Genomic DNA, 57,671 nt, shown 5'->3' with positions numbered 1-57,671 from the left:
TTGTTGGCACCGACCGATGCCCGTCGTGTGCGTCCCATGAAACAGCGCTCAGACGGCGTCCAGTTCCCGATGCCGTTTGAGCGTCAGCCAGCGCGTACTGAAGTTTTGCGCCAGTTGCTCCACCATGAACACGGAGCGGTGTTGGCCTCCTGTGCAGCCGATGGCCACCGTGACATAGCTGCGGTGGTCGCGCTCGATGGCCTGAATCCAGTGCTTCAAAAACCCCTCGATTTGCAATTGCATCTGCACAAATTCTTCGGACTGGCGCAGGTAGGCTTGCACGGGTTCGTCGCGTCCGGTGAGCGGTCTCAGGGCGCTTTCGTAATGCGGGTTGGGCAGCATGCGCACGTCAAAGACATAGTCTGCATCGGTGGGGATGCCCCGTTTGAAGGCAAACGATTCGAAAACCAGGGTGAGCTGCTGCGCCAAAGGCGCGTTGACCAGGCTTTTGATGTAGGTTTGCAACTGAGCCGAGCGCAGCAAACTGGTGTCGATGACGTGAGCGCTTTCGCGCAAATCCGCCAGAAGTTCTCGCTCGAACTCGATGGTTTCAAAAAGGGCCTTGTCGCTTTGCGGTTTGCTGCCACCCGACAAGGGATGCTTGCGCCGCGTTTCCGAATAACGGCGTTGCAAGGTCTCCGAGCTGGCATCCAGAAAAACCGATTTCACGGACATGCCCATGTTGCCGAGCAAGGCCATCTGCTCAGGCATCAGGTGCAATGAATTGGCGCTGCGCACGTCAATGGCAATCGCCAGGCGTTGTTCTTTTTGTTGCTCTTCAAGCTTGACAAAGGGGATCAGCAACTCGGGTGGCAGGTTGTCCACACAGTAATAACCTGCATCCTCCAAGGCGTGCAACGCCACCGATTTGCCAGAGCCGGACATGCCGGTGATCAGGATGATGTCCATGCTCAGCTTTGCATGGCTTTGCGGCCTTGGGGTTTCAAGGGTGTACCCCCCAGCATTTCCCTGGCGTGCGCCAAGGTGGTGGCCGAGAGTTTTTCACCGCCCAGCATGCGAGCGATTTCGTTCACGCGCTGTTCGCCGGACACAACGCGTACCTGGCTGCTGACTTGGCCCTTGACGGCGGCTTTGCTGACCAGCAGGTGGTGGTCTGCACAGGCGGCCACTTGGGGCAGGTGGGTCACGGCCAGCACCTGCCGGTGTTGGCCCAGCTGTTTCATGAGTCGCCCCACGGTTTCGGCCACGGCACCGCCCACGCCCGAGTCCACCTCGTCAAAGATCAAGGTGCCGGCTTCCCCGAGTTCGCTGGTGGTGACCGCAATGGCCAGTGCAATGCGCGAGAGCTCGCCACCCGAGGCCACTTTGCCTACGGGCCGAGGCGTGCTGCCCTCGTGCCCGGCCACCAAAAAGCTGACTTCTTCCAGGCCGTGTTGCGCGGGCGTGTCCAGGGTTTGCAATTGCACCTCAAAGCGGCCGCCTTGCATGCCCAGTTGCTGCATGGCGCTGCTGACCGCTTGGGCCAGCGGTTTGGCGGCTTTTTGGCGCTGCTGCGAAACGGCTTTGGCCGCTTGCAAGCAGGCTTTGTGGGCCGCCTGTTCGGCTTTTTGCAGGCTATCGAGGTCGGCGGCGGCATCGAGTTGCGCCAATTCCTGACGCCAGGTTTGCAAGCTCAGCGGCAGTTCATCGGGGGTTTTTTTGTAGCGACGTGACAGCGACAGCCACAGGCCCATGCGCTCGTCCAGTCCGGCCAGTTGCGCCGGATCCAGATCGGTTTTGCGCAGGTAAGCGTGCAGGCTGTGGGCCACGTCTTCGACCTGGGCCTGGGCCGAGACCAGAACATCGGCCAAGGCTTGGAACTCCGGCTCGAACTGCCCCAGCGACTGCAGGGTCTGGATGGCGCGGGACAGCTCGCGCAAAGCGCCCCCGTCGTCTTCGCCTTCGAGGAGCAAAGTGCTTTGGTTAGCCCCGTCGATCAGTGCCTGCGCGTTGGCCAGGCGGCTGTGCTGGGTGCTCAGCTCCTGCCATTCGTCCACTTGGGGGTTGAGCTTTTCCAGCTCGCCAATTTGCCAGGCCAGCCGCTCGCGTTCGTTGGTCAATGTGCTTTGGGCTTGCTGGGCGTCGGCCAGCGTTTGCTGGGCTTGCCGCCAGGCTTGCCAGGTGGCTTTGAGCGGGCGGGTGTCGGTGCCTGCATAGGCATCGAGCAGGCCACGCACCGCGTCAGGGCGTGTCAGGCTTTGCCAGGCGTGCTGGCCGTGGATGTCCAGCAACTGTTCGCCCAGCTCGCGCAGTTGGGTGGCTGTGGCGGGGCTGCCGTTGACCCAGGCACGGCTTTTACCGGCGGTGTCCACGGTGCGGCGCAGCAGCAAGTCAGCGCTGGCCTCAAAACCTGCTTCTTCGAGCCAGGCCTGGATGGCGGGCGTGGGTTCGAATTCAGCGCAGACCTCGCAGCGGCTGGCGCCTTCGCGCACCACGCCTGCTTCGGCGCGGGCACCCAGGGCCAGCTGCAAGGCGTCGATCAAAATGGATTTGCCCGCGCCGGTTTCTCCGGTCAACACGCTGAAGCCCGTGCTCAGGTCCAGCTCCAGTTCGTGCACGATCACAAAGTCGCGCAGGGTGATGTGCGTCAGTGACACGGTTCAAGCGCCCTCATTCCAGTGCATTTTTTTGCGCAAAGTGTCGAAGTAATTCCAGCCTGCGGGGTGCAAAAAGCGCACTTTGTGCTCGGAGCGCTGCACCACGATCCGGTCACCCAGCGTCAGGTCGGCCAGCGATTGCATGTCAAAGTTGGCGCTGACGTAGCGCCCGGCCACGATCTCGATGCTGATTTCGCAGGACTCGGGCAGCACGATGGGGCGGTTGGACAAGGTGTGCGGCGCAATGGGTGCCATGACCCAACCGCCAATGCCCGGGTGCATCAAAGGGCCTCCCACCGACAGCGAATAAGCCGTAGAGCCCGTGGGTGTGGCGATGATCAGGCCATCGGCGCGTTGATTGGACACAAAGCGGCCATCGACCTCGACCCGCAGCTCGACCATGCCCGAGGTGCCCCCCCGGTTGACCACCACGTCGTTCATGGCCAGGGCACTGAACACGCTGCGCTGGTCACGCATGACCTGCGCCTGCAGCAAGCTGCGGTCTTCTGATTGGTAGTTGCCCTGCAGCATGGGCTGCAACACATCTTGGTAGCTTTGAAGGGGGATGTCGGTGATGAACCCTAGCCGCCCCTGGTTGATCCCCATCAAAGGCAAGCCGTAGCGTGCCATCTGGCGGCCAATGCCCAGCATGGTGCCATCGCCGCCAATCACCAGACCCAAATCGCATTGCTGACCGATCTCGGTCATCTCCAGCACCGGGTAGGTCGCGAGGCCGGTGTGCGAGGCGGTTTCTTTGTCCAGCACCACATCGCAGCCTTGGCGCGTCAAAAATTGGGCCACGTCGTCCAAAGCACGGCGAGAACTCTCCAGCGCCCCGCCGTGGGCGCTGGTGTGGTACTTGCCAAAGAGTGCAACGTGACGGAACTTGGATCTCATGCGCAAATTACATCATTAAAATGACCAGATGCTAGACGATCGTGCCAAGTTATTGCTCAAAGCGCTGGTGGAGCGTTATATCGCCGACGGCCAACCCGTGGGCTCGCGCACGCTCTCCAAGGCCTCGGGTCTGGACCTGTCGCCCGCCACCATCCGCAACGTGATGTCCGACCTGGAAGAGTTGGGGTTGATTGCCAGCCCCCACACCTCGGCCGGGCGCATCCCGACCAGTCGGGGCTACCGCCTGTTTGTGGACACCATGCTCACGGTCCAGCGTGATGGCCTGGAAACCCCGGCGCTCACGCCTGACCAGCCGCAAAAGGTGATCGCCAGCGCCGCCAACTTGCTGTCCAACCTGTCGCATTTTGTGGGCGTGGTCATGACGCCGCGCCGAGCCTCGGTGTTCCGGCACATCGAATTTCTGCGCCTTTCCGAGCGGCGCTTGCTGGTCATCATCGTCTCGCCCGAAGGCGATGTGCAAAACCGCATCCTCTTCACCGAGACCGATTACTCGCAAAGCCAGCTGATCGAGACCTCGAATTTCTTGAACACTCACTATGCGGGCATGGCCATTGAGCAGGTGCGCAGCCGGGTGCAGCAAGAGCTGGTCAGCCTGCAAAGCGAAATTGCCACGCTCATGCAGGCAGCTGTACAGGTCAGCACCGAAGCTCTGGCAGAAGACCAAAACGAGGTGGTCATTGCCGGTGAACGCAACTTGCTGTCGGTGAGCGACTTTTCCAGTGACATGGGGCATTTGCGCCGGGCGTTTGAGCTGTTTGAGCAAAAAACCCAGCTCATGCGCTTGCTTGATGTGTCCAGCCAGGCCGAAGGCGTGCGCATCTATATAGGCGGCGAAAGCCAGATCGTGCCCATGCAGGAACTGTCGGTGGTCAGCTCGCCTTATGAGGTAGATGGTCAGATCGTCGGGACCCTGGGCGTGATCGGCCCGACCCGCATGCCCTACGACCGAATGATCCAGATCGTCAACATCACCTCGCGTCTGGTCAGCAACGCGTTGAGTCAGTCCAAATGAAATGGCCTTCTTAGGCCACTACAATAAGGCCTTCGGTTGGGGCGTTAGCTCAGTTGGTTAGAGCAGAGGACTCATGAAAATTGTGCACCGAAGTAGGAAACTCTTCGTGTGAATGACGTCAAATTCGGTGAAAGCTAAGTGCAGTGATGCATACGCCAATGCCGAGCGAAGCTAAGTGCGAAAGCACTCTGAACGTGTAGAGACTAGACGGCGTCCACCTAAAGCTTAGGCAATGGTGAAGGCATAGTCCAGGGAGTAGTGAAAGCTACACAAACCAGAATCCTTTGGTCGACAGTTCAAGTCTGTCACGCCCTACCAACAAATAGAAAAGCCACTGATTTCGGTCAGTGGCTTTTTTCATTTAAGGAAACTTTGCAGAAGTTCCGTGCCCCCCAGTTCGACACCAAACGTCATAAGTTGTTGATTTATATAGAGTCGGTTAAATTTTTACCACTACAACAACTTCATCTGTTCTTTTTTCTCCGGCTGTTTTACCTTCAACGCGCCCAACACTTGCGCCTGTGCATCGCTGATTGCGCTCACCCCTTCGATGGGTTCTGCCTCGTTGATGCGCACCTTGTGTCGCTGGATTCTTCGCAGCTGCTCCAATGCCCGCTCCGGGCTCAATTCGCTTTGCGCCTGCTTGAGCCTTTGGCGCATCACACGGTAAACAATCAGTGCCATGAAACAAATCTGCGCATGCGCACGGATCCGCTCGGGCAGCCGGTGGTACACCGGCGCAATCTCGATCTCTGACTTGAGTACCCTGAAGCCCCGCTCAATGTCGGCCAGCGCCTTGTAGCGCTGCACGATCTCTTTGGGCTTGAGGTCCTTGACGTTGGTCACCAGCATCAGCTTGCCATCCATCAGTTGTGCTTTGGCCACAGCCGCTTCGTCCACCGTGTACGAGAACAACTCCCCCTTGAGGTCCACCTTGATGATGCGCGCCAGATGCGCCTCTTTGACCGCGTGGAACAACCTCGCTTTGGCCCCACTGTCGGACAGCTTGCGTCCCTTGGCCTTTTGCCCTGCATCCTGCTGGTCGAGCTTGCCTGCCCACTTCTGGGCTTGTGCCTCCAACTCCTTGATCTTGTCTCGCCTGAGCTGGCTTTGCTCTTGGGCGCGCAGTGGGTTGTGCGCCACCACCAGGCGCAAGCCTTGCCAGCTGCTTTCTTCCACGATCTCTTCGCTTTGACCGTCTTGTTTGGCTTGCGCAACCTTGGCCTCAAACGCGCTCAAGGTCTCTGCAAATTCACCATATCGCCTGCCCGGCACGGCCAGAATGAACTCCAAGGCTTGGCCGCTGGGCAGCACAATGGTCCCCAGCTCGTCCAGGTTGTCTACCGAGAGCAAACCCCGGTCGGCCACCAGCACCAAGCGCTTGATGTGCGTGTAGCGTTCCAGCACCTTTTGTACCGTGGCCACTAAAGTGGGGCCTTCGGACTGGTTGCCATCGAATACCTCGTGGTAGATCGGCAAGCCGTCGGCCGTTTGCACCACACCCAACATGAACTGGCGGGCAATCAAGCCCTCTTTGGACATGCCGTACTGGCGCACATCGCCCACTTGCTCGCTCAGGCCTGCGGCCCGAATGGTGGTCAGGTCATAAAACACCAACGACATCTCTTGGTCCACCAAAGGCTTGAGCAAACCAGCGACCACGCCATCGACAGCCGACTGGTGATCCATCAAGGCATCCATGCTGCGCAGCAAGTGCTGATGGGTCAAAGCCGCCACATCCACCCCGGGCATGCTGACCGTTTGCAGCCAACGCAAGACACCCAGTTTGGAGTCGGCGTCGCACAGGCGGTTGAAAACCATCACGCGAATGGCCTGCTCAACGGGTGTGGTGTAACGGGCACGGCGAAAGACACCGGCCAAGGCATCAAAGCCCAGTTCATGCCAAAGCTGGTCCAGTGCCCAGACATCGCCTAGAGCCAAAGCGGATTCGAAAGCGATTTGCGGTGGCTGGGCCATGGAGGCAGGCATGCCTTTGGCGCGCAGCAAGCCTTTGAGCAAAGTGTCCACCTGGCCGCCCACTTCATCCAAGCGGCCGAGGGTGCAAACGGTGCGTTGTCGGGGGCGTGAATTCTCATCACGAAAGGACTCGACCAACTGGACGTAGGTGTGGCCGCCGGACTTGGTGAGCTTGGTGAACATGGCCCAAAGTGTAGCAAATGGCAGGTCGCATGACAACGTAACTTGCCAGCACGTATTGCACTCAATATTGCCACTACAAAAAAATCAGAAGATCAGTTGCAAGTGCTTGATTTTGTTGAGGCCGGAGGCGCAAAAGGGCGAAAAATCGGGATTTGGTGTCGAACTCGGGCGTGCCGATGTGCCTGGCGTAAGCCCCGCCCAGCATATTGACCCATGAAACATCAATATGACGTGTTGTTGAGTCTGCTGGTTATTCAAAGATGCTAAATTGGCTATCAGTCGGGGCAAGAAGACCAAGCGCTCAACTTGTGAGCGGGTGAATGAGAATTGATATTTGAGCTTACCTTAAGCCAGGCAATGCATTGCTGAATTGAATCAGCCACTTGAAAAGTGCATTATCATTTGATACTCCAAAATAAGCTAAGGCGGTGATTTTTCACAGCTCATGTTGGGTTTCTGCGTCTATTTAAATATCACTGAGCGGAAATTTACTTTTTTGGAAAGAATATCACTCTATTTAATGATTAAAAGACATAATATATATTATTTTGTCTAAATTTTAAATGACAAATGATTAAAACTTTTAAAGTTATAGTTCCAAGCTACTCAGATCTTAGTTTGGACATGCAGGTAGAAACTGGGCAGCGTCATCCCGTACACATCCTGGTTGACGGGCGACCACTGCACCAGAGAATTATTGAAAGCTACGCTGCGGGCGGTGACGCATTTGAGTTTATCTTCGTACTTCCACCACAAGCGCCCGGGCTCAATATGCCAAAGGACATGCCTGTCCGCAGTCGCGACCTGCGAATGCAGTCAAGCTCGAGCATTGGAGAAACAGTGGCTCATGCTTTACAAGAGCTGCAGCAAGGTGATGGGATCATCGTGCACATGGGCGACACTTTATTGGGGTTTGCCCAGCCGCCAAAGCAGGACACGGTCTTTGTCGAAAACCGTAATGATCTCTATCGATGGACCAGCATAAGTCGGCAGCCTGCGGGAGATCTGAAAATTCTGGGTGACCGTGACCAGCATGCGCCTGCCGGTGAGCGTCAAGTTTGTGTCGGTGTCTTTGTGTTTGCCGATGGTGCGCTGTTTTCCAGTCTGCTGAGGCAGGCGCTGGCCCTGCAGTCGAAGGGCATGGATCCCTTCTTCATCGCGCTTGAGCAGTATGCTGCCGAGACAACCATGAACTTGGTTGCGCCGCACCAGTGGTATGACTTTGGTCACCTCGACACCTACCAGCAATCGCGCATGCGGCAGCAAAACCTCAGACACTTTAACGAGCTGCATTACGATCCTGAGCGCAATGTGATCACCAAGCGCTCACGCCACGTGGATGCCTTTAGGCACCAAGTGCGCTGGTACCGACAGATTCCTGACGAGCTGGCCTGCTACCTGCCGCGCGTATACGAAAGCAACGACGGTGCCCAGCCCTACATCTCGATGGAGTTTCTCTCCATACCCACCCTGAGCGAGCTGATGGTGGGTGTCCGCCTGGAGACCGGGGCCTGGAACGACGTTGCGCGCAAGCTCGCGCATATTCTGACCAAGCTTGAGCAATACGGATTTAACTCCCCGCTGGCTGCGGCCATGGCCAGCCAGGTTTATGTCGAAAAGACACGTCAACGACTTGGCGAATACTTGGCGCAGGAAACCGCCGTGCCCCAAGCCTGGGTCGATGTAGCAGGCGTACGGGTGACACTGGACTTTGTCCTTGGGCACCTGCAGGACTATGCAAACAAGCACGCGCTCACGAGCCTGACGCGCTTGACCCCCATCCATGGTGATCTGTGTTTTAGCAACGTCCTCTACGACCGCCGAGTCCGGCATGTCAAGCTTATCGATCCGCGCGGCGAATTCGCAGTACCTGGCATCTACGGTGATCCTCGCTACGACAAGGCAAAGCTGCTGCATTCATACCGCGGTGGCTATGACGACATTGTTGCCGACCGCTTTGAAGTCGAGCTGGCCGTCGATGGCCAGATCCGCTTCATGCCTGACCATGACCGCCAGAGCCGCGAAAGAATCGGCTCGATCTTCAGCGAACAGCTGTTTTCCGGGCCTCAGGAGCTGCGCGAGGCCCATGCCATCGAGGCGCTCCTCTTTCTGAGCATGCTCCCCTTGCATGTGGACAAACCCCGCAGGCAGCTGGCCATGCTGTACATCGGTCTGCAGCGATTCGGTCAACTTTTTATGGACAGCCCATGAGCGTGATTGTCACCATGGCCGGTGCAGGCAGCCGGTTCCAGCAAGCCGGTTACCGCGTGCCCAAATACATGATCGAAGCGCGCGGCCAAACTCTTTTCGACTGGGCGATCCAATCGCTGCAGGCTTTTCATGAGCAGCACTTTGTTTTTGCGTGCCTGCAAGAACACGATGCCGACTGGATCCGGGCGCGCGCACACCGAGCCGGACTGCGCCGCGTTGACATCATGGCCCGTGCCGCACTCAGCCTGGGCCAGGCGCATACCGCCATCGACGTTATTGCCGCTGTGGACCCGCACGAACCCGTATGGATCTACAACATCGACACCTATATTGAAAGAGGGCTGCATCCGCACGACCTGAGGGGTCACCAAGGCTGCCTGCATGTGTTTGAGAGCCAAAGCCCTGCCATGAGCTACGTCCGCTTCGACGCCCAGGATCAGGTCTGCGAGATCGTCGAAAAAGTCGTCATCTCATCCTGGGCCACCGTGGGCATGTACGGCTTTGAAACCGCGCAACTTTTCGCCCAGCTCTACCAAACCAGCTACGGCCAGCCCCAGACCCCCCAAGCCTCGGAGCAATACATCGCCCCGATTTACCAAAGCCTGCTGCGTCAAGGCGGGCGCGTATGTGCCCCCCGGCTGGCGTCCTCGGCCGTGCACATTCTCGGCACCCCCCAGGAAGTCCGCCTGTTCGACCCTGACGTGCATCCCTGAACCCCAGCACCATGAAAACCAAAACCAGCGACCCCGTGTTTGTCTTTTCGCTCCTGCATGCCGAATCCCTCGAGTGCCTGCAGCTTTGCATCGACAACTTCAAAATGTTCGCGCAGCCTGGTGACAAGCTGATCATCAACAGCAGTGTCCGCCACGGTTACGAGTACCCCTCGCCAGTTCCCGATGTGCTGATCGTCGAGGGCAAGCCGCGCAAGGCCCATGGCGCCGATCTGCTGGCAGCGCACCTCGACAACTGGCGCATGGCCCAGGCCCGTTGGGGCCAGCAGGAGTTCCTGTTCATCACCCTGGCCTCCAATGCCTTGTTCTTTCGCAGTTACGACAAGCTCAGCGCGATCGCCTCCATGAAGGTCGCGCAGACCAAGCCGCTGTCGACCCAGACTGGCTGGCAATACGAAGCGATTCGCAAGTCGCCGTCCTTCACCCAGGCCTTTGGCGAGCAATACATCCACAACCAGATCGAAGGCTTTGCCACCTGGTCTACCTCATGGTCAGCCATCGAGCGCAAATTCAAAGCACTCGACTACGGTGCTCACCGCCTCGACCAGGAGATCTGCCTCGAAGAAGTCCTGCCCCTGGCAGCGCTGGCTGTCGAACAACTGGCCAGCACCAACATGTGCCAAATGAAATGGGCCGACAGCCGCAAAGGCCGCCGCTTCGTCACCCCGCACGACCTGCTGGTACAGGGCAGGCAACAACCTGCCCACATCTGCCTGTACAAGTGGTTTGACCGCAACCCACGCTCGCTGGCCAGCAGACTGGTCTCTGACCAGGCGCTGCATGACCAGTTCAAAGCCTTTTTTGACCTGGCACCCCAATGGGGGGAAGACCCCGCCGAAAGGCTTGACCTCGCCAGGGCCATTCTCGATCCGCTCAAGTTGCCCGACACCGTCATCGACCTCGGCCGTCACAGCTTCAGTGCCAGCATCGACAAAAGCTGTGACCGCAAAGTCATCCGGCTCAATGAGGGTCTTTCGCGGTCCCCCTTCCTGTACATGGAGACACTGCCCCCCGACTTTCAGGCCCGAGTCCAGGTCAGCATTGCGCATGGACGGGTGGTTATTCGCTCCGAATCACCGACCCTGGGACTCAAGGTTAACCCCACGCTTTATTACGACTTGAAGTTCTACATGGTGCTCTATCTGCCCATTCCCGAGTCGGTGACCCACCTCTACCTGACCCATTTCGAGCGCCCCCGCGCAGATGACCCAAGCCAGTTCGAACCCTTTGACACCCGCGAAATGGTCATGAACCTCGCCGTACTCGAACACCAGGGCCGGTACGAAGTGCTACAAGCCCGTGCCAGCGCTTACGAGTCGGACTTTCTGGCTCCATTTGCCCTCTACGACCTCCAAAAATCCGCCCGTGCCGGCGTGCGTTGCTTCGGCGTACCGGTGATCCCCAACTCGCGCATGGCCTTCGAGCTCCGTGCAGGATGAAATGAGTAATAAAAAATCCATTAAATATAAAAATATATACCTAGAAATTTATTTACAACATCAATATTTATTTTTATAACATTTTTAGAGAATCTATCAATTATTAATTTAAAATATCGTAAATACATCGAAGCCGCCATGACTTGGAGCTTCAGATGTCGAGAGATTTCTTGTTTTCCAATTGAAAAAAGTAAAAATTCCACGCTCGTCGGCCTTGACGCAGTTCCTCAAAAAGGGATTGCGCTCGCTGCTGGGCGATCGGAAAGACTTCACTCAACTGACCCTGTTGCTGGGCTTAACTGCCCTGGTGGCTGAGCAGGCGCGGGCCCAGCAGCGCAGACAAGAAGACGCTCAAGCTGAAGCCGACGCGCAGAGCAGCGAAGACCTGTCCGACGCCTCTGGCGAAGCGCACGAGTCGCAGGCCCAGGCTGATGCATCCGCAGACCTGCCGAGTGACCGCGAAATCGTTGAACAATCTGTCGAAGCCCTTCGTGAGCTTTTGCAGGCCAGCCGTGGCGACGCCCAGCTGGCGCAGGCCACGGCATCGGCTGACCCTGAATTGCCGCAAGAGGCGGCACGAACGGCGGTGGCGGTGCCAGCTCCTGTCCCACAAGCGCCGGCAGCTGATACGGCGCTTGACGCCACAGCAATGCATACCGGCACCGTGTCTTTGGGCTTTAATCCCGCGTGGCTCCTTGGTGGAGGTCTGCTGGGGCTCATCGGGGCGTCTGGTGGCTCCTCGGCCGCAAAGGCCATTCCGCTCACTCAAGGCGCGGTCATTGATGGATACATCAAGGGTGCCACCGTGGTGCTGCTGGGTGCCAATGGCCAGCCGCTGAATGACCCTCGGGCCACCACCCAGACCGACGCATTTGGCAAATACGAGTTCCCCGCCGATCTGGTTGCCCAAGCAAGCAAGATCATGGTGCGCGGGGATGGTGTGGACACCTCCACCGGCCTGCCTTTTACGGTCGAATTGTCGGCTCCGGCGACGGCTCAAGTGGTCAATCCGGTCACCACCCTGATCCAGTCTCTGGTCGATAGTGGCCAATCCCTTGCCCAGGCTCAGACGTCGGTCAAGGCTGCTCTGGGCTTGCCTGCCGATGCCGCGCTCGACTTGCTGAACCTGGACCCGATTGCTGCGTCCACCGGCGCCGTAGTGGTGCCGGGCGTCTCTGCCAATTTGGCGTTGCAGATTCAGGCCCTGTCCGCCCAGATCGCCAACGTGCTGGTGGTGGGCGTCAGCGCCCTGACCGCCGCTGGCGTAGACTCGGCAACGGCTTACACCGCGCTCGTCAGTGGCCTGGCTGCCCAGGTTGCGGCTGCCAATATAGACGGCGCTCCGTCCTTGGCCAGTGGACTGAGTGATGCGGCCACGCTGCAAAGCATTTTTACCTCGGGCTTGCCTGGTACTCTGGATCCAGCCATCCTGCAAAGCGCGGCCAATGCTGCGTCCGGTGTGACCACGGTCCTTGCCAGTGGCAATGCGCTGATCACCAGCAACAACCTCAGTGCCGTTTACGAGCTGCAGAAAGTGCTGCAGGGTGGGCTGACTGACACCATCGCTGCCAACAGCGCCGCACTGGCTTCGGGTGGGTCGATCGATGCTGGCTCCATTGCTGGGGCCCTGAGTAGTGCTGCCACCACGCCCGACTCCACGTCGGTCAGTCAGTCTTCGAGCAGCAGCTCCAGTGTTGAACCTTCTTCCTCGTCCGTTGCGTCAAGCAGTTCAAGCTCTGAGCCCAGCAGTTCAAGCTCTGAGCCGTCTTCGTCGTCCGAGCCCATCAGCTCTAGTTCTGAGCCAAGCAGCTCCAGCTCTGAGCTAAGCAGCTCGAGTTCTGAGCCAAGTAGCTCCAGCTCTGAGCCGTCATCGTCTTCTTCCTCTGAACCAAGCAGCTCCAGCTCTGAGTCGAGCAGCTCTAGTTCTGAGCCGTCCTCGTCTTCGTCGTCTGAGCCGAGCAGCTCGAGTTCTGAGCCATCCTCGTCTTCGTCGTCTGAGTCAAGCAGTTCAAGCTCTGAGCCGTCATCGTCTTCGTCGTCTGAGCCGAGCAGCTCGAGTCTGAACCAAGCAGCTCGAGTTCTGAGCCATCCTCGTCTTCGTCGTCTGAGTCAAGCAGTTCAAGCTCTGAGCCGTCTTCGTCTTCGTCGTCTGAGTCAAGCAGTTCAAGCTCTGAGCCGTCTTCGTCGTCTGAGCCGAGCAGCTCTAGTTCTGAGCCGTTATCGTCTTCGTCGTCTGAGCCCAGCAGTTCAAGCTCTGAGCCCAGCAGCTCGAGTTCTGAGCCGTCATCGTCTTCGTCGTCTGAGCCAAGCAGCTCCAGTTCTGAGCCGTCATCGTCTTCGTCGTCTGAGCCAAGCAGCTCGAGTTCTGAGCCAAGCAGCTCGAGTTCTGAGCCGTCCTCGTCTTCGTCGTCTGAGCCCAGCAGCTCAAGCTCTGAGCCCAGCAGCTCAAGCTCTGAGCCCAGCAGTTCAAGCTCTGAGCTAAGCAGCTCGAGTTCTGAACCAAGTAGCTCCAGCTCTGAGCCGTCATCGTCGTCCGAGTCAAGCAGTTCAAGCTCTGAGCCCAGCAGCTCGAGTTCTGAGCCGTCATCGTCTTCGTCGTCTGAGCCCAGCAGCTCGAGTTCTGAGCCAAGCAGCTCCAGCTCTGAGCCGTCATCGTCTTCGTCGTCTGAGCCGAGCAGCTCTAGTTCTGAGCCATCCTCGTCTTCGTCGTCTGAGCCAAGTAGCTCCAGTTCTGAGCCGTCATCGTCTTCGTCGTCTGAGCCAAGTAGCTCCAGTTCTGAGCCGTCATCGTCTTCGTCCTCTGAACCAAGCAGCTCCAGCTCTGAGTCGAGCAGCTCTAGTTCTGAGCCAAGCAGCTCCAGCTCTGAGCCCAGCAGTTCAAGCTCTGAGCCGTCTTCGTCGTCTGAGCCGAGCAGCTCGAGTTCTGAGCCGTCATCGTCTTCGTCGTCTGAGCCAAGTAGCCCCAGTTCTGAGCCGTCATCGTCTTCGTCGTCTGAGCCAAGTAGCTCCAGTTCTGAGCCGTCATCGTCTTCGTCCTCTGAAGCAAGCAGTTCAAGCTCTGAGCCGAGCAGCTCTAGTTCTGAGCCCAGCAGCTCGAGTTCTGCGCCGTCATCGTCTTCGTCGTCTGAGCCCAGCAGTTCAAGCTCTGAGCCAACTTCGTCTTCGTCGTCCGAGCCCAGCAGCTCCAGCTCTGAGTCGTCATCGTCTTCGTCGTCTGAGTCAAGCAGCTCCAGCTCTGAGTCGTCATCGTCTTCGTCGTCTGAGTCAAGCAGCTCCAGCTCTGAGTCGTCATCGTCTTCGTCGTCTGAGCCAAGCAGCTCCAGCTTTGAGCCGTCATTGTCTTCGTCCTCTGAACCAAGCAGCTCCAGCTCTGAGTCGAGCAGCTCTAGTTCTGAGCCGTCTTCGTCGTCTGAGCCAAGCAGCTCCAGCTCTGAGCCAAGCAGCTCTAGTTCTGAGCCAAGCAGTTCAAGCTCTGAGCTAAGCAGCTCGAGTTCTGAGCCAAGTAGCTCCAGCTCTGAGCCGTCATCGTCTTCGTCGTCTGAGCCGAGCAGCTCTAGTTCTGATCCATCCTCTTCTTCGTCGTCTGAGTCAAGCAGTTCAAGCGCTGAGCCGTCCTCGTCTTCGTCCTCTGAGCCAAGTAGCTCCAGCTCTGAGCCGTCATCGTCTTCTTCCTCTGAATCAAGCAGCTCAAGCTTTGAGCCGTCATCGTCTTCGTCGTCTGTGCCGGCATCGTCTTCGTCGTCTGAGTCAAGCAGTTCAAGCTCTGAGCCGAGCAGTTCTAGTTCTGAGCCATCCTCGTCTTCGTCATCTGAGCCGAGCAGCTCTAGTTCTGAGCCAAGTAGCTCCGACTCGTCATCGTCTTCAGACTCCAGTTCGGCTTCTTCGCCTGAATCCGCCATTCGTATCAACGAGTCGCAAGCTGCTGACGCTGTCAGCGCGGGCGTCACTATCCCCGTGCAGACACAGGTCACTCTGGAACTGGATCTGGACGAAGCAGTGGGCAACAACCTGCGGTCCAAGCTTACGGCCGGAGGGGTTGCAGGCGTCACAGGCATCACGATCGATGACCTTGGCAACGCCAACGGTGCTCTGGGTGTGGACATCATTGATTTGCAAGGTTCCGGCCTTCTGCAGATTGATCTGCAGGACGTCCAAGAGCTCATCGATGGTGGTCTGAAGTTTTCGCTGGATGACCAGATAACTTTGCAATTGGGTGCTGATGCATACATTGAAGGCACATTCCTGAAGACCAGCTCGAGTGGCCAAGTGCTGCTGTCGAGCCTGGGCAATGGTGCAGAGGGTGTGGGGGTGGACGTGCTGGACCTGTTCGGTCAGGGCACGCTGACGATTGATGAGACCGACGCGCTTGGTTTGATCAATGCAGGCCTGAGCTTCAACACCGACGACCAAATCACGCTGGGTTTGGGTGAAGGTGCTGACATTGAAGGCACATTCCTGAAGACCAGCTCGGGTGGCCAAGTGCTGTTGTCGAGCCTGGGCAATGGCCCAGAGGGTGTGGGTGTGGACGTGCTGGACCTGTTCGGTCAGGGCACGCTGACGATTGATGAGACCGACGCGCTTGGTTTGATCAATGCAGGTCTGAGTTTTGCAGGCAACGACCAGATCACGCTGGACATTCAGTCCGAAGGCACGTACTTGGGCAGCAAACTGGCCTCTGCCGGTCTGACCCTGGGTGCCTTGGGCAACGCGCAAGACGGCGTGGGTGTGGACATCCTCGACATCGGCGGCGCTGGCACGGCTGGCGCGGTGACGATCAACGAAGCCGACGCGTTTGACTTGGTCACAGGCGGCCTGAGCTTCGCAGTCAACGACACGGTCACGCTGGACCTGCAGTCCGAAGGCACTTACTTGAGCAGCAAACTGGCTTCCGCCGGTCTGACCCTGGGTGCCTTGGGCAACGCGCAAGATGGCGTGGGCGTAGATATTCTCGACATCGGCGGCGCTGGCACGGCTGGCGCGGTGACGATCAACGAAGCCGACGTATTGGATCTGATCAATGCAGGCTTGAGTTTTGCAGGCAACGACCAGATTACGCTGGGTTTGGGTGAAGGTGCTGACATTGAAGGCACATTCCTGAAGACCAGCTCGAGTGGCCAAGTGCTGCTGTCGAGCCTGGGCAATGGTGCAGAGGGTGTGGGGGTGGACGTGCTGGACCTGTTCGGTCAGGGCACGCTGACGATTGATGAGACCGACGCGCTTGGTTTGATCAATGCAGGCCTGAGCTTCAACACCGACGACCAAATCACGCTGGGTTTGGGTGAAGGTGCTGACATTGAAGGCACATTCCTGAAGACCAGCTCGGGTGGCCAAGTGCTGTTGTCGAGCCTGGGCAATGGCCCAGAGGGTGTGGGTGTGGACGTGCTGGACCTGTTCGGTCAGGGCACGCTGACGATTGATGAGACCGACGCGCTTGGTTTGATCAATGCAGGCCTGAGCTTCAACACCAACGACCAGATCACGCTGGACATTCAGTCCGAAGGCACGTACTTGGGCAGCAAACTGGCCTCTGCCGGTCTGACCCTGGGTGCCTTGGGCAACGCGCAAGACGGCGTGGGTGTGGACATCCTCGACATCGGCGGCGCTGGCACGGCTGGCGCGGTGACGATCAACGAAGCCGACGCGTTTGACTTGGTCACAGGCGGCCTGAGCTTCGCAGTCAACGACACGGTCACGCTGGACCTGCAGTCCGAAGGCACTTACTTGAGCAGCAAACTGGCTTCCGCCGGTCTGACCCTGGGTGCCTTGGGCAACGCGCAAGATGGCGTGGGCGTAGACATTCTCGACATCGGCGGCGCTGGCACGGCTGGCGCGGTGACGATCAACGAAGCCGACGTATTGGATCTGATCAATGCAGGCTTGAGTTTTGCAGACAACGACACAGTGACGCTGGACGTTGCGGGCGACAGCACCATAGAAGGCACTTATCTGCGCAGCAACGGTGGCACGCTGACCCCGTTGTCGGGTCTGGCGGGGTTTGGAATTGACCTGTTCGATCTGGGTGGACCAACCCAACAAGTCGATCTGCGGATCACGGAAGACCAGGCCAATGCGCTTGGCGGTGCCGGACTCGGATTTGCCGCCAACGACACGGTCACACTCGACTTGAGCGTTGACGACCTGCAGGGCACCTATCTGGGCAACAAACTGTCTGCAGGCGGACTGGCGGGCGTTCCGAACATTGGCTTTGCTGACTTGGGCAACCAGTCCGGTGGTATTGGCATCGACGTGCTGGATATGTTCTCCGATGCTGCGCTCATCAGCGAAACAGACGCATTGGGTCTGATCAATGCAGGACTGAGCTTCGCAGACAACGACACGGTGACGTTGGACATTCAGTCCGAAGGCACGTACTTGGGCAGCAAACTGGCCTCTGCCGGTCTGACCCTGGGTGCCTTGGGTAACGCGCAAGACGGCGTGGGTGTGGACATCCTTGACATCGGCGGCGCTGGCACGGCTGGCGCGGTGACGATCAACGAAGCCGACGCATTTGACTTGGTCGCAGGCGGCCTGAGCTTCGCAGACAACGACACGGTCACGCTGGACCTGCAGTCCGAAGGCACTTACTTGAGCAGCAAACTGGCCTCTGCCGGTCTGACCCTGGGTGCCTTGGGCAACGCGCAAGATGGCGTGGGCGTGGACATTCTCGACATCGGCGGTGCTGAAGTGGCCGCTGTGGTGAAAATCTCTGGCGCCGACGCGCAAGCCCTGATCGACAACGGCTTGACCTTGGCCATGGGCGACATGGTCACCCTCGAGTCCCAAGTCGACGGCACCTTCCTCAACAGTCGCATGAACTATTCGTCGTGGTCGCCTCTGGGCCAGCTCAGCAGCGATATGGGCGGCGTGGGTGTTGATCTGGTCGAGATCTTCAATGGCCAGACGAAAGTGGCCGACTTTGCACTGGGCGCACTAGGCGCAGTGCGCATCGATGAGGCCGATGCGCTCGGCCTGATCAATGCGGGTTTGAACTTTGCGAACAGCGAGCAAGTGACGCTGGACGTCAACCTGCCTGCCGGCGATGTCGACGGTACTTATCTGGGTGGCAAGCTGGCCGCTGCCGGTCTGGGCATTCATACGCTGGGCCCGGTGGCACGCGACACCGACAACGACTATTTTGCCGATCAGTTTGGCTTGGGTGTGGACATCCTCGACATCGGCGGTGCTGATGTGGCCGCTGCAGTGAAGATCTCTGGCGCCGACGCGCAAGCCCTGATCGACAACGGCTTGACCTTGGCCATGGGCGACATGGTCACCCTCGAGTCCCAAGTCGACGGCACCTTCCTCAACAGCCGCATCAACTCCTGGTCGTTTAATCCTCTGGGCCATCTCAGCAGTGATATGGGCGGCGTGGGTGTTGATCAAGTGAACATCTTCAATGGCCAGACCCTGGTCGCCGACATCACGGTGGGCACCTACGGTGAACTCCAGATCGACAACAACGACGCACGGGGTCTCATCACAGCAGGCCTGAGCTTCAGCAGCTACGAACAGGTGACGCTGGATGCCACCGCCATCACCGATGGCCAGGTGCTCGGCACCTTCCTGGGCAACAACCTGCTCGGTCTGGGTGTCGACGAAGTGGTGGTCCTCAAGGAAGCCTTGTCCGGTGCCCTGACCGACCCGCAAGACCAGTGGGACGCCCCGTGGGAGTTGATTGACTCGCTGCAACCCAATCTGGGCTTCAAGGCTGCACCAACGATCAAGGTCGCGGTGGACAGCGAACCCACGCAAGACATCAACGACCCGGCGGTGCAGATGGCCGCCGAGATCCAGAGCATTGCCAACGACCTGATCAGCGCGGGTGTGCAGTTCGACACCCAAGGCAGCTTTGGCGACCTGATGGCCGCACTGACCGGGGCCGTGGGCAACGTGGACCAGGCTTTTGACTCTGCCATGTTCTCGCAGGGCTTGCAGGACATCGCTGCCATGCGGCCGACCGTGTCTGGCTTTGTGGCCCAGAGCGACGACAACGTGGTCATGTCTGATGAGCTGGCCAAGGCATTGGCCGATGCTGGCATGTTCGAAGCCGTGCCACAGGCACGGGTCGAGATTGATGGCGGTGCCAACCTGCTGCTGCTGACCCCCTTGCAGTTGCTGGCCCAGTTCGGTGTGGACAAGGTCACCAGCGAACAAGACACCCTCTACCTGCAAGTGGGCAACATTGCCAACCTGCAGGAGATGGGCCAGGCCCTGCAAGGCCTGCTCGAAGGCACGCAGAACCAGCCGCTGTTCCACAACAGCCAAGGCGATGTGGCCGACGCCGGCTTGCTGCTCGACGCCTCTCACAGCGATCTCGTCAACGGTCTGCTGTCTGCCGACGCGGTCGAAGTGCTGCAGAGCCTGCAGCAGCTGGGTATTCAGCAGCTCGACCTTGAGGTGGGCGTGGTGGCACAGACCCAGATTGCCGACGTGTCCACCCCCGTCACCGTTCTGGGTGTGGGCTACGAATCGATTGACCTGCAGAAACTGCTCGACAAACACAACGGGGCCTAATGGCAACAAGCATCACGGCGAAAGCCGCTTCAAAAGGGCAGTCCGAACTGGGCACCAAGCCCATGCAAGACCCGCCACTGCGCAAAATCCTGCTGCAGTGCCGCCAAAGCTTCATGCTCATGGTGCTCATTACCGGCATCGTCGAACTGCTCAGCGTGGCTCCCATTCTTTACATGATGAGCGTTTTCGACCGCGTCATCAGCAGCCGAAGCGAAATCACACTGGTCTCGCTCACACTGGTCATTTTGGGCTTTTATGTGTTCTGGGGCGCGCTCGAATGGATCCGCGCGCGCCTCATGGTGCGGTTGTCGCTGCGAATCGATTGGGACTTAGCGGCCGACGTCTTCGACGCCTCTTTCCGCCGCTACGTGGGCCGCAAAAACGTCAACGTCCAGCAATTGCTGGGTGACCTGCTGCACCTGCGCCAGTTCATGACCGGTGCGCCCATTTTGGCCATTGTGGCGGCACCATTTGCCGTGGTGTTCATTGTCATAGGCTGGATTTTTCACCCCTATCTGGCCTTGTTTGCGCTGGCAGCCAGTGCCTTGATGTTGGTGTTCACGTACCTCTCGCTCAAGATATCGACCCCCATCCTCAAGGAAGCCGAAGAGGCCAGCACCGAGGCCACGCGCCTGGCCACCGCCAGCCTGCGGCACGCAGAAACCACGTTGGCCATGGGCATGCTGGGTGCGGTACGCAAGCGCTGGTACGAGCAGCACCGCCAGTTTTTGACGCGGCAAGTCTTTGCCAGCGAGGCCACCGGCCTGATGGGCGGCTTCACCGACTTTTTGAGCAAGGCCATGCCATCGCTGCAAATGGCGCTGGGCGCTTGGTTGGCCATTCATGGCCTGATCACTGGCGGTATGGTCATGGTGGCCAGCCTGCTGATCAGCAAGGCCATCGCCCCGATGAACCAGCTCATTGCCAACTGGCGTCCCATCCTCAACGCCCGTCAGTCGTATGACCGGCTCAATGAACTGCTGTTGGAAGACGATGCCTACAGCAAGCAAATGCCGCTGCCCGCGCCCAAGGGCCAGCTCGAAGTCACGGCCCTGGTGGGCTTGCCGCCCGGGCACGACAAGCCGGTGCTCGCTGGTATCGAATTTGCCCTGACACCCGGTCAAGTGCTGGCCGTGGTGGGCCCCAGCGCCGCAGGCAAGAGCTCACTGGTCAAGCTGCTGCTGGGCATCTGGCGGCCACTGAGCGGTTCGGTGCGACTTGACAGCGTAGAACTGGCCGACTGGCGTCACGACGAAGTCGGCCCCCTGGTGGGCTACGTGCCCCAAGAGATCGAATTTTTTGAAGCCACGGTGGCCGAAAACATCGCCCGGCTGGGCGATGTGGACCCCGATAAGGTGGTGCAGGCCGCCACCCTGATCGGCATGCACGAGTCGATCCTGGCCTTTCCTCAGGGCTACGACACCGTGTTGGGCGAAACCGGTTTTGCCCTTTCAGGCGGACAACGCCAGCGCCTGGCCATTGCCCGCGCCATTTATGGCATGCCGCGCTATGTGGTGATGGACGAGCCCAACTCCAACCTTGACGACATCGGCGAGACCGCCCTGTTAAACACCATCGAGGCCCTCAAGGCCCAGGCCTGCACGGTGGTCATCACCACGCACCGCCCGCGCTTGGTCACGGTGGTCGACCGTATGCTGGTGCTCAAGGGCGGCAAACAAGTCGCCTTTGGCCCGGCCAAAGACATTCTGGACGCCGTGCGCAAGCTGCAAGTGGTCACCACTGCACCCGTCTCGGCAGAAGCCCCCGCTGCGTTACCCAAAGCCCCAGAGGCCGGCGCATGACCAAGCCCCCACGCCCCAACATGGCACCCCCCGCTGCCAGCGGCCTGCTGGGCCGGCTGGACCAAACCTTCTCGCGCTGGATCAATGCCTGGAACCCTTACGACCCGGCACGCCTGCAACACCGCGACCTGCAGCCCGTCGAGGTCGAAGAATCGGGCATCCGCCGCAAGGCCACGTGGATGTTTCTGGTGTTTTTTGTGTTGTTTTTGGTGTGGGCCTTCACCGCGCCGATCGACGCCGGCGTCTCGGTGCAAGGCAATGTGGTGGTCATTGGCAACCGCAAGTCTGTGCAGCACCCCTCGGGCGGCGTGGTCGAAGAAATCCTGGTCAAAGAAGGCGACGAGGTCAGGCAGGGCGACGTGCTGCTGCGCGTCAACCCGCTCAAGAGCGAAGCCGAAATGACCAGCGTGGAGTTGCAATACATCAGCCTGCTGACCTCTGAAGACCGGCTGCGCGCCGAACGCGACGGGCAGGGCAGCATCAAATGGGGCACCGAACTGGTCAAGCGCTTCAAGCCCGACGACCCCCGCGTGACCGAGGCCAAAGGCCTGCAAGTGCAACTGTTCAATTCGCGTCGTGCCGAACTGACCAGCCAGATCGCCAGCCTCAACGAGCAGCTCAACGGCCTCAACGCATCGCTGCAATCGCGGCAAATCCAGATCCGCTCTATTGAAGAAGAGACGAAGAGCACCCGCGACCTGGCCAGGGACGGCTTTGTGCCCAAGAGCCAGGCCAACGCCGCTGAGCGCCAAAAAAGCGAGCTCGACTCCAGCATTGCCAACACCCAGGCCGAAATCGCCCGCGCCCGGCTGCAGATCAGCCAGGCCCGCACCGTCTACCGCAAGGACGTGGACACCCAGCTGCAAGACATCCAGAAAAACCGCGACGCCCTGCTTAGCCGGCTCGACGCCACCAAGTTTGACCGCGACCTGGCCGAGGTGCGCGCCCCCGTCAGCGGCAATGTGATGGGGCTCAAGGTGTTCACCACCGGCGGCGTCATCACCAGCGCCCAGGTACTGATGGATGTGGTGCCCAAAGACGAGTTGCTGGCGGTGGACGCCAAGATTCCGCCCCAACTCATCGACAAGGTCAGTGTGGGCATGCAGGCCGACATGCGCTTTGTGGCCTTTAACCAAGACATGACCCCGGTGATTCCGGGCCAAGTCAAGGTGGTCAGCGCCGACCGCGTTGCCACGGCCCCCGGACAAGAAGGCGAGTTTTATGTGGCCCAGGTACAAACCACCGCCCAGGGTATCCAGCTGCTGGGCCAGCTGAGGGTGCAGCCAGGCATGCCGGTGGACGTGGTCATCAAAACAGGCGAACGCTCTTTCATGAGCTACTTGCTCAAGCCTTTGTCGGATAAACTAGCAAAAGCGTTCAAGAATTGATAAATTCTTTAAGTATGAAAAATTCGATCAAATCGATGGTCCGGACCGCCGCGACCACTGCGGTAGCCTGTGCGGCCCTGGCCGCCGCACCCCAGGCCATGGCCCGCGACTTGGTCAGCGACTATGAATCGGCGCTGACCTTTGACCCCACCTACCAAGGCGCACTGGCCGAATTCGAAGTGGGCAGCCGCAGCGTCAAGCAAGCGCGTGCGGTGTTCTTTCCAGAAGCCAACTTCAGCACCCTGCGGCTGGCCACCGACACCGGTTCTCGCACCACCCTGACCATCAGCCAGCCGCTGCTGGACATGGAACGCCTGATGGCGCTGCGCCAGGCCACCCCACGCCAGCTGCAGGCCGAGGTGGGTCTGCTCACCCGCAAACAAGACTTGGCGCTGCGCCTGGTCAAGGCCAGCAACACCATCACCCTGGCGCTGGAAAACCTGGCCCTGAATGAAGCCCGCATGGACGCCCTGAACCAGCAGGCCCTGCGCGCGCGCCGCCTGCTGGACGCAGGGCAGGGCACGATCACCGACCTGCGCGACATCGAGGTGCGCGCCAACCAGGGCCAGGCCCAGCAGCTGACGCTGCAAACCCAGCTGCACAACGCCCTGCAGCAATACCAAGCCATCACCGGCGTCTTGCCCCCCGCCAGCGACTTTGCCCTGCCGGCCAAGCACGGCAGCATGGCCCCCAGTGTGCCGCCCAACCCGGCTGACACCGCGCTCAGCGCAAGCCTGAGCGCGCGCAGCGCCCGCTATGGCCTGGAGATTGCCGAATACGAGGTCAAAAAAATCAAGGCCAGCTTTTTGCCCACTGTGAGCGGCGTGTATTCGCGCAGCCAGAGTGGCGACGTGACCAGCACCAACCAATACGTGGGCCTGGGCTTTAGCGTGCCGCTCAAGGCCGGCTCTGTGTATGGCCTGGAAGCCGCCGTTGCCGGCGTCACCCGCGCCCAACAGGCGGTGCGCGAGGCCGAGTCCAAGGTACGACTTGAGTCCGACCGCCTGAGCGCCCAGGTGGCCACCGGCACCCAGACCCTGGTGATCCAGAAGCAGGCCATTGCCGCCGCCGAACTCAGTGTGGAAGCCAACACCAAAAGCTACCAGGGTGGTGTGCGCTCGGCGGTTGACGTGCTCAACGCCATTCAAACCCTTTACCAAGTCAAGAGCGACTATGCCCAGCAGGCTGCCAGCCAAGCTGAGAGCCTGATGGCGCTGATGCTGTTGATCGATACCGAGCCACGAGAGGCGGTGGTGAATTCAAGTAATTTCATGTTTCACTTAGATAAATAGGCGAATTCAAGTATGGGTTGTGTGCGTAGGTGAGTTTCTAATGAAGCTTTATAATAGTTATAATCCAAATTTAAATAGTTCATTAGCTAATCTCGTGAATTAATTTTACCAATATTTTTTCAAATTAATTTATATTTATGAAGGCAAGATGCATGCTGTCTAATATTATTAAGGAAATTGATTTCCGATTTTTTAACGAAAATAAAATATTTAGTCCTTGGGAGATTGAGTTTAGATATTTGAATATATCGAGCTCTGGAGGAGAGGCGTACAAAGGGCTGGTTCGAGATTTTGTTACATACTGCAATCGGAACAAGTTGAAAAAGCCTAAGGCACCAATTTTTTTTCAGAAAGATCATTTCGGTGTTCATGTTTATTTCTATGGAATTACCTCAAAAGATATTATAAATATCAATCGAAAAACTAGCATTTCATTTATCGCCGAAGATAAAGATGGGACATTTGTTTATTTTTCAACTGTACCTAACTCGCCCAAGGGCGAAGAGGTGTTTGCTGTTCGTTTAAACGATAGCAGTGTTGAATTTAAAATTGAATGGGACATACTAAGTTATATTGAGGATGCAAAAATTACATCGATTCGTGGGTGGGCGTTTAATTCAAAATTACATCAAAAGCCGCTTGATGCACAGTTATTTGATAATGGTAAATTGAAAAAAGAATTCCAAGCGTCCATATTTAGAGGTGATGTTCAGGATAGCCTCGGTATGTTGGTTCCGCACTCTGGATTTGAAATTCATATTGGCATTTCGAGTGGTTTGGTTAGTCGCCAATTAATTTTGAAGGATTCAAATATTTCCCTCCTTACAAAACCGTTGATCTATGCAAGTCCTGGATATATTTCAAATTTTATTAAAAAACTTTCTAGAAAAGTGAATAAAATTGAGGCAGATAGTGCAATTGAACGTGATTATATCAATGCACTTTCTGGTTTGTTTACAGTAAATCTTTATGAGAATTTCATAAGAAAAAACTATGGGAGGTTTAATTACCAATTAGGTTCCTTTTGTTATTCAAAAAATTTGAGTGTTATTATCCCAGTCTATGATGGCTTTAGTCAAACGGTTAGATGTATTGAGTCAGTTTTGAATTCAAAGACTATATATAATTTAGAAATATTGATTGGATATGATGCTGGGCCAGATGCGCGTTTGGAAAGATTTATTGCTGAAATTTCAGATGAAAGAGTTTTGAAAATTTTTAATAAGGAAAATTTAGGGTTTGTTCAAAATGTGAATAATTTATTAAGTAATAAAACAAATAAAGATTTTTTACTTTTAAATGCAGATACTGTTGTTTCTGATCATGTAATTGATCGCTTGTATGGTATTTTAAATCAAAACAGAAATTTCGGTTCAATAAGTCCCATTAGTAATAATGCTACTATATTTACACATTCAAATTTAGATCTTACAGATTTAAATAATATTAACATTGAAATACATAATTTTGGTGAATTGGTAACTGTTCCTGTCTCTCATGGTTTTTGTATGATGATTAATGGTGATATCTATGAAAAAATTGGCGGGTTCGGAAAAGAATGGGGTAAGGGCTATGGCGAGGAAGTTGATTGGTGCTTGAAATCTGCAAATGAACTTGGTGTGTTGCATGGTTGTTATACAGGTGTGTTCGTTTATCACGAAGGTTCTGTTTCTTTCGGACAAGAGATGCGCATTGAGGGTGAGCGTCGAGCTGGTGAATTGCTTGAGAAAAAATATCCAGGCTTTAATTCCAAAATACAAAGTTATGTTTATGAGGGGGCTCTGAATCAAGCGAAGATAAATCTCGATTTGAGTATTCGTAGTTCTAAAGATACACATTTATTTATTTCGCATTCGTTTGGTGGTGGTATAGAAACCTACTTGAATACGAAATACGTTGAACTTAAAAAGTCAGGAAAAGATTATATTAACTTAAAGGTTGTGACCTTTGCGGATCTTCAATACTGGCAAGTTTCTGGCAGTTTTTACACGGACCGATATTTCGAAATAGGTGATATCGCTGGATTAATTAAGTGGTTAGAGAAAAGGAATTTAACCTCGATTAGTGTAGAGCATATGGGAAATGCATCTGCGAATGAGATTTATGAGTTACTAAAATTGCTCAATAAGTCTTATTCACTCATGTTGCATGATTTTTCCTGGGTTTGTCCCAAAATCAATTTGGTTGATCAATTAGGTCGTTATTGCAACTTGCGAGAGTCAACTACCTGCGAATTATGCGTTGAAAAAAGTAATCTTCCATCGCCAAGTGCCATATCTTTTCCAAAGCTAGGTACAGTTGCATCCCTTCGGAAAGTTTCTTACAAAATCATTAAAGGTTCTACAGTTGTTGAGGCACCTAGCATTAGTACAAGGCAAATATATTTAAAGGCATTTCCTGACATTGATGTGAAAGTTAAAGCACATCATCGTGAAAGGCCATTTAAACAGCGTGAAAAATCATATGCTAGTAGTAAGGTTGTCGCAATTTTGGGAGCTATCAGCGATGTGAAGGGGCTTTATAAATATAAAGACTTGGCTGACTATATGGAAAGAAATTATCCTAACGTTACTATAGTGTTCTTTGGGTATACATCTAATGATGAATTATTTTCTCAAAATAAAAATGTAAAGATAACTGGTAAATATTCAGGTAGGGAAGATCTTTTAAAATTAATTGATATATATGATCCCTCAATATGTTTGCATTTCTCAATATGGCCTGAGACATTTAGTTATACTCTGAGTGAAAGTCTTTCGTTAGGTTTGTATCCTTTTTATTTTAAAATTGGTGCTGTCAACGATCGCCTAACTAAATGCAAACTTGGGCAAGGTTTCTCTGTTGATGAAGATGTCAGTTTAGTTGCCAAAGCGATTTATGATTTTATCAAATGATGAAATTTTATATTGATAGATGTGATACAACAGTTGCTGGCTGGATTTTTGACGAAGAGTCATCAGAAAATATCCGTGTTGAAGTTCAAGTGAATGGTAATTTTAATCAGAGCGCAGTTGCTAATTTATATCGCAAAGACCTTCTAGATGCAGGGTATAAGCCAGACTGCGGCTTTTCCTGTGATCTTATTTTAGATGGCTTAGATTTTAAATCGCCAATAGATATTAAGATATTTGCGATTTATTCTACAAATATGTGTATTTGCTTGCACTCTGTTTTTGTAAATTTAATTGCTAAGCAAACAATGGACCCTAGTGGGTGGATTTTTTTATCTAATGACAGCAATAGAATACAAGATTACGCAACTGGCGTCTTAAAAAAAACTGCTTTAGAGATTGAAGCCTCAGCTAAATTTATATCATCCTACTTTGAATTCCTTGATGGTAAATCTATTCCTAATTCATTTTTGGTAATTCCTGATAAGTGTGTAGCTTGCAATGATTTAAGATATGAAAAGTTAGAGATAACTGATGATAGGCCGGTTATTTTATTTCGAGATGCATTACTGAAACTTGGATATAACCGCATCGATTATTTATTAGACTATTTATCGACTAATCCAGGATCGTACTTTCTTAAGACGGATACACATCTGTCTGCTCAGGGGTGTGTAAAATTATTGGATAGACTATCAAAATCATATCCGGATCATTTTTCAAGTGAAGTCTCGTTTAATTTGATATTAAATGAGAATTTCGTTGGTGACTTGGGTAATAAATATACCCCACATATTTCTGAGGTTGTTCAAGTATTTCAGGGATGCGACAGGCGTGATTTAATCATTTGTGACGATCCTGTTGAGCTTTTAATACAACAAGGTAAGAACCTCACAGGTTCCAAAGTTCATTTGAAGAAGGGTAATGGATCAAAGCGATTATTATTATTTGGTACGTCTAGTGCTTATTATTTGATCTTCTATTTGATAGAGTTTTTTGATGAAGTCTATTTCCGTTGGGGGATTCCAAGCGTAACTGATTTTAATGATTTCAAACCTACTTTCGTACTTTTTGTTATTCCAGAAAGATTCATTCCAATTTAAAAGGGTTTTATGAATGATGTTTTTTTGTTTGCTGAAGATTTGGCTGTTACAAAAAAAATTTAAGTCGTCGCTCCTGCAAAATCCCTGAAACCCGCATGAATGCTGATGGTCTAGGGTGAATCTGGATGGTTAGAACTCTCAAATAGATATCCAATGACGCCTGTTTTTCTGGGAGTTTTTGAAAGCAGCGCCTTGACCGTTGACTTTTTCCACAACCACCTAGACCAGGTGATTGCTTTGCGCCATCCGCTTGCGGTGCTGGCCAACAGCATGCCTTGGCAAGAGATAAAAGCCTCCCTCGCCCAGCGCTGGGCCCGTCAAGTCAAGGCCGGCAAGAAGATCGAGGATCAGGACTTGTTTGGTCCCGTCTCGGCCGTTGCCTGTGGCGGCGTCTCCAATGCCGGTCAGCCTCGTCTACCCACCCGGCTGATGGTGGCGCTGCTTTACCTCAAGCATGCGTTCAACGGAAGTTACGAGGACGTGATCCAGCGCTGGGTCGAGACACCCACTTGGCAGTACTTTTCTGACAATGAGTATTTCGAACACCAGTCGCCGTGCGACCCCACACACCTGGGGCGCTTCCGTAAAGTTCTGGGCGAAGAAGGCGTGGATGAACTGCTGGCCCGCACCATGGAGGTGGCGGTTACCCTCAAGTTGATTGCCAAGAAGGAATTGACTCGCGTGATCGTGGATTCCACGGTGCAAGCGAAAGCCGTGGCTCACCCAACAGACAGCAAGGCCTTGCACAACGCTGAGGTGTTAGCTTGAAGACTGGCCCGCAAAGGGGCCATGGCACACCTGAGGCGCACCACAAGCCGGGGGGCGCGCAAGGTGTCCAGGTATTTCAGATCTACTTTAAAAATGACCAGCTGCAAAAGCTGGACCCAAGTTTCATCGCCTATGACAACCGGCAGGTGGACGATGAGCGGTTGGAATTTGGGGTGTTTGAGCGTCTAGCGCAAAGGGCCGACGTTAAACAATTGCAGGCTTGGGGGGCTGTGTCTTGGCGGTTTAACCAAAAAACCGGGCTGACAGGCCAGCAATGGCTGGATGCCGTCACGGCAGAGCCCGGCGTGGACCTGTTCTACACCAATGTGGCGCCGCTGAGTGAGGGGCTTTATGACAATGGCTGGATGCAGGGAGAGATCTCGCATCCAGGCCTGATGAGTGTGGCAGCGGCAGTGCTCAAAGCTTCAGGTTACGACTCTGGACACTTGTTTCAGCCAGAAGCCTCGCACCAGTATTCGACGGCCAATTACTTTGTAGGTTCACAAAAGTTTTGGCAGCTGTATCTGCCTTTTGTAAAGTCCACGCTGCAAGTGGCAGAGCCCAGAGTGCAGCCATCAATCAAGCGGCAATTGCACAACAGCGCGGACCCCACGGGTTTGCACCATCGCGCCACATATGTCCCCTTCATTGTGGAGCGTCTTTTGCCTTTGTTTCTGGCCACGGTCGGACGCCATTTGCGCACGCGCCAGGTGCGCTTGCCCGCGCGCGAGGCCGAACTCAATGAACACATCCGCGTCTTGGCACAGCTCAAAGACAAAGCCATTCTTGAGCAAAGCACACTGCTGCTGACTGCCTGGCGAAATTACCGCAATTTGTATCTGCAGCAAGTGGCCCGGCCGGACTGGTGCAAACAGCACCTGCCTTGGATGAACGGACCGAGGTGGCAGACCTCGTTTTGACCGATCGCACCAAAATCGCCGTTGCCGGAACCGGCTACGTGGGCTTGTCCATGGCCACCTTGCTGTCGCAAGAGCACGAGGTGGTGGCCTTGGACATCGTGCCCGCCAAGGTGGACATGATCAACCGGCGCGAGTCGCCTCTAGCAGACGCGGAGATCGAGGTCTTTTTTGCGGGCAAGCGCCTGAAGCTGCGCGCCACGCTGGACAAGGCCGAGGCCTATGCGGGGGCAGAGTTTGTGGTGATTGCCACGCCCACGTATTACGACCCTCAGACCAATTACTTCAACACCCAATCGGTGACCGCGGTGATTGAGGATGTGATGGCCATCAACCCGCAGGCGCTGATGGTGATCAAGAGCACGGTGCCGGTGGGCTTTACCGCGCAGATGCGCCAGAAGTACAGCACCGACCGCCTGATGTTCAGCCCCGAGTTTTTGCGCGAGGGCAAGGCGCTGCACGACAACCTGTACCCCAGCCGCATTGTGGTGGGCGAGCGCAGTGAGCGGGCGAAGCGTTTTGCCGATCTGCTGTTGCAAGCCGCGCTTAAAAAAGACGTGCCTGTGTTGCTGACCGACAGCACAGAGGCCGAGGCCATCAAGCTTTTTGCCAACACCTACTTGGCCATGCGTGTGGCCTTCTTCAATGAGCTGGACACCTATGCCGCCACCCACGGGCTGGACACGCGGCAGATCATCGACGGCGTGAGCCTGGACCCGCGCATCGGCAGCCACTACAACAACCCCAGCTTTGGCTATGGCGGCTATTGCCTGCCCAAAGACACCAAGCAGCTGCTGGCCAACTACAGCACGGTGCCGCAAAACCTGATCCAGGCCATCGTCGAGGCCAACACCACGCGCAAGGACTTTGTGGCGTTCGACATCCTCAAGCGCAACCCCAAGGTGGTGGGCATTTACCGTTTGGTCATGAAGGCCGGCAGCGACAACTTCCGCGCCAGCAGCGTGCAAGGCATCATGAAGCGCCTGAAAGCCAAGGGGGTGGAGGTGATCGTGTACGAGCCCGTGCTGCAAGAGCCCGATTTCTTCCGCTCCCGCGTCGTCAACGACCTGGCCGCCTTCAAAGCCCAAGCCGACGTCATCGTCGCCAACCGCTCCACAGCTGACTTGGCCGATGTGGCAGACAAGGTGTACACGCGGGATTTGTTTGGGGGGGATGCTTGAGCGGCATTGGCGATGCAGCAGGCCAATTTAATCTAGCCACCCTGAGAGACTTTTTAAGGCTTCGAGCTAAGCAGGCGCGAGGCCTTTTTTGTTGTTGTGGGCATGACCGTGCCATACAATGCACTGTACGTATAACGCTTTAAAGGGTCTTTTATGCACAAGCGAATGACCATTACTTTGGATGAAGTGGTTTATGACGGGCTATACCGAACCATCGGTAAGCGTCGAATGAGCCAGTTCATTGAGGATTTGCTCCGCCCACATGTTTTGGATACATGTTTGGATGATGGCTACCGTGCCATGGCCGCCGACACAGCCAGAGAAGCAGAGGCACATGAATGGTGCAATGCTTTGGCAAAGGATATGCAGAGTGAAACGCGGTGAGGTTTGGTGGGTTGAGTTTGATCCTGCTATAGGCACAGAGATCCGCAAAACTCGACCGGCTGTTATTGTCAGTAATGACGCAGCGAACAGAAACCTGGCACGCGTTGTGGTGGTGCCATTGACGTCGAACACTGGAAAGCAATATCCAGGTGAAGCCTTGGTAACGATGGATGGCCAGAGCAGCAAGGCCATGGCAGATCAAATCATGGCGTCAGACAAAGCGCGACTGAAGGGGCAACTTGGCGCTGTGAGTAAGTCGGATATGCAAGCGATTGAAGACGCCATTCGAATTCATTTGGGTTTGGCTTTGGTGTGAGCAGAAGCCGCGGTCACGCAGGCCTTGGGGCAATCAATGAATGGTTCGTGGCTTCGGTTTGTGATGGACGCGGACACCAAGTCGCCAGTCGTGTTTTTTGCTTACCCGTGCACGCAATTATTGGGGTTTGATTACGTGCGCCAAGCGGTCAAACTGGAATTTGGTAGCCTGACCGATCAGCAGCCAACAGAAACACACCAGGTTTTGCCATTGCTGGCCCAGAGCTACGAGGGTCTGTTTGCTGATTGGCAATGCCAGGTGCTTGTTTTGGCGCTGGAGCTACGTTTTGGGAAAAAGCCACGATATTGCACGCCGAATTTCATCGGCCTGCAGAGTCGGTGATGCCGGATCGGTATGCGAGGCATTACTTTGACACGGTGCGTCTGTTGGGGCATCCGCAGGCTGGCGAGATGTTGGCCAATGACGCCTTGCGTGAGCGGGTGGTGAACTGGAAAAGCAAAGTGTTTGCCCGCAGCTGGGCGCGTTACGATTTGGCGCAGCGGGGGACATTCAGGCTGGTACCGCCAGAACTGGACATGATCAACAGGCGCGAGTCGCCTATCACGGCCTACCCTGTGGTGGGCATCTAACCCTTACTGGAACTGACACCATGACCCTCAATGAATTCACTGTGCCCCATTCGGGGGCCCTGGCCATCGGTGAGGATGGTCACGCCCGGTTCACCGAGGGCGCGCATCCCGATTGGCAGTTGCTGCGTCTGAGCGGCGAGGCGTTCAACCGCCAGCGCGTGCACTTTCGGGTGCGCTTTCGCTTTCCTGAGGCACAAGAGCCGCGCAGTCTGTATGTCAACCTTTGGGGCGGGCTGTGCCTCGTGGCGGTGGACGCGCAAGGCAGGGTGCATGTGCCCGACCCGAAGGTGCGTGCGCTGTTCCTGCCCGAATTTGAGGTCAGCACCACACCCACGGGCGCTCTGGTCATGACCGTGGCCTACAACTCGTTTCACCCCAGCTTGTCTCTTGGTTTGATGCAGGGCGGGCAGGGCGTCTACGCGGGCTCTGGTGCCAGCGTGGTGATCGAAGACTTCGAGTGGCTCGGAGGCGGCCCCGTGACGGCTGCGCCTCTGGACCATCCGGTCAATGTGATCGATATCGGCGCGGCTTTTGGTTTGCACCACGCCTGGGAACCTTATGCGGGCCAGGGCAGTCGCATTCAGGTGCTGATGTTCGAACCATCGGCGGTGGAAGCCGCTCGCCTGCGGTCGATGTACCCTGGTTTGCGGGTGCTGGAGGTGGGCTTGTCCAACCACAGTGGTCAGGTGGTGTTGCATGAGACGGCGCATCCGGGGTGTTCTTCGGTGTACCAGCCCAACACGCCGTTTCTGGCCAGGTACCGCATTGCCGACTGGTTTCGCGAGGTGCGTGATCACACCATTGCGGTCGAGCGTTACGACCGCCTGATGTTGTCCGGACAGGCGCCGCGTCCTGACTTTGTCAAGATCGATGTGCAGGGCTACGAGTACGAGATCTTGCAGGGCTTCGGCGATACCCTGAACGACATTCTGGTGCTCGAGGTCGAGGCGCACTTTTACCCCATCTACCATGGGCAGAAGCTGCTGCATGACTTGGTGGCCCTGATGGCGCTGCACGGCATGATGCTGTGCGCGGTGCGGCCGCAGATGAACTTCGACCAGGATCTGGTCGAAGTCAATGCCTATTTCGCCAGAAAGCCCGACCTGGTCGATGAGGCACGTCGCCCGGTGTTCGAGCAGATCATGCGCGTCATGAACCTCTGAGCCTTGGCCTCATTGGCCTGGCACGGCGGCGGCAAGGGTCGGGTCTGCGCCGCTGTGGGGGGAGACATGCACCTCGATCGAGAAGGTGAATTCCACGTTTTCGTGCAGCGCAATGCCGATGCGTACCTGTTCGTCCAGCGGGGCGCTGTCTTCGCGTTCGGGTTGGATGCAAAACAGGTAGCGCCCGTGCGCGTGGGCGGTGGCCTGTAACAGCGTGAACGCACGCTGGTGCAGCAGTGCGCAGTATTTAAAGAGCTGGTCGCGCGTTTGGTCGCTGGTGTTGCAGGCGTGGATCTGCAGCGTCAGGCTCAGGTTGTGGCTGGTCACTGGCAGGCTCAGCGGCAGATACCAAAACGACAACAGGCGCGGTGATGCAGCGGGCCCCGGCAGGTCGCTGTTCACGCGCACACGCACCTGCATGGCCGACCGATGGCCTTGGCGCACGTGTGCAAACTGCAGATGGGTGGTGGTACCGGGCAGTTTTTCATGAAACAGGTAGGACACCGGTCCGCCCATCGGGATTTCGCGCCATTGCCGGTCCACCGGCTCAATGGTGTCAAAGCGCCAGTCTTCGGGCAGTGCCAGCGCGTCAAGGGCTTGGTGCTGGCGGCCCGCTTGCAGCAATTGTTGGGCCATGTGCTCGCTCAGGCCCATGGCCAGGGCATAAAGCGCCATTTGCCGAGTGGGAGACGCCGAATCGCACAGCTGCTGCATCTGGTGCAGCAGCTGTGCCGTTTCGGGCTCGCATACCGACACGGTCATGGGGTGTTCGGGGTGGCGTGTGAACCATTTGATGCCCTGGTGGCGAGGTCGCGCGCCCAGTGCCAGCAGGCCATTGACCGAAACCTGTCGCTTGATGTGGGGTGTGTAGCTGTTGGCATCAAACCAACGGGTGTGCACATTGATGAAGCGCTTGTCACCCAGCCCGCACACTACCTGGGCTGGAAAAAATTCTTCGACCGCTAGCCGCACGCCGGGCTCGGCTTTTTCGTATGCAGCCTGCAGTTCTACCAGGCGGTGTTCGTAGCCCAGCATCAGGTCCCAGTTGTCGGTGCCCGTGAAAAATCCTTCGATTTCATTGGGGTAGAGCTGGTCCACCTCGGGACGAAGCAGGTTGTGAAAGGCCGGAAACAGGGCACGCTGGTCGGGATGGTCTGGGCCAGGGTAGGGGTAGCCGGGCTGGTGCTGACTGGGCGCTTGCGCCAGTGCCTCGATGCAGTCTTGCAGTTGCAGGGGGTGCGTGAACAGGCTGTTGGAGGCCAGTGTGCCAAAGTGCGTGAACTGCAAGGACTCGCGGGCGGCCCGGTAGCTTGACAAGTGGGCCAGCATGAGGGTGGCGCCCCAGTGGGAACGGGGGCGGTCGGCCCGCAGCAGAAAGACGCGCCGGGGTTCGCTCACTTCGTGGGCGTGCCGCTCCATAAATGCTTCGAGCATTGGCTCAGAGGCGTTGATGACCAAGGCGGCATCGGGCACATGCAGCAAAAAGTTGCTGATCAGCTGCGGTAAAAAGTCAACCCGTTCGTTGAAAAGCACCGAAAACCCGGCCACAAAGCGGCGCCGGGGATTTCTGCTCAAGGCCTTGAGGGCACGGGCGGGGCGTGGGGATGGGCTCATGCAGGAGGTGGCGAAGTGATTTTGTATTTTCACTGATAGTATTGACGTTTATAGCATCTAAAATTACAAAATTGAAAAAAGGCAACCCATGCGTCGCTTAGTGTTGGATCTGGATGGAACCTTGACGGTGGATCAAAAGGATGTGCCTTATGCCCTGAAGGTGTGCCGGACCGATGTGGTGGATCGCTTGTGGGAGTACAAGCGGCAGGGCTTTGCCATCGTGATCTATACCGCTCGCAACATGCAGACTTTTGCGTCGTCGGTGGGGCACATCAACGCGCACACCTTACCCGTGATCGTTGACTGGCTGCAACGCCACAACGTGCCTTATGACGAGATTCATGTGGGCAAGCCTTGGTGCGGGCACGAGGGGTTTTATGTGGACGACAAGGCGATTCGGCCTTCAGAGTTTCTGACACTGGACCACCCGCAGCTGCTGGCCTTGCTGGCACGCGAGCATGTGCAAGAGCCGGCGCAAGTGCCGGCACATGGGCTGTGAGCCTGGGGCAATGTTTGTTTCGTACACGTTTGTTTTGACCAAGAAAGTTGACCGACATGGCCACCCGTAAGAAAGCCGCCGTTGCCGAGGCCGTTGCAGTTGCCGTGGCTGGTACCCCGCGTAAGAGCCGCAGTCCCCGCAAGGCGGCTGCTGTGGTTGCCAACACGCCGCCGCCCATTGTTGAGTCGAAAGCTGAGCAGCCTAAGCTGGCCACCAAGCGGCGTCGTGCGCCCAAGTCAGCGCCGGGTTTGGTGCAGGGGTCGCTGCCCACGCCGGGGGTCGACCAGGCGCTCGAGCGCAAGCTGGCCAAACAGCCGCCGCGGGCGCTGGCTTCGCCGATTCGGGTGTTTCAGATGTATGTGGAGCCTTGGCAGCGCGAGCTCCTTGACGCTTCGTTTTATCCGCTCGATGTCAGCCGTGTGGCACCGAAGGAGCTGGGCCTGACGGTGTGGACCCAGCTGCAGACGAACGACGCTACTCAGGGGGCCTTGTTGTGGGGCGCGGTGTCGTGGCGGTTTGCCGAGCAGACCGGGATGGCTGGGGCCGACTGGGTGCGGCTGATCGAGCAGCAGCCGGGTGCGGATGTGTATTTTTCGTGCGCGGACACTGCGCAGGAGGCGGTCTTCCACAACCCCTGGCTGCAGACGCAGGTGCAGCTGCCGCGTTTGCAGGTGCTGGCGCAGGCATTTTTCGAGGCGGCTGGGCTGCCAGTGGCGCTGTTGGGCAGCATCACGCCTTCGTCGCTGTATTGCACAGCACCTATGGTGGTGGGCACGCCGCAGTTCTGGGCGGCTTATCTGCCCTGGCTGCGCAAGGTGCTGACCACGGCCGACAAGCGCATGCCTGCGGCGTTACGCGACGAGTTGCATGCGCCCTTGCCGGTGGGCTCTGCAGAGTCGGCGGCGTCCTATGTGCAGCTGATGGTGCAGATGCTGCTGCCGGTGTTTTTGCGCTCGCAGGGCCAAGACTTTAAGGCGCTGCGCCTGGCATTGCCCGAGCGTGAACGCGAGCTCAATGTGCACCAGAAGCTGTTGCGCGAAATGAAGGATGTGGCCCACCGAACGCAGTCGGCCTGGCTGGCGGCGTGCTGGGTTAATTACCGCAATCTTTACCTGGGTCAGACGCAGTCAAAACCCTGGGTGCAGAAGCATTTGCGCAGCATCACGCCCAGCGAGATCAAGTTCGCCTGAGTCCGGTATGGACGACAGCGTCGCTTTGAAAGGGTTGGCCTATGGCCTTGCAGCCGCTTTGGCTTGAGGCCGAGGCCATTGCCTCGGCGGCACACCGTCTGCGCACGGCGGGGGCCCTGATGGTGCTGCCCTACACCGATCTGGAGCAGGCTCGGCGCAGTGTGGATATGGCTGTGCAGCGCGCCGGTTTGCTGCCTGCCGAGGGCTTGCTGGTGGCGGTGCATGACGCAAAGCGTCGAGGTTTTGTCTCTGTGGTCAATGCCGTGTATGCGCATTCGCACAGCACTTGGCTGGGCTACATGGCACAGGATGCGTTTGCCGGCCGGGGCTGGCTGCAGCTCGCACTGGCCGCGCTGGCGCAGGGTCAGGGGGGCTTACTGGCCTTCAACGATGGCAAGTGGGGCGGGGCACTGGCGGCCTTTGGTTTGGCGCGGCGCGACTGGGTGGCGCAGGTGTATGGTGACAGTTTCTTTTTTCCGGGCTACCGCAGTCACTTTGCCGATGTCGAGCTGACCCTGATTGCGCAAGCGCAGGACCGTCTGGTGTATGAGCCGCAGAGTGTGTTGGTCGAGGTCGATTGGAATAAGGAACGTTCGGCGGTCAGTCCAGACGATCGGCGTCTGTTTCGTGCACGGGTGCGGCAGGGGCTGGGTGGCCGTGTGCTTGACCAGCAGTTGTTGGCAATGTTTGCATGAACGTTCGGCAGCTGCACACGAGTTATGTGTTGAAGGAGGACAGGGTGTTGTTGCGCCTGTTGACGTCTGCGCAGCAGGAGTATCGCCTGTGGCTGACGCGGGCCATGACCGGGCAGTGCCTGGCCTCTCTGGAGCAGGCTGGCTGGGGCTTGGCGTCGGCGGCTACGCCCGCGCAGCTGTCGCAGCTGTCGCAGCCGCACGATGGCGCAAGCCGGCAGGTGCATTGATGGCGGAGCCTGGTGTGGCGCATTGGCTGGCGCAGGCACAGCAGTTTCTGGCCAAGGCCGATTGGTCTGCCGCTGAGCGATGTTTGCTGCAGGCGCTGGCGCTGGCACCCGGCCTGCCAAAGCTGCATCACCACCTGGCCGTGTGTCGCCTGGCACGGGGCCAGGCGCAGCAGGCGCTGCAGGCTGCCACCGAGGCCTTGCGGCTGGGGCCGCCGTCGGCAGCTACCCAGGTGCTGCGGGGCCATGCCTTGAAGGCCTTGCGTCAGCACGAGGACGCGGATGCGGCTTATGTTCAGGCTTTGCGCTGGCAGCCCGACCATGCCGATGCCTTGCTCAGCCGCGCTGACCTGGCCATCAATGTGTTTGGCATGCCCTTGCAGGCCATTGGCTGGGCCCACGGCCTGCTTAATCATCCGGTGCATGGTGTGGATGCGCAGCTGACCACGCTGATGGCCAATGTGTATGACCGCAATGTGTCAGCGCAGACGCTCAGTGATGCGGTGTGCCGATTTTCGGCTCGGCATCTGCAGGCTGATCTGGGCTTGCCACCCTTGGGGCCACCCGGCCCCAGACGTGCGGGGCCGCAGGGCGGGCGTCCGCGTGTGGCACTGATTTCGCCGCTTTTCTGTGCGTCGCCGGTGTATTTTCTGACGATTGCAGGCTGGCGCCATGTGGCGCGTGGCAGCGACTTGGTGGTGTTCAGCCGTGGTCACAAGAACGACTGGGCTTCGCAGGCTTTTCGTGAACTGGCCCATGAATGGCATGACGTGCAAGAACTGCCGGCGGATCTGTTGGCACGGCGTATCCATGCCGCAGACATCGATGTCCTTTATGACTTGGGGGGCTGGATGGATCCGGTGGCGCTGCGCGCCCTGTCGGTCAAGCCGGCGCGGCAGATGTTCAAGTGGGTGGGTGGGCAGAGCCTGACCACTGGCCTGCGGTGTTTCGATGGCTGGATCGGTGACGAGTGGCAGTCGCCGCTGTCCCTGCAGAGGCTCTACAGCGAGCCTCTGGTGAACATTCCGGGAGGTTATGCGAGCTACACGCCTCCGGCCTACATGCCTTCGGCCAGCATGCACCGCAGCCCTGTGCCGGTGGTGTTTTCCAATCCGGCCAAGCTCTCGCGTGCCTTTTTGGCATGGTTAGCCAAGGTGCCGGGAACAAAGCGCTTGGTGCATCACCAGTACCGTTACGAGCGCGTGCGCGATCGGGTGCTCGAGGGCTTGGGGCCGGGGGCATCGGTGGAGTTTGTGTGTCCGCAAAGCCACCGTGAAGCTTTGCAGATCTTGGGTCGCCATGATTGGATGTTCGACACTTTTCCCTACAGCAGTGGATTGACTGCGCGCGAAGCCGTGGCAATGGGTATGAGGGTGAGGGCAGTTGCTGGGGAGTTGTTCTGTGAAAGACACAGCATGCACCTTTCGTCTGGCAGCGCCTTGTAGCCCAACGCCCATTGATTATTTCTGGGGGTCAGTTCAAACCCTGGTCTGTTTGCTGTTGTGGCCTGCGGCTAGCAGGCTGCTTGGTCAACAAGGCCTTGGTGGCCACGAACGACTTGTTCGCCAACATGTATGAAGCCGACTTCAAAGGCGGTCGTCCCAGCGTTGCACCCGAGAAGTTGTTGCGCGCCATGCTTTGCGAGGTGCTCTACAGCGTGCGTTCCGAGCGAATGCGCATGGAACAAATTCGTGGCGCAGGCCGATGAACGGCAACTGCTCTCGGGCGAACACTGCAGCGTGGATGGCACCTTGATCCAAGCGTGGGCGGGCCACAAAAGCTTTGTGCCCAAAGACCGCCAAGACGGTGACGACAGCGATGGTGGCTACTTCCGCAACCCGAGGCACAGCAACGAAACCCACGAATCGAGTTCGCAGGTCGCGATCGATCTTCTCGGCGTCTCAATTCAGCAAAGGGATGGACTTGTAATCCGGCCCTTTTTGAATTGACTTGAGGTAAGCGTGGATGTCAACCAACTCTTGGTTGGACAAGATCTTTTCGCTGTAAGGGGGCATGGGCCCTTTGGTATGCCTCACGAAGGCTTGTATGTATTCAATCGGTTTGGGTTCAGGGGCCAGTTTGGGCCCGGCAATACCGCCTTGCCCCACAAAGCCGTGACACCCCCAGCAACCATTTTTGAAATAGGCTTGTTTGCCACTTTCGGCAGAGCCTGTCATCGTTTGTGCATTGAGGTGGAGAGCCGTGCTCATCAGAGCAACACCCAAAGACATCATCACAGTGTATTTTTTCATGGTGCGCTCTTTCTTCAACGTGGTTGAGTCCACACATTCAACAAAGCTGGATGGCCAGACTTGACCACGGCCACGGCTTCCTTCAACGCAAATGCCAATTGAGCCGGATCCTTGATCGGCCCCTTGGCCCACCATCCCATCGATTTGGCCAGTTCGTGGTACTGGATGTCGGGGTTTTCGATGCTGGTGCCCACGGGGCCCATGTCACCTTCTAACTTCACTTTGCGATTTCGGAAATTTGCCAAACGTTGCAGGTGCATGACTTCTTGGTGATAGCCCCTGTTGTTGTGCATCACGCTGAGCAATGGAATTTTGTGTTTGGCGGCGGTCCAAAGGACGCCCGGTGCAAACATCAAGTCACCATCTGATTGAATACTGACCGAAAAACGTCCCAAATCTCGGTTGGCCAGTGCTGCACCCACTGAAGCGGGCGCACCATAACCGACGCCGTAACCCCCTGATCTGCCTAACCAGTGGTGATGTTTCTCCATGGGCCAAAGCCGTACGGGCCAATTGCTGACGTTGCCTTCTGAGGCTACCAATGCCCAGTCTTCATTCTTGACAGCTGCAAAAGTCTCCATGACCAATCGAGCTGTGCTGATGGGGCTCTCGTTCCAACCCAGCGCTGCGGCAGTGCGCGTACGAATCCGATCTTCCTGATAGGTTTTGCGCTGGAGTTCGCCCCGTTTGGCGATGGCATCCTTTTTGTCTGCGGGCAAAGCAGAACGAACCGCTTCGATCAGGGAGGGCAAAGTCGTTTGCGCATCGGCAGCCATTTGGACATCAACGACTTGGAAGCGCTGGAAGTCTTGGTAATTGGATTTGGTCAGAAGATCGACTGAATTGATGCTGATGAGCCTGGTTTCAGGTTTGATGCGTGACGCGTTGGTGCCATGCCCTTCATTGGAGTTATTGTCTGTATAGGCATTGACCGTGGCCCAAAAATCGGAAAGTTCCAGTCCAATGATCACGTCTGCGTTGGCAATGGCCGTGGCTGGCGAACTCAAATAGTGGGTCTTGGGGAAGTTCATGCTGACATGCATGGCTTTTGGTCTTTGCATTCACGCGAAACTGAGGCCCGACCGTTTTTGCGCCAGTTCGTTCAGAGAGGCATTCGCGGCAACACGCCGCGGGATATCCTCACGAATGATTTTTCTTCAGCTGTCCAGCTCAATCTTTCTGTCCTTGGCCACTTGGGTCCAACGTTCGATGTCTGACTTGATGAAAGCCTGAAAATGGCCGGGGGTCATGGGCTTCAAGGCCACGGCCTCGGAGGACAGTTTGTCCTTGAAGTCTTGTTGCGTGAGGATTTTGTTCAAGGCCTCATTGATTTGCTTGACCAAAGGTTCAGGCAGTCCTGCTGGTCCCATCACCCCATACCACTGCTCGCCATCAAAGCCAGGCAGCCCGACCTCTTCAAATGTGGGGATATCTTTGAGCAGTTCGTGTCGGGTTTTTCCTGTCACTGCCAGGGCACGCATGCGGCCGCTGCGGATGTGGGGCAATGCGCCTGCCAGACTGGGGAACAGGGCCTGTGTTTGTCCTGACATCAAGTCCACGTTGGCGGGTGCCACACCCCGGTAAGGGATGTGGATCATGAAGGTGTTGGTTTGCAGTTTGAACAGTTCGCCCACCAGGTGGGTCAGTGTGCCTGCGCCTGCCGAGCCATAGGCGAGCTTGCCCGGTTGGCTGCGCACATATTGGATAAAACTTTGGATGTCTTTGGCTGGCACGTTGGGATTGACGCACAACACATTGGGTGCCGTGCCGATCATGCCGATGGCGCTGAAGTCTTTCAGTGCGTCATAGGGGAGTTTGCGGGTGGCGGGGGATGTGCCGTGTGTGGCCACATAAGCCTGGATCAGGGTGTAGCCATCGGGCTGGGCTCGCGCCGCAGTCTGGCATGCGATGGCACCGCCGCCGCCCGAGATGTTGTCGATGACGATGGGCTGCCCCAGTAATTTGGACAGCCGTTCACAGGTGGCGCGCCCGATCATGTCGGCACCACCGCCTGCGGGCACAGGAATGATGTAGCGTATGGGTTTGATCGGGTAAGACGCCTGAGCCATGCTCATGGGACTCAATCCCATCAAAGAGGCGCTGGCCAGAAAGGTTCGTCTTTTCAGCTGGGTCATGGACACTCCGATCAAGGTGTCCTACCGTACCATTGCATGAGTGCGCGTCCGTCAGGAAATACCCCAGCAGGCTGTGAGCTTTGTTGACGCCTCTTTCTCTATTTGTTCACGCCGTCTGCTCCGTCCAGTCGAGCCAGAATTTGCGCAGTTCGCTGGCGTCCTTGGTGGTAGCGACCTTCATCCAAAACGCGTTCATCTTCCAGTGCATGCACCACTCGCAGTGCACCGATTTCCTGCCGCAAAATGTTCACGCCCGGGTAACGGTCGTGGGCTGAGGCCGCCGGATCGACTTTGGATTCCAGCACAAACGCACCGCCTGGTTTGAGGCTTTGGCCCAATTGACCGTACAGGCGCTGGCGCACGGCACTGTCGGGTTGCGCAAAGATGGAGACCACGAGGTCCCATCGTTGGGTGCCCATGTCAAAGTCCGCCAGGTCAGCACGGATGCATGTCAACGGGACGCCCTGTTGCCGAGCCAGGCGTTGGGCTTTTTGCAAACCCACTTCTGAAAAGTCAACGGCGGTGACTTCAAAGCCCAGCTGGGCCAGAAACACGGCATTTCGGCCTTCCCCTTCGCCAAGCGACAGGGCTTTGCCGCGAGGCAGCTTTGGCGCACAGGCCATCAAAAAGTCATTGGCCACTTTGCCGTAGGCAAAGCCTTCTTCCTTGAAACGGTCATCCCAATAGCTGCTGCCTTTGGGGGGGGTGATTTTGTCGGGTGCGGTCACGGGTGTTCCTTGCGGATGGGTTCAGGGGGCTGCGCAAGCGGGGCACGGAATTCGAGGGCAGAGGGCAAGTGCCCATGCGCCAGCTCAATGCCCCACGCCTGTCGAATCGCATCCACCGTGGCCAGTGCTGTGGCCTCGGCGGCCATCACGGTCAGCAGCATCAAATCCACTGGACCGGCTTCAGTGCCGGTGGCCATGGCAAACAAGGTGTCCCCGTCCAACGTGGTGTGCGCCGGGCGGATGCTGCGGGCCAGGCCGTCGTGCGCGCTCATGGCCAGGCGTTTGGCTTGGGCTTTGGTGAGGGTGGCGTTGGTGGCGACCACGCCAATGGTGGTGTTGGTGCCGGGCAGGGGGCGACTGCCGCGCTCGCCGGCCAGCAAGGCGCGTTGGGTGTCCAGCAAGTTGTGCCCATTGGCCGTGCGTGCTCCGGCCAGCACCTGGCCTGTGGCCGGGTCGATCACATCGCCCACCGCGTTGCAGGCCACCAAGGCACCGACTACCCATGGCCCTACGCGCACGCTGGCGTTGCCGATGCCGCCTTTCATGCAGCGGTCCAAGCCAAAGAGTTTGCCCACGCAAGCCCCTGCGCCCGCGCCCACATTGCCTGCGGCGGGTGGGGCCGTTGTGGCTGCCTCGCATGCTGCGTAACCTGCTTCTGCGCCGGGCCGGGCTTTCGGGTTGTCGCCCAGGCGCACCACGGGCAAGTCAAACAACACGGCGGCAGGCACGATCGGCACCCGGCCGTAGCCGGTTTCAAAACCGATGCCCTGCTCATCGAGCCAGCGCACCACGCCCGTGGCGGCGTCTAGCCCGAAAGCGCTGCCGCCGCTCAGCACCACGGCATGCACTTTGTCGACCAGATTGGCCGGGTCCAGCAAATCGGTCTCGCGGGTGCCCGGGGCGGCGCCGCGCACATCCACCGCACCCACCGCGCCTTGGGGTGCCAGCACCACCGAGCAGCCGGTCAGGCGCTCGCTCAGTGTGAAATGACCGACCTGCAGGCCGGGCACATCCACGATGGAACCCACGAGGGCGTCTTGGGCGCTGTTTACAATCGTTTGCGATGCCATCTCAACTCTTTTCATCGTTGCTCACAGACCCCGAGGATAGCGCGTGCCCCTGTTTTTTTTGAGTCGGCTGTTGAGCTTTGTATTGACGCTGTTGGCCACCTCGGTCGTGGTCTTTGCCGTGCTGGAGTTGCTGCCGGGCAATGCCGCGCAGGTGATCTTGGGCGAAACGGCCACGCCGGAATCGATCGCTGCTATGGAAGACAAGCTGGGTCTGAACCAGCCCGCAGCCACCCGCTACTTGAGCTGGATGGGCGGCATGCTGCAGGGCCAGACAGGCATGAGCATTTCTTACGACACCCCCACGGCCCAGTTGATGGCCGAGCGCATGCAGGTGACGCTGCCCTTGGCTGTGATGGCCATGGGCCTGACGGTGGCGCTGGCGCTGGCGCTGGGCATTTACGCTGCTTCACAGCAAAACAAGGCGGGCGATGTGGGCGTGATGACGCTCAGCCAGCTGGGTCTGGCGCTGCCTAATTTCTGGCTGGCCATTCTTTTGATCCTGCTTTTTGCGGTGCACCTGGAGTGGGTGAGCGCGGGCGGTTTTCCGGGTTGGTCCGAAGACGATGGCGGCGGGGTGATTGAGGGCGTGAAGGCTTTGCTCTTGCCCGCCATGGCGCTGGCGGCGGTGCAGACGGCGATTCTGACGCGGGTGACCCGCTCGGCCGTGCTCGACACTTTGCGTGAGGATTTTGTGCGTACCGCCCGGGCCAAAGGCCTGTCTCGCCGTCAGGTGCTCTGGGGCCATGTGCTGCGCAACGCCATGATCCCAGTGCTCACGGTGATGGGCCTGCAGTTTGGCAATCTGATCACCAGCGCCATCGTGATTGAAAACGTGTTTGTGCTGCCCGGCATTGGGCGGCTGATTTTTCAGGCCATTGCCAACCGCGATTTGATCGTGGTGCGCGATGTGGTCATGTTGCTGTCGGCGCTGGTCATCCTGATCAACTTTTGCATCGACGTGCTGTATGCGTGGATCGATCCGCGATTGAAGGCAGGCCATGCGGGATAAGCACACGTTCTGGCGACGCGCTTTGCGCCACCCGAGTTTTGTCGCGGGTGGGGCCATGGTGCTGCTGATGGTGCTGTGCGCGGTGCTGTCCTTGTTTTGGTCGCCTTACCCGGTGGGCGACATCGACATTCCCAACAAATTGGCCTCGCCCAGCGCGGCGCATTGGCTGGGCACCGACAGCCTGGGGCGCGACATTGGGTCTTTGCTTTTGGTGGGCAGCCAGAACTCCTTGTTGGTGGGTTTCATTGCGGTGGGCATTGGCCTGGGCGTGGGTGTCCCTTTGGGTTTGCTGGCCTCGGCGCGGCGCGGCTGGGTCGAGGAGCTCATCATGCGGGCCTCGGACTTCACCTTCGCCTTTCCGGCTTTGTTGTCGGCCATCATGCTGACCGCGATCTATGGGCCAGGCCTGGTGGTGAGCATTGTGGCCATTGGCATTTTCAACATCCCTGTGTTTGCCCGCATTTCGCGCGGCGCGGCCAACGCGGTCTGGGCGCGCGACTACACGGCTGCTGCCCGCGCCGCAGGCCAGGGCCCGCTGGCCATCACACTCACGCATGTGCTGCCCAACATCGCCAGCGTGCTGATCGTGCAGGCGACCATCCAGTTCGCGATCGCCATCCTGGCCGAGGCAGCTTTGTCTTATTTGGGCCTGGGCACGCAGCCGCCGCAACCCAGTTGGGGCCGCATGCTCAATGAAGCGCAGTCGCAGATGTTCCAGGCCCCCATGCTGGCGGTGTACCCGGGCGCGGCCATTGCGCTGGCGGTGCTGGGGCTGAATTTGCTGGGCGATGGATTGCGCGATGTGCTCGACCCTCGGCTGGCGCGGCAAAGGTGAAGTTGAAGGTGAACATGAGCGATCTTCCAAGCGCCAAGCCTTTGCTGCAAGTCGATGATTTGCGCGTGAGCCTGCCCACGGCCCGGGGCTGGGCACAGGCCCTGCGTGGCGTGTCATGGCGCATGGAGCGGGGCCAGACGGTGGGCCTGATTGGCGAGAGTGGCAGTGGCAAATCGCTCACCGCTTTGGCCCTGATGGGCTTGTTGCCCGAACGCGCCCGCGTGAGTGGCTCCATCTCGCTGCAAGGCCAGGAGCTGGTGGGCCTGCCAGAGCCGCAGATGTGCCGGCTGCGTGGTGCCCGCATGGCCATGATCTTCCAGGAGCCGATGACGGCGCTCAACCCCTTGCACCCGATCTGGAAGCAGATCGCTGAGCCCTTGCGTCTGCACCAATACATGAGCGCCAGCGACGCCAAAGCCCGCGCCCTGCAACTGCTCGAACGCGTGCAGCTGCCCCGGGCGCGTGAGCGTCTTGATGCCTATCCGCACGAACTCTCGGGCGGGCAACGCCAGCGCGTCATGATCTCGATCGCGCTGGCCTGCAGCCCCGACCTGCTGATTGCCGACGAGCCCACCACCGCGCTGGATGTGACGGTGCAAAAAGAGGTGCTGGCGCTCATCCAGCAACTGGTTCGCGAAGATGGCATGGGCTTGCTCTTGATCAGCCATGACTTGGGCCTGATGCGGGACCAGGTGGACCGTGTGATGGTGATGTACGGTGGGGCGGTGGTCGAGAGCGCTGCTACACCTGAGCTGTTTGCACACCGGGCGCACCCTTACACGCGGGGCTTGTTTGCGGCGCGGCCGCGTCTGGGGCTGGCACGTGGCACACGTTTGACCACCATCCCCGGCAGTGTGCCCGAGTTGATGGATTTTCCTGCCGGTTGCGCTTTTGCCGACCGCTGCAGCTTGGCGCTTGACGATTGCCGCCGCATACCACCACAGGCTGAAAGTATCGCCAGCGAAGCCGTTGGCGAAACGCCCCACATGGTCAGTTGCCCGCGCTGGAGGTTGCCATGAGCGTTCCGCCCACATCTGCGCCGCTGCTGGAGGTGAAGCACTTGGGACGGCGCTTTGCCTTGCCCCGCGCGGGTTTGTTTCAACCCGCAGGCGCTTTGCAGGCTTTGTCGGACGTGAGCTTCACGCTGCAGCCGGGCAAAAGCTTGGGCATCGTGGGCGAGTCGGGTTCGGGCAAGTCCACTTTGGCACGGCTGGTCATGGCGCTGGACACGCCCACCGAGGGACAGGTCTTGTTCAAGGGGGTGGACGTTCACCAAACTCGTGGCCTAGCTTTGCGTCAGTTGCGTAGCGGTTTTCAGATGGTGTTTCAGGACCCGTACGGCTCGCTGGACCCGCGCCAAAAAGTGCTGGCCATCGTGACCGAGCCGATCCAGACCTTGCTCAAACCTGTGGATGACCGATCTGAGCTGCGCGACCGCATCGAAAGCAAAGCTGATCTGCGCGACCGCGCCGACAGCAAAGCAGAGCTGCGCGACCGCGCCGCTGAGGCCCTGAGCGAGGTAGGCCTCAGAAGCGCAGACCTCGACAAATACCCGCATGAGTTTTCCGGTGGGCAACGCCAGCGCATTGCCATTGCCCGCGCCTTGATCACGCGCCCTGCATTGATCGTGGCCGATGAGCCGGTCAGTGCGCTCGATGTGTCGGTGCAGGCCCAAGTGCTGAACCTGATGATGGACCTGCAAGACCGCTACGGCCTGAGTTATCTGTTCGTCAGCCACGACCTGGCGGTGGTGAATTTGATGTGCGACGATGTGCTGGTGCTGCAGTCAGGCCGTGTGGTGGAACAAGGCCCCGCAAGCCAAATTTTTCAGCAAGCCGAGCACCCTTACACTCGCAAGTTATTGGCCGCCATTCCGGGCCAGCCCCCTTCATTTTTGACGCAGGAGTCCCCATGAAAAACGTCTTTTCTTTGACCCGCCGCACCCTCGCTTTGAGCTCGGTGGCTGTGTTGGTCGCCACTGGGGTGGCTGCCCCTTTGCAGGCGCAAGCGCAGCCGCGCAAGGATACCGTCACGCTGGGCATGATCCTGGAGCCCACCAGCCTGGACCCGACCATGGCCCCGGCTGCCGCCATCGGTGAAGTGGTGCACTACAACATCTTGGAGGGCCTGACCAAAATCAACGTCGATGGCAGCATCAGCCCGTTGCTGGCCGAGAGCTGGAAAATGGACGCCGACGGCAAGGCCTACACCTTCAAACTGCGCAAAGGCGTGAAGTTCTCGGATGGCACCCATTTTGATTCGGCCGCTGTCAAGTTCAGCTTCGAGCGGGCCAAAGATGCCAAGAGCACCAACAAGGCCAAAGGCGCGGTGTTCAACAACATCAGCCACATCTCCACACCCGACGCGCACACCGTGGTGCTGGTGTTGACCAATCCGGACGGCAACTTCCTGTTCCGCATGGGCGAGAACACCGCCGTCATCCTGCACCCAGACAGCGCCGCCAACGCGGCCACCAAGCCCGTGGGCACAGGTCCTTACAAACTCGACAGCTGGGCCAAAGGCTCTGCGGTGACTTTGTCCAAATGGGATGGCTTTCGCGATGCCAATGCCATCAAAGTGAAGAAGGTCACTTTCCGATTCATCAACGATTCGGCTGCCCAGGTGGCCGCCTTGTTGGCGGGCGACATCGACGGCATGCCGCGTTTCCAGTCACCGCAAAGCCTCAAGCAATTCCAGGCCGACAAGCGCTTTGTGGTCGAGATGGGCAGCTCTGCGGGCAAAGGCATCATGACCATCAACAACCGTAAAAAACCTTTTGACGACGTGCGCGTTCGCCGCGCCTTGTCGCATGCGGTCGACAAAAAAGCTTTCATCGATGGCGTGTTCGAAGGTCTGGCCAAACCCATTGGCAGCCACATGGCCCCCACCGATGCGGGTTATGTGGAGTTGAGCGGTACCTACGCCTATGACCCTGAAAAAGCCAAAGCCCTGCTGAAAGAAGCCGGTGTGCAAACGCCGCTCAATGTCACCTTGACTTTGCCCCCACCGCCTTATGCGCGCAAGGGGGGCGAGATTCTCGCCGCGCAACTGGCGAAAGTCGGCATCGTTGCCAAAATTGAAAACGTGGAATGGGCTCAATGGCTGGGCGGCACCTTCAAGGGCAACTTTGATTTGACGGTCATCAACCATGTGGAGCCGCTGGACTACATGGCCTATGCCAACCCGCAGTACTACTGGGGCTATGACAGCAAGGCCTTCCGCGATCTGGCGGCCAAACATTCTGCAGCCACAACGGCCAAAGAGCGCACGCAACTGTTTGGTGACATGCAGCGCATGATTGCCAAGGATGCGGTGAACGTGTTTTTGTTCAATGCGTCCAATACGGCCGTTTACCGCAAAGGCCTCAAAGGCCTGTGGTCGAGCTCGCCTATTTTCGCCAACGACATGTCCGCCGTTTCCTGGCAGTAAATTGCAGACATAAATTGCAGGCGGCCCCGAATGGCCCCAAAAAGCTTGCTATAATTCAATGCATGATGCGGCTGTAGCTCAGCTGGATAGAGTACTTGGCTACGAACCAAGGGGTCGTGGGTTCGATTCCTGCCAGCCGCACCAAAAATTAGAAAGCCCACAACGAAAGTTGTGGGCTTTTTCTATTTCCGCACTCCAAAACATCCGTCCCCAAAACATGGCCCTTTGTGGCGTTCCGTATTTTTGCCCTTGAACACCAGGACATGAGCAAAGCCTTTACCAAAGAGACCGACGGCGACGATGACGACGAGCTGGGTTTGCCAGCTTTGCCTTCGGGCGCACGCAATTACATGACGCCTGAGGGTTACGCCCGCATGCGGGCCGAGTTGTTTGCCCTGATCGATGACGAGCGGCCCAAGGTGGTCGAGATCGTGCATTGGGCCGCCAGCAACGGCGACCGCTCAGAAAACGGCGATTACCTCTACGGCAAAAAGCGCCTGCGCGAGATCGACCGGCGTATCCGCTTTCTGACCAAGCGACTGGAGATGGCCGAAGTGGTGGACCCTGCAGTGCACCACGGCAGCGACCAGGTGTTTTTTGGGGCCACGGTCACTTACGCAGAGGCCTCGGGCATCGAGCGCACGGTCACGATCTTGGGCATCGATGAAGCCGACAGTTTGCAAGGGCAGGTCAGCTGGGTGTCGCCGATTGCGCGGACCTTGATCAAGTCACGCGAAGGCGATGAACTCAAGCTGGTCACGCCCGCAGGCGTGATCGACATCGAGGTGTTGCAGGTCAGCTATCCGGCGTCGGCCTGACAGCGCTGCTTGGACGCTGGCTGGGCTGTGTCAGGCCGTGGCGTTGCCTTTGTGGGCCTGGCGTTCGGCCTTGACCACCGAGGGGGTGCGCTTGAGATGACGCAAGACCTGCTCCAGATGCGCCACGTCCCGCACAGCAATCACAAACTTCAACTCAGCCATGTCCTGCGGTGAATCGCTGCCCATGTCCACGTGCACGATGTCGGTCTCGGCAGCGGCCAGTGCACCGGCCACACGGGCCAGCACGCCTTTGCCATTGACCACGCTGACGTTGATGGCGGTCTCGAAATTGCGGCTCAATTCGTCTGACCACTCCACCCCAATGAAGCGTTCGCTGTCCTTGTGTTCCAGTTTGCGTGCGGTGGCGCAGTCCCGGGTGTGCACAGCCAGGCCTTCGCCGCGCCCCAAGTAACCCACGATGTCGTCACCGGGCAGTGGGCGGCAGCAGCGTGAATAGACCACCGACGCGTTTTCGCTGCCGTCCAGGGTGATGGCCCCTTGCGAGATGGATTCGTGCGCAGTGAAACGCTCGCGCGTCATCAGCAGTGCATCGGGCTTTTGGCCCCGCTCGGACAGCAAAGCGGTCAGGCGCTTGGCCACAATGGTGGCGATGCGTTTGCCCAGGCCAATGTCCATCAACAAATCTGCGCGGTTGCGGTTGCCCGTGAAACGCAGCAGCTTTTCCCAAATGATCTGATCGGCTTCTTCGTCAGAGGGCAGTTTGTCGATGCCTTCGGCCCGCAGCGCTTGGGACAGGAGTTTTTCGCCCAGCTCGACCGACTCGGTTTGCGCCATGGTCTTGAGGTGGTGGCGGATTTTGGAGCGGGCTCGTCCGGTGCGCACAAAGCCCAACCAAGCTGGGTTGGGGGCCGATACGGGCGCGGTGATCACTTCGACCACATCGCCGTTTTTGAGCTCGGTGCGCAGCGGCACCTGGTCGCCATTGATGCGGGCGGCCATGGCGTGGTCGCCCACCCGGCTGTGGATGGCATAAGCAAAGTCCACCACCGTGGCACCGCGTGGCAAAGCCATGATCTGGCTCTTGGGGGTGAACACATAAACGGCATCGGGAAACAGGTCGACTTTGACGTGGTCCCAGAACTCGGCCGCGTCGCGTGTTTCGGTCTGGATGTCCAAAAGCGATTGCAGCCACTGCGTGCCCAGGCGCTCCGACTGGGCGCTGGCCGATTCATGCGCTTTGTACAGCCAGTGGGCGGCCACGCCGGACTCGGCCACCAGGTGCATGGCCTCGGTGCGCATCTGAAACTCGACGTTCACGCCCGATGGCCCGACCAGTGTGGTGTGCAGCGACTGGTAGCCGTTGACCTTGGCAATGGCGATGTGGTCCTTGAACTTGCCGGGCACAGGCTTGTAGATCTGGTGCAACCAGCCCAGGGCCGTGTAGCAGTCAATCACCGAAGCCACGATGACCCGGAAGCCGTAAATGTCGGTCACCTGGGCAAAGCTCAGGTGCTTTTCATCCATCTTTTTGTAGATGGAGTAAAGGGTTTTTTCGCGGCCACTGATGCGCACGTCCATCTTGGCCTGAGCAAACACCGCCTCGACATCGGCCTGCACCTTTTGAATCAAGTCGCGGCGGCGGTTGCGTGCGCGCGAGACCGCCTTGGTCAACACGGCATAGCGCCAGGGCAGCAGGTGCTTGAAAGCCAGGTCTTGCAGTTCGCGGTAGATCTGGTTCAGGCCCAGGCGGTGGGCAATCGGTGCGTAAATTTCCAGGGTTTCGGAGGCGATGCGGCCCCACTTGCTGCGCGGCATGTCGCCCATGGTGCGCATGTTGTGGGTGCGGTCGGCCAGCTTGATGAGGATGACGCGCACATCGCGGGCCATGGCCAGCAGCATCTTGCGAAACGACTCGGCCTGGTTTTCTTCCCGGGTGTTGAACTCCAGCTTGTCCAGTTTGGTCAGGCCGTCCACCAGTTCGGCCACCGGGGAGCCAAAGCGCTCGATCAACTCGATCTTGGTGACGCCGCAGTCTTCCATGGCGTCGTGCAGCAAGGCCGCGGCCAGTGCCTGCGCGTCCAGTTTCCATTCAGTGCACAGACCGGCCACCGCGATCGGGTGGGTGATGTAGGGCTCGCCACTTTTGCGCATCTGACCCAGGTGGGCTTCGTCGGCAAATTTGTAGGCTCTGCGCACCATGTCCGTTTCGGCTTCGCTGAGGTAGCCGAGTTGGGCTTCCAGGGCTGCGAAACTGGCCGCTGCCGCATTGGCCACAGCCTTGGGTGGCGTGCGGCCGGCAGCGGATTTGGGCGAGGGCGTGAGGGGGCTCATGGCTTCAATGTAACGCAAGCATTTGCAGACGCATGGCGCAGACGAAAAAAAGCCCCATGACTGGGGCATGACAGACCCGGCTGGTGCCGGGACTTGCGGTGGTCAGGAGACCCGCTTGAGCATCTCAATGCCAACTTTACCGGCTGCGATTTCGCGCAAGGCGGTCACGCCGGGTTTGTTTTTGCTTTCGATGCGGGGTGTGTGGCCTTGGCTCAACATGCGGGCGCGGTAAGTGGCGGCCAAAACCAACTGAAAGCGGTTGGGGATCTGTTCCAGGCAATCTTCAACAGTGATGCGGGCCATGAGTTTTCCTTGAAAATGTCTGTGCGGGGTTCAAGCCATCTTGAGGGCTTGAAAGGTGTCAGGCCGGGCGCGGCGCTGAACGTGGTACTTGAGCCGCTGGGCGTGAACAACCGCTTTGAGGTCAAACAGGGCACGATCAAATACTTCGTTGATTATAACGAAGTCGAATTCTTTGGCTTGTGCCATCTCTACCGCCGCATTCTGCAGGCGCAGCTCGATGATCTCAGGCGCATCCTCGCCCCGGCGCTCCAGGCGCGAGCGCAATTCTTCCCAGCTGGGCGGCAAGATGAAGATCAGCACCGCATTGGCGTACATTTTCTTGATCTGCAGGGCACCCTGGTAGTCGATTTCCAGCACCACATCGGCCCCTTGGGCCATGCGGTCTTCGATCATCTTTTTGGAGGTGCCGTAGCGCTGGCCGTGCACATGGGCCCACTCGACAAACGCGTCGCCCAGCACCATGGCGTCGAACTCCTGCGCCGAGGCGAAAAAGTATTCGCGGCCGTGCTTTTCCTGGCCTCGGGGGGCGCGGGTGGTGTGCGAGACGGTGGGTTGTACGCGCGAATCCAGCTCCATCAAGGCCTTGACCAGACTGGATTTGCCAGCCCCGCTGGGGGCGGCCACGACAAACAGGTTTCCTGGGTAATCCATGTTCAGGCTCTTTATTCGATGTTTTGGACTTGTTCGCGCATTTGCTCGATCAGCACTTTCATGTCCACCGAGATGCGGGTCATCTCCAGCACGGCCGATTTGGAGCCCAGGGTGTTGGCTTCGCGGTGCAGCTCCTGGATCAAAAAGTCCAGGCGCTTGCCGATGTCGCCGCCCTTGTCCAGCAAGCGGCTGAGTTCGTCCAGGTGCGAGCGCAGGCGGGTCAGCTCTTCGGCCACATCGATGCGGATGGCAAAGGCGGTGGCCTCGGTCAGGGCCCGGTCTTGCGCGGCTTCGGGCAGGTGGCTGCCATCGGCCAGAGCCATGGCGTCTTTCCAGCGCTCCAGAAAGCGCTGGCGCTGTTGCTCGACGAGCTGCGGCACCAAAGGCACCGCCTGCTCGGCCAAGCTGCGCAGTTGGGCAATGTGACCTTGCAGCATCTCAGTCAGGCGCGCGCCTTCGCGGGCGCGTGCTTCGCGCAGGGCGTCCACCGCTCGCGTGGCCAACTGCATCCAGGCTGCTTCGTCGGGTGCGGTCTGGCCCGAGCTGCCGGCGGTCATGCGCAACACATCGGCCACGCTCAGGGCGCGAGCACCGGGCAACCAGTCCTGAATTTTGTCTTGCAAGGCCGCGATTTTTTGCAGGGCCTGGTGGTTGGGGGCTTGCAAGGCAGCGCCGTCGCCGGCATCCTGGCTGGCGCGCACCTCCACTTTGCCGCGTTTGATCTGGCGGGTGATCAGTTCGCGCAGGCCGGGTTCGAGCTGGCGCAGATCTTCGGGCAGGCGAAAAGACAGGTCCAGAAAACGGCTGTTGACCGAGCGAATTTCGAACCCCAGCCGGGCTGTTGGGGCCGTGCTGGCAGGGGCGTCACCGTCTGCAGCCAGCGGGCTGTGTTGCACGCTGGCGTATCCGGTCATACTGTAAACTGGCATGAATCAAGTTCCTTGTGACAGCGCCAAGCCACACTGGCCATGATGCGCTGCAGATGCTCAGCCTAACAGCTGAGCATGAAACAAGGCATTATCTCAAACTCTTTGGCCCGCCCCGTCTGCACCTGGACGGGTAAGGCGGTCAACACACTTTCAGCGCCACCATGAACACCAATGTCTCTTACGTCCGAAGCGACCGCGCCTGCGATGCATTGCGCCCCGTGCGCATCACCCGCGGTTACACCGTGCACGCCGAAGGCTCGGTGCTCATCGAGTTTGGTCAGACACGGGTGTTGTGCACCGCTTCGGTCGAAGAAAAAGTGCCCGGCCACAAAAAAGGCAGCGGCGAAGGCTGGGTGACTGCCGAATACGGCATGCTGCCCCGTGCCACGCACACCCGGGGTGACCGCGAAGCTGCACGCGGCAAGCAAAGCGGCCGCACGCAAGAGATTCAGCGCCTGATTGGCCGCTCGCTGCGGGCGGTGTTTGACCTGAAAAAACTGGGCGAGCGCACCATTCACCTCGACTGCGATGTGCTGCAAGCCGACGGCGGCACGCGCACCGCAAGCATCACGGGCGCTTTTGTGGCGGCGCAAGACGCCGTCAACTGGCTCATGGCCACGGGCAAACTGAGCGAGTCGCCCATCATCGACCGCGTGGCCGCCATCTCGGTGGGCCTGAAAAACGGCACCCCCTTGCTCGATCTGGATTACCCCGAAGACTCGGCTTGCGACACCGACATGAACGTGGTCATGACCGGTGCGGGCAATTTTGTGGAAGTGCAGGGCACGGCCGAAGGCGTGGCCTTCACCCGCGTCGAGATGGACCGCATGCTGGCCTTGGCCGAAAAAGGCATTGCCCAGCTGGTGCAGCTGCAAAAGCAGGCGCACGACGAGCCCAAGACCCTGACTTTCAGCGCTTGAAGCTTGGCGGTAGGTTCATGAAAATCGTTTTGGCCTCCAACAATGCGGGCAAACTGGCCGAGCTGCAAACCCTGTTGGCGCCACTGGGCATGACGCTGGTGCGCCAGTCCGAGCTGAACATCCCCGAAGCGGCAGAGCCCTTCAAGACCTTCGTTGAAAACGCCTTGGCCAAAGCCCGGCACGCTGCGCAGCTGAGCGGCTTGCCCGCCCTGGCCGATGATGCGGGTTTGTGCGTGGATGCGTTTGGGGGGCAGCCGGGCGTGGACACGGCGTATTACGCCACCCGCTTTGGCTACCCCAAAGGCGATGACACCAATGTCACCGCGCTGCTGGCGCAAATGCAGGGCATCACCAACCGCCGCGCCGCCATGGTCAGCACCTTGGTGGCCGTGCGCAGTGCCGACGACCCGGAGCCCCTGATTGCCGTGGGTCGGGTGGTGGTGCAGATCGCGCCCGAGCGCCGGGGCAGCAACGGATTTGGCTTCGATCCGGTTTTGTTCTTGCCCGAATTTGGCAAGACCTTTGCCGAGCTGCCCACCGAAGTGAAGAATGCCAACAGCCACCGGGGTCGCGCCGCGCAAGCCATGCTGGCGCTGATGCGCGAGCGTTGGCTGGATGGTTCCGCCGCATGAGTCCACACCTTGACCCGGTGCACGCCATGCGCCCCGGCGTGTTGCAGCTCAATGCCTTGCCGCCGCTGTCGCTGTATGTGCATCTGCCCTGGTGCATCAAGAAGTGCCCGTATTGCGACTTCAATTCGCATGAATTTCGGGCCGGGGCCGACGCGCCGTCCACGCAAGACGCCTACATCGACGCCCTGTTCGCCGACTTGGAAGCTAGTCTGCCGCTGATCTGGGGCCGCAGCATCCAGACCGTGTTTTTGGGCGGCGGCACACCCAGCCTGTTTTCGCCTGAAGCGATAGACCGTTTGGTGGGTGGCATCCGTGCCCGCGTGCGCTTGGCACCTGACGCCGAGATCACCATGGAGGCCAACCCCGGCACTTTCGAGAAAGACCGCTTCAAGGCTTTCCGCCAGGCGGGCATCACCCGCTTGTCGATTGGCGTGCAGAGTTTTGACAATGCGCACTTGAAAGCCTTGGGTCGGGTGCACGACCGCGATCAAGCGCTGGCCGCCGTGACCGAAGCCGCGCAGGTGTTTGACACCTTCAACCTGGACCTGATGTACGCCTTGCCGGGCCAGACCTTGGCAGGCCTGACGCAAGACATCCAGACCGCGCTGGCCTTTGCGCCGCCGCACATCTCGATCTACCACTTGACCATCGAGCCCAACACGGTGTTCGCCAAGTTCCCGCCCGCCTTGCCCGAAGACGATCTGGCCTACGAAATGATGGACCGCATCACCGAGCTGACCGGCTTGGCGGGGCTCAACCGTTACGAGGTCTCAGCCTACGCCAAGCCCGGACACCAGTGCGCCCACAACCTGAACTACTGGCAGTTTGGCGACTATCTGGGCATGGGTGCCGGGGCACACAGCAAGCTCAGTTTTGCGCACCGCGTGCTGCGGCAGGTGCGTTACCGCGAACCTGCGCTCTACATGCAGCAGGCCATGAAGGGTGAGCCCGTGACGCAAAGCACCGAGGTGTCACGCCAGGACTTGCCATTCGAATTCATGCTGAACGCCTTGCGTTTGCGCGGTGGGTTTGATTTGGCTGACTATGTGGACCGCACCGGTTTGGCCATGACCAGCATCCAGCAGGGTTTGCAAGCGGCAGAGAAACAAGGCTTGATTGGCCGCGATCTGCACCGGGTCTGGCCGACGGAAAAGGGCTTTGACTTTTTGAGCGATTTGCAAGCGCTGTTTTTGGACGACAGCGCCAGATAAGCGGCTTCAGTGCGGGTGCACGGATGGGCTAATATGGACCCGGTTCAGCACGAATTTCAAGCCGTAAAGCATCAACATGGCACCCGATGCATCCCCGATGAACATGGGCCAGATGTCCACCCAGATGTTGATGTCAGCATGTCCGAGCAGCAGCCAAACCAAATGGTGAACAAGGGCGTTGGCCGCTGCAAAAAACAAGGTCAGATTGAGCAATTGAGATGCGGTCAGGTGCTGCAGTTGCGCACCCATCCCTTGCCATTTGTTCATCAGCTTGAGCATCAGCAGGGGTGTCAAGCCAGAGACCATGCCATTCAAAAATGCCAAGGACATCGACGAGCCACTGAAAAGCTCACGGTCAATGAACCAAGTGGCCAGCATGATGCCCAAAGCGCCGCGCAGACCCATGACCAGGACCAGGATGACCCGAAAACCGGCTGGCAAAAACACCCAATTGACCCCATCGCGGTATTCGAGACTGGAGAAAAGCCATTGGTTGAACTGAAAGAAGCCGAAAAACAAAACCGCGCTGACCAGCGTCAGCACGGTTTTTTCGACAGCGCCCCGCACCAAAAGCTTCATGCAGTCAGCTGCTCATGGGCTTGCTGCATGGATCGCCCCAAATTGTTGAAGTAATTCAGCGTGCGTTGCGTCGGGATCAGGAACTTGGCTCGGCGATCACCGTCCTGGTTCAAGGTGCTGAGCATGTCTTTTTCGCGCAGACGCGTGATGCGTTTGTGCAAGGTGGCAGGCGACCCCAGATCCGCCAGACCGATGGCTTCGCGAACCGTCATGGGCTGGTTTTCGTACCAGCGCAACACCACCGACTCCAGCAAAGCCACTTCGTTGGCGTCCATGTCT

The 57,671-nt window shown here is 58.0% G+C and carries 50 protein-coding genes, 1 tRNA gene and 1 pseudogene (1 of these 52 only partly in view); 34 read left to right on the top strand and 18 right to left on the bottom strand.

Annotation, left to right across the window (positions count from 1 at the left end):
• Positions 1-48 precede the first annotated feature (48 nt).
• From rapZ to B9Z47_RS09695, 3 genes are read right to left on the bottom strand one after another with little or no spacing between them, the layout of a single operon-like run.
• Positions 49-915: an RNase adapter RapZ gene (rapZ, locus tag B9Z47_RS09705; protein WP_108331033.1), complete on the bottom strand. Its 867-nt coding sequence runs from the start codon at positions 913-915 to the stop codon at positions 49-51.
• Complete coding sequence (recN, locus tag B9Z47_RS09700) at positions 912-2,597, bottom strand: DNA repair protein RecN (RefSeq protein ID WP_108331032.1); 1,686 nt, start codon at positions 2,595-2,597, stop codon at positions 912-914. Before recN ends, rapZ begins: the two co-directional genes overlap by 4 nt.
• Positions 2,598-2,600: 3 nt before the next feature.
• On the bottom strand, positions 2,601-3,494 hold the full coding sequence (locus B9Z47_RS09695; RefSeq protein ID WP_108331031.1) for an NAD kinase: 894 nt from the start codon (positions 3,492-3,494) through the stop codon (positions 2,601-2,603).
• 28 nt (positions 3,495-3,522) lie between these two features.
• Between B9Z47_RS09695 and hrcA the strand changes: the two genes are divergently transcribed.
• Positions 3,523-4,527 (top strand): heat-inducible transcriptional repressor HrcA, encoded by a 1,005-nt coding sequence (gene hrcA / locus B9Z47_RS09690; RefSeq protein WP_108331030.1) that lies wholly within the window; start codon positions 3,523-3,525, stop codon positions 4,525-4,527.
• Between the two features lie 453 nt (positions 4,528-4,980).
• On the opposite strand, the gene B9Z47_RS09685 is transcribed toward hrcA, so the two are convergent.
• Positions 4,981-6,687 carry an IS1634 family transposase gene (locus B9Z47_RS09685; protein WP_108331029.1) on the bottom strand — a complete coding sequence of 569 codons (1,707 nt, stop codon included), beginning with the start codon at positions 6,685-6,687 and terminating at the stop codon, positions 4,981-4,983.
• Positions 6,688-7,311: 624 nt separating this feature from the next.
• Between B9Z47_RS09685 and B9Z47_RS09680 the strand changes: the two genes are divergently transcribed.
• The 3 genes from B9Z47_RS09680 to B9Z47_RS09670 are packed head-to-tail and all read left to right on the top strand — an operon-like array spanning position 7,312 to position 11,068.
• Positions 7,312-8,898 carry a phosphotransferase gene (locus B9Z47_RS09680; protein ID WP_158271665.1) on the top strand — a complete coding sequence of 529 codons (1,587 nt, stop codon included), beginning with the start codon at positions 7,312-7,314 and terminating at the stop codon, positions 8,896-8,898.
• A complete protein-coding gene (locus B9Z47_RS09675) occupies positions 8,895-9,611 on the top strand; it encodes a hypothetical protein (RefSeq protein ID WP_108331027.1) in 717 nt (238 codons plus the stop codon). The genes B9Z47_RS09680 and B9Z47_RS09675 overlap by 4 nt, the downstream gene beginning before the upstream one ends.
• Before the next feature lie 11 nt (positions 9,612-9,622).
• Positions 9,623-11,068, top strand: a complete 1,446-nt coding sequence (locus B9Z47_RS09670) for a hypothetical protein (protein WP_108331026.1) — start codon at positions 9,623-9,625, stop codon at positions 11,066-11,068.
• A 295-nt stretch (positions 11,069-11,363) separates the two neighbouring features.
• Here the strand turns inward: B9Z47_RS09670 and B9Z47_RS09665 are convergent, their stop codons facing one another.
• The gene (locus tag B9Z47_RS09665) at positions 11,364-12,452 is read right to left on the bottom strand and encodes a hypothetical protein (RefSeq protein WP_146185779.1); all 1,089 of its coding nucleotides are present in this window, start codon (positions 12,450-12,452) and stop codon (positions 11,364-11,366) included.
• A gap of 535 nt (positions 12,453-12,987) precedes the next feature.
• Positions 12,988-14,967 (bottom strand): hypothetical protein, encoded by a 1,980-nt coding sequence (locus B9Z47_RS09660; protein ID WP_108331024.1) that lies wholly within the window; start codon positions 14,965-14,967, stop codon positions 12,988-12,990.
• A 55-nt stretch (positions 14,968-15,022) separates the two neighbouring features.
• Between B9Z47_RS09660 and B9Z47_RS09655 the strand changes: the two genes are divergently transcribed.
• The 14 genes from B9Z47_RS09655 (at position 15,023) to B9Z47_RS09595 (ending at position 33,377) form a co-directional block, all read left to right on the top strand.
• Complete coding sequence (locus B9Z47_RS09655) at positions 15,023-19,582, top strand: hypothetical protein (protein ID WP_108331023.1); 4,560 nt, start codon at positions 15,023-15,025, stop codon at positions 19,580-19,582.
• A complete protein-coding gene (locus B9Z47_RS09650; RefSeq protein WP_108331022.1) occupies positions 19,582-21,384 on the top strand; it encodes a type I secretion system permease/ATPase in 1,803 nt (600 codons plus the stop codon). The genes B9Z47_RS09655 and B9Z47_RS09650 overlap by 1 nt, the downstream gene beginning before the upstream one ends.
• Entirely contained in the window at positions 21,381-22,772 is a 1,392-nt protein-coding gene (locus B9Z47_RS09645) for an HlyD family type I secretion periplasmic adaptor subunit (RefSeq protein WP_108331021.1), read from the top strand. The genes B9Z47_RS09650 and B9Z47_RS09645 overlap by 4 nt, the downstream gene beginning before the upstream one ends.
• Before the next feature lie 14 nt (positions 22,773-22,786).
• Positions 22,787-24,064 (top strand): TolC family protein, encoded by a 1,278-nt coding sequence (locus tag B9Z47_RS09640; RefSeq protein WP_108331020.1) that lies wholly within the window; start codon positions 22,787-22,789, stop codon positions 24,062-24,064.
• A 152-nt stretch (positions 24,065-24,216) separates the two neighbouring features.
• Positions 24,217-26,958: a glycosyltransferase gene (locus tag B9Z47_RS09635; RefSeq protein WP_158271664.1), complete on the top strand. Its 2,742-nt coding sequence runs from the start codon at positions 24,217-24,219 to the stop codon at positions 26,956-26,958.
• Positions 26,958-28,058, top strand: a complete 1,101-nt coding sequence (locus tag B9Z47_RS18365; RefSeq protein ID WP_146185778.1) for a hypothetical protein — start codon at positions 26,958-26,960, stop codon at positions 28,056-28,058. The genes B9Z47_RS09635 and B9Z47_RS18365 overlap by 1 nt, the downstream gene beginning before the upstream one ends.
• A 192-nt stretch (positions 28,059-28,250) precedes the next feature.
• A complete protein-coding gene (locus B9Z47_RS09630; RefSeq protein ID WP_158271663.1) occupies positions 28,251-28,826 on the top strand; it encodes a transposase in 576 nt (191 codons plus the stop codon).
• On the top strand, positions 28,823-29,746 hold the full coding sequence (locus tag B9Z47_RS09625) for a hypothetical protein (protein ID WP_108331017.1): 924 nt from the start codon (positions 28,823-28,825) through the stop codon (positions 29,744-29,746). The genes B9Z47_RS09630 and B9Z47_RS09625 overlap by 4 nt, the downstream gene beginning before the upstream one ends.
• Positions 29,710-30,924 carry a nucleotide sugar dehydrogenase gene (locus tag B9Z47_RS09620; protein WP_255418452.1) on the top strand — a complete coding sequence of 405 codons (1,215 nt, stop codon included), beginning with the start codon at positions 29,710-29,712 and terminating at the stop codon, positions 30,922-30,924. Before B9Z47_RS09625 ends, B9Z47_RS09620 begins: the two co-directional genes overlap by 37 nt.
• A gap of 165 nt (positions 30,925-31,089) precedes the next feature.
• Positions 31,090-31,308, top strand: a complete 219-nt coding sequence (locus tag B9Z47_RS09615) for an addiction module antitoxin (RefSeq protein WP_233253741.1) — start codon at positions 31,090-31,092, stop codon at positions 31,306-31,308.
• Complete coding sequence (locus B9Z47_RS09610; RefSeq protein ID WP_108331015.1) at positions 31,295-31,624, top strand: type II toxin-antitoxin system PemK/MazF family toxin; 330 nt, start codon at positions 31,295-31,297, stop codon at positions 31,622-31,624. The genes B9Z47_RS09615 and B9Z47_RS09610 overlap by 14 nt, the downstream gene beginning before the upstream one ends.
• 63 nt (positions 31,625-31,687) lie before the next feature.
• Positions 31,688-31,966: a hypothetical protein gene (locus tag B9Z47_RS09605; RefSeq protein ID WP_158271662.1), complete on the top strand. Its 279-nt coding sequence runs from the start codon at positions 31,688-31,690 to the stop codon at positions 31,964-31,966.
• Positions 31,966-32,214, top strand: a complete 249-nt coding sequence (locus B9Z47_RS09600; RefSeq protein WP_369912013.1) for a hypothetical protein — start codon at positions 31,966-31,968, stop codon at positions 32,212-32,214. Before B9Z47_RS09605 ends, B9Z47_RS09600 begins: the two co-directional genes overlap by 1 nt.
• Positions 32,215-32,234: 20 nt before the next feature.
• Complete coding sequence (locus tag B9Z47_RS09595) at positions 32,235-33,377, top strand: FkbM family methyltransferase (RefSeq protein WP_108331012.1); 1,143 nt, start codon at positions 32,235-32,237, stop codon at positions 33,375-33,377.
• 9 nt (positions 33,378-33,386) lie between these two features.
• Here the strand turns inward: B9Z47_RS09595 and B9Z47_RS09590 are convergent, their stop codons facing one another.
• Positions 33,387-34,991, bottom strand: a complete 1,605-nt coding sequence (locus B9Z47_RS09590) for a hypothetical protein (RefSeq protein ID WP_146185777.1) — start codon at positions 34,989-34,991, stop codon at positions 33,387-33,389.
• Positions 34,992-35,079: 88 nt separating this feature from the next.
• Here B9Z47_RS09590 and B9Z47_RS09585 point away from each other — a divergent pair, with 88 nt between their 5' ends.
• The 6 genes and pseudogenes from B9Z47_RS09585 to B9Z47_RS18925 all read left to right on the top strand — a co-directional run.
• Positions 35,080-35,490, top strand: a complete 411-nt coding sequence (locus B9Z47_RS09585) for an HAD-IIIC family phosphatase (protein ID WP_108331010.1) — start codon at positions 35,080-35,082, stop codon at positions 35,488-35,490.
• A gap of 56 nt (positions 35,491-35,546) precedes the next feature.
• A complete protein-coding gene (locus B9Z47_RS09580; protein ID WP_108331009.1) occupies positions 35,547-36,680 on the top strand; it encodes a hypothetical protein in 1,134 nt (377 codons plus the stop codon).
• Positions 36,681-36,721: 41 nt separating this feature from the next.
• Positions 36,722-37,375, top strand: a complete 654-nt coding sequence (locus B9Z47_RS09575) for a hypothetical protein (protein ID WP_108331008.1) — start codon at positions 36,722-36,724, stop codon at positions 37,373-37,375.
• Entirely contained in the window at positions 37,372-37,602 is a 231-nt protein-coding gene (locus B9Z47_RS09570; RefSeq protein WP_108331007.1) for a hypothetical protein, read from the top strand. The genes B9Z47_RS09575 and B9Z47_RS09570 overlap by 4 nt, the downstream gene beginning before the upstream one ends.
• A complete protein-coding gene (locus B9Z47_RS09565) occupies positions 37,602-39,044 on the top strand; it encodes a tetratricopeptide repeat protein (protein ID WP_108331006.1) in 1,443 nt (480 codons plus the stop codon). The genes B9Z47_RS09570 and B9Z47_RS09565 overlap by 1 nt, the downstream gene beginning before the upstream one ends.
• A gap of 62 nt (positions 39,045-39,106) precedes the next feature.
• Positions 39,107-39,473 (top strand): annotated as a pseudogene (locus tag B9Z47_RS18925) (transposase); the annotation flags it as partial.
• A gap of 27 nt (positions 39,474-39,500) precedes the next feature.
• On the opposite strand, the gene B9Z47_RS09550 reads toward B9Z47_RS18925, so the two are convergent.
• The 5 genes from B9Z47_RS09550 to B9Z47_RS09530 all read right to left on the bottom strand — a co-directional run bounded on the left by B9Z47_RS09550 (position 39,501) and on the right by B9Z47_RS09530 (position 43,784).
• A complete protein-coding gene (locus B9Z47_RS09550; RefSeq protein WP_158271660.1) occupies positions 39,501-39,869 on the bottom strand; it encodes a cytochrome c in 369 nt (122 codons plus the stop codon).
• Positions 39,866-40,822, bottom strand: coding sequence for a thiamine pyrophosphate-dependent enzyme (locus B9Z47_RS09545; RefSeq protein ID WP_158271659.1), 957 nt, complete (start codon positions 40,820-40,822; stop codon positions 39,866-39,868). Before B9Z47_RS09545 ends, B9Z47_RS09550 begins: the two co-directional genes overlap by 4 nt.
• A 186-nt stretch (positions 40,823-41,008) precedes the next feature.
• Positions 41,009-41,986, bottom strand: coding sequence for a Bug family tripartite tricarboxylate transporter substrate binding protein (locus B9Z47_RS09540; protein WP_369912008.1), 978 nt, complete (start codon positions 41,984-41,986; stop codon positions 41,009-41,011).
• 98 nt (positions 41,987-42,084) lie between these two features.
• On the bottom strand, positions 42,085-42,714 hold the full coding sequence (locus tag B9Z47_RS09535) for a bifunctional 2-polyprenyl-6-hydroxyphenol methylase/3-demethylubiquinol 3-O-methyltransferase UbiG (protein WP_108331002.1): 630 nt from the start codon (positions 42,712-42,714) through the stop codon (positions 42,085-42,087).
• Positions 42,711-43,784 carry a P1 family peptidase gene (locus B9Z47_RS09530; protein WP_108331001.1) on the bottom strand — a complete coding sequence of 358 codons (1,074 nt, stop codon included), beginning with the start codon at positions 43,782-43,784 and terminating at the stop codon, positions 42,711-42,713. Before B9Z47_RS09530 ends, B9Z47_RS09535 begins: the two co-directional genes overlap by 4 nt.
• Before the next feature lie 43 nt (positions 43,785-43,827).
• On the opposite strand from B9Z47_RS09530, the gene B9Z47_RS09525 reads away from it, so the two are divergent.
• From B9Z47_RS09525 to greB, 7 genes are all read left to right on the top strand, one after another.
• Positions 43,828-44,793: an ABC transporter permease gene (locus tag B9Z47_RS09525; protein ID WP_108331000.1), complete on the top strand. Its 966-nt coding sequence runs from the start codon at positions 43,828-43,830 to the stop codon at positions 44,791-44,793.
• On the top strand, positions 44,783-45,628 hold the full coding sequence (locus B9Z47_RS09520; RefSeq protein WP_108330999.1) for an ABC transporter permease: 846 nt from the start codon (positions 44,783-44,785) through the stop codon (positions 45,626-45,628). The genes B9Z47_RS09525 and B9Z47_RS09520 overlap by 11 nt, the downstream gene beginning before the upstream one ends.
• A gap of 14 nt (positions 45,629-45,642) precedes the next feature.
• On the top strand, positions 45,643-46,647 hold the full coding sequence (locus B9Z47_RS09515; RefSeq protein ID WP_108331198.1) for an ABC transporter ATP-binding protein: 1,005 nt from the start codon (positions 45,643-45,645) through the stop codon (positions 46,645-46,647).
• The gene (locus B9Z47_RS09510) at positions 46,644-47,543 is read left to right on the top strand and encodes an ATP-binding cassette domain-containing protein (RefSeq protein WP_108330998.1); all 900 of its coding nucleotides are present in this window, start codon (positions 46,644-46,646) and stop codon (positions 47,541-47,543) included. Before B9Z47_RS09515 ends, B9Z47_RS09510 begins: the two co-directional genes overlap by 4 nt.
• Positions 47,540-49,057, top strand: coding sequence for an ABC transporter substrate-binding protein (locus tag B9Z47_RS09505; protein ID WP_108330997.1), 1,518 nt, complete (start codon positions 47,540-47,542; stop codon positions 49,055-49,057). Before B9Z47_RS09510 ends, B9Z47_RS09505 begins: the two co-directional genes overlap by 4 nt.
• Before the next feature lie 67 nt (positions 49,058-49,124).
• A tRNA-Arg gene (locus tag B9Z47_RS09500) sits at positions 49,125-49,201 on the top strand.
• Between the two features lie 119 nt (positions 49,202-49,320).
• Positions 49,321-49,875 (top strand): transcription elongation factor GreB, encoded by a 555-nt coding sequence (gene greB / locus B9Z47_RS09495; RefSeq protein WP_108330996.1) that lies wholly within the window; start codon positions 49,321-49,323, stop codon positions 49,873-49,875.
• A 30-nt stretch (positions 49,876-49,905) separates the two neighbouring features.
• Here greB and B9Z47_RS09490 read toward each other — a convergent pair whose 3' ends face one another.
• From B9Z47_RS09490 to B9Z47_RS09475, 4 genes are all read right to left on the bottom strand, one after another.
• Positions 49,906-52,167 (bottom strand): bifunctional (p)ppGpp synthetase/guanosine-3',5'-bis(diphosphate) 3'-pyrophosphohydrolase, encoded by a 2,262-nt coding sequence (locus B9Z47_RS09490; RefSeq protein ID WP_108331197.1) that lies wholly within the window; start codon positions 52,165-52,167, stop codon positions 49,906-49,908.
• A gap of 102 nt (positions 52,168-52,269) precedes the next feature.
• Positions 52,270-52,470, bottom strand: a complete 201-nt coding sequence (rpoZ, locus tag B9Z47_RS09485) for a DNA-directed RNA polymerase subunit omega (RefSeq protein WP_062402588.1) — start codon at positions 52,468-52,470, stop codon at positions 52,270-52,272.
• Positions 52,471-52,500: 30 nt separating this feature from the next.
• The gene (gene gmk, locus B9Z47_RS09480) at positions 52,501-53,121 is read right to left on the bottom strand and encodes a guanylate kinase (protein ID WP_108330995.1); all 621 of its coding nucleotides are present in this window, start codon (positions 53,119-53,121) and stop codon (positions 52,501-52,503) included.
• An 11-nt stretch (positions 53,122-53,132) separates the two neighbouring features.
• Positions 53,133-54,035, bottom strand: coding sequence for a YicC/YloC family endoribonuclease (locus B9Z47_RS09475; RefSeq protein WP_108330994.1), 903 nt, complete (start codon positions 54,033-54,035; stop codon positions 53,133-53,135).
• Positions 54,036-54,268: 233 nt separating this feature from the next.
• On the opposite strand from B9Z47_RS09475, the gene rph reads away from it, so the two are divergent.
• From rph to hemW, 3 genes are read left to right on the top strand one after another with little or no spacing between them, the layout of a single operon-like run.
• Positions 54,269-54,970: a ribonuclease PH gene (gene rph, locus B9Z47_RS09470; RefSeq protein ID WP_369912084.1), complete on the top strand. Its 702-nt coding sequence runs from the start codon at positions 54,269-54,271 to the stop codon at positions 54,968-54,970.
• A 17-nt stretch (positions 54,971-54,987) separates the two neighbouring features.
• Positions 54,988-55,602: an RdgB/HAM1 family non-canonical purine NTP pyrophosphatase gene (rdgB, locus tag B9Z47_RS09465; protein ID WP_108330992.1), complete on the top strand. Its 615-nt coding sequence runs from the start codon at positions 54,988-54,990 to the stop codon at positions 55,600-55,602.
• Entirely contained in the window at positions 55,599-56,813 is a 1,215-nt protein-coding gene (hemW, locus tag B9Z47_RS09460) for a radical SAM family heme chaperone HemW (RefSeq protein WP_108330991.1), read from the top strand. Before rdgB ends, hemW begins: the two co-directional genes overlap by 4 nt.
• Positions 56,814-56,819: 6 nt before the next feature.
• Here hemW and B9Z47_RS09455 read toward each other — a convergent pair whose 3' ends face one another.
• Both B9Z47_RS09455 and B9Z47_RS09450 read right to left on the bottom strand, forming a co-directional pair.
• A complete protein-coding gene (locus tag B9Z47_RS09455) occupies positions 56,820-57,392 on the bottom strand; it encodes a hypothetical protein (RefSeq protein WP_108330990.1) in 573 nt (190 codons plus the stop codon).
• Positions 57,389-57,671: the 3' portion of a hypothetical protein gene (locus tag B9Z47_RS09450; RefSeq protein WP_108330989.1), read on the bottom strand. 86 nt of this gene lie beyond the right edge of the window; only the last 283 of its 369 coding nucleotides appear in the window; its start codon lies beyond the right edge, outside the window — the gene reads right to left on this strand; the stop codon is at positions 57,389-57,391. Before B9Z47_RS09450 ends, B9Z47_RS09455 begins: the two co-directional genes overlap by 4 nt.

Origin of the sequence: Limnohabitans sp. 2KL-1 (assembly GCF_003063435.1) — a bacterium.
Classification (GTDB): Bacteria; Pseudomonadota; Gammaproteobacteria; order Burkholderiales; family Burkholderiaceae_C; genus Limnohabitans_A.
Note: the sequence above shows the minus strand (reverse complement) of the source record. Positions and strands in the feature narration are given on the sequence as shown.

Excerpts from the sequence above, each read along its gene's own strand:
- B9Z47_RS09505 (WP_108330997.1), top strand. The coding sequence starts at position 47,540 with ATGAAAAACGTCTTTTCTTTGACCCGCCGCACCCTCGCTTTGAGCTCG.
- B9Z47_RS09515 (WP_108331198.1), top strand. The coding sequence starts at position 45,643 with ATGAGCGATCTTCCAAGCGCCAAGCCTTTGCTGCAAGTCGATGATTTG.
- rpoZ (WP_062402588.1), bottom strand. The coding sequence starts at position 52,470 with ATGGCCCGCATCACTGTTGAAGATTGCCTGGAACAGATCCCCAACCGC.
- B9Z47_RS09640 (WP_108331020.1), top strand. The coding sequence starts at position 22,787 with ATGAAAAATTCGATCAAATCGATGGTCCGGACCGCCGCGACCACTGCG.
- hrcA (WP_108331030.1), top strand. The coding sequence starts at position 3,523 with ATGCTAGACGATCGTGCCAAGTTATTGCTCAAAGCGCTGGTGGAGCGT.
- B9Z47_RS09490 (WP_108331197.1), bottom strand. The coding sequence starts at position 52,167 with ATGAGCCCCCTCACGCCCTCGCCCAAATCCGCTGCCGGCCGCACGCCA.
- B9Z47_RS09575 (WP_108331008.1), top strand. The coding sequence starts at position 36,722 with ATGGCCTTGCAGCCGCTTTGGCTTGAGGCCGAGGCCATTGCCTCGGCG.
- B9Z47_RS09600 (WP_369912013.1), top strand. The coding sequence starts at position 31,966 with ATGCCGGATCGGTATGCGAGGCATTACTTTGACACGGTGCGTCTGTTG.
- B9Z47_RS09615 (WP_233253741.1), top strand. The coding sequence starts at position 31,090 with ATGACCATTACTTTGGATGAAGTGGTTTATGACGGGCTATACCGAACC.
- B9Z47_RS09590 (WP_146185777.1), bottom strand. The coding sequence starts at position 34,991 with ATGAGCCCATCCCCACGCCCCGCCCGTGCCCTCAAGGCCTTGAGCAGA.
- rdgB (WP_108330992.1), top strand. The coding sequence starts at position 54,988 with ATGAAAATCGTTTTGGCCTCCAACAATGCGGGCAAACTGGCCGAGCTG.
- B9Z47_RS09585 (WP_108331010.1), top strand. The coding sequence starts at position 35,080 with ATGCGTCGCTTAGTGTTGGATCTGGATGGAACCTTGACGGTGGATCAA.
- B9Z47_RS09695 (WP_108331031.1), bottom strand. The coding sequence starts at position 3,494 with ATGAGATCCAAGTTCCGTCACGTTGCACTCTTTGGCAAGTACCACACC.
- B9Z47_RS09570 (WP_108331007.1), top strand. The coding sequence starts at position 37,372 with ATGAACGTTCGGCAGCTGCACACGAGTTATGTGTTGAAGGAGGACAGG.
- B9Z47_RS09455 (WP_108330990.1), bottom strand. The coding sequence starts at position 57,392 with ATGAAGCTTTTGGTGCGGGGCGCTGTCGAAAAAACCGTGCTGACGCTG.
- B9Z47_RS09680 (WP_158271665.1), top strand. The coding sequence starts at position 7,312 with ATGCAGGTAGAAACTGGGCAGCGTCATCCCGTACACATCCTGGTTGAC.
- B9Z47_RS09595 (WP_108331012.1), top strand. The coding sequence starts at position 32,235 with ATGACCCTCAATGAATTCACTGTGCCCCATTCGGGGGCCCTGGCCATC.
- B9Z47_RS09475 (WP_108330994.1), bottom strand. The coding sequence starts at position 54,035 with ATGACCGGATACGCCAGCGTGCAACACAGCCCGCTGGCTGCAGACGGT.
- B9Z47_RS18365 (WP_146185778.1), top strand. The coding sequence starts at position 26,958 with ATGAAATTTTATATTGATAGATGTGATACAACAGTTGCTGGCTGGATT.
- B9Z47_RS09670 (WP_108331026.1), top strand. The coding sequence starts at position 9,623 with ATGAAAACCAAAACCAGCGACCCCGTGTTTGTCTTTTCGCTCCTGCAT.
- B9Z47_RS09530 (WP_108331001.1), bottom strand. The coding sequence starts at position 43,784 with ATGGCATCGCAAACGATTGTAAACAGCGCCCAAGACGCCCTCGTGGGT.
- hemW (WP_108330991.1), top strand. The coding sequence starts at position 55,599 with ATGAGTCCACACCTTGACCCGGTGCACGCCATGCGCCCCGGCGTGTTG.
- B9Z47_RS09510 (WP_108330998.1), top strand. The coding sequence starts at position 46,644 with ATGAGCGTTCCGCCCACATCTGCGCCGCTGCTGGAGGTGAAGCACTTG.
- B9Z47_RS09660 (WP_108331024.1), bottom strand. The coding sequence starts at position 14,967 with ATGGCGGATTCAGGCGAAGAAGCCGAACTGGAGTCTGAAGACGATGAC.
- B9Z47_RS09635 (WP_158271664.1), top strand. The coding sequence starts at position 24,217 with ATGCTGTCTAATATTATTAAGGAAATTGATTTCCGATTTTTTAACGAA.
- B9Z47_RS09540 (WP_369912008.1), bottom strand. The coding sequence starts at position 41,986 with ATGACCCAGCTGAAAAGACGAACCTTTCTGGCCAGCGCCTCTTTGATG.
- B9Z47_RS09685 (WP_108331029.1), bottom strand. The coding sequence starts at position 6,687 with ATGTTCACCAAGCTCACCAAGTCCGGCGGCCACACCTACGTCCAGTTG.
- B9Z47_RS09605 (WP_158271662.1), top strand. The coding sequence starts at position 31,688 with ATGGACGCGGACACCAAGTCGCCAGTCGTGTTTTTTGCTTACCCGTGC.
- B9Z47_RS09520 (WP_108330999.1), top strand. The coding sequence starts at position 44,783 with ATGCGGGATAAGCACACGTTCTGGCGACGCGCTTTGCGCCACCCGAGT.
- greB (WP_108330996.1), top strand. The coding sequence starts at position 49,321 with ATGAGCAAAGCCTTTACCAAAGAGACCGACGGCGACGATGACGACGAG.
- B9Z47_RS09675 (WP_108331027.1), top strand. The coding sequence starts at position 8,895 with ATGAGCGTGATTGTCACCATGGCCGGTGCAGGCAGCCGGTTCCAGCAA.
- B9Z47_RS09580 (WP_108331009.1), top strand. The coding sequence starts at position 35,547 with ATGGCCACCCGTAAGAAAGCCGCCGTTGCCGAGGCCGTTGCAGTTGCC.
- gmk (WP_108330995.1), bottom strand. The coding sequence starts at position 53,121 with ATGGATTACCCAGGAAACCTGTTTGTCGTGGCCGCCCCCAGCGGGGCT.
- B9Z47_RS09565 (WP_108331006.1), top strand. The coding sequence starts at position 37,602 with ATGGCGGAGCCTGGTGTGGCGCATTGGCTGGCGCAGGCACAGCAGTTT.
- B9Z47_RS09650 (WP_108331022.1), top strand. The coding sequence starts at position 19,582 with ATGGCAACAAGCATCACGGCGAAAGCCGCTTCAAAAGGGCAGTCCGAA.
- B9Z47_RS09645 (WP_108331021.1), top strand. The coding sequence starts at position 21,381 with ATGACCAAGCCCCCACGCCCCAACATGGCACCCCCCGCTGCCAGCGGC.